The organism is Ramlibacter tataouinensis TTB310, assembly GCF_000215705.1.
GTDB lineage: Bacteria > Pseudomonadota > Gammaproteobacteria > Burkholderiales > Burkholderiaceae_C > Ramlibacter > Ramlibacter tataouinensis.
Genome location: NC_015677.1, coordinates 3245384 through 3299999 on the forward strand (window position 1 = coordinate 3245384; position 54616 = coordinate 3299999).

The 54616-nt window shown below is 70.7% G+C and carries 53 protein-coding genes and 2 pseudogenes (2 of these 55 cut by a window edge); 22 read left to right on the top strand and 33 right to left on the bottom strand.

What is annotated here, in order from left to right; genetic code table 11:
* From RTA_RS21510 to RTA_RS19920, 4 genes and pseudogenes are all read right to left on the bottom strand, one after another.
* Positions 1-1377: the 5' portion of a MupA/Atu3671 family FMN-dependent luciferase-like monooxygenase gene (locus RTA_RS21510; protein WP_438865683.1), read on the bottom strand. The gene continues 987 nt to the left of window position 1, outside the view; 1377 of the gene's 2364 nt are visible here — the first part of the coding sequence; its start codon is at positions 1375-1377; its stop codon lies beyond the left edge, outside the window.
* Positions 1369-2706 (bottom strand): annotated as a pseudogene (locus RTA_RS21515) (AMP-binding protein); the annotation flags it as partial. The pseudogene RTA_RS21515 and the gene RTA_RS21510, both read right to left, overlap by 9 nt.
* A 399-nt stretch (positions 2707-3105) precedes the next feature.
* Positions 3106-3579, bottom strand: a pseudogene (locus RTA_RS21520) (formyltransferase family protein); the annotation flags it as partial.
* Positions 3580-3709: 130 nt separating this feature from the next.
* Complete coding sequence (locus tag RTA_RS19920; protein WP_049871312.1) at positions 3710-4405, bottom strand: 4'-phosphopantetheinyl transferase family protein; 696 nt, start codon at positions 4403-4405, stop codon at positions 3710-3712.
* Positions 4406-4568: 163 nt separating this feature from the next.
* Here RTA_RS19920 and RTA_RS15575 point away from each other — a divergent pair, with 163 nt between their 5' ends.
* Entirely contained in the window at positions 4569-5387 is an 819-nt protein-coding gene (locus RTA_RS15575; protein WP_013902385.1) for a polysaccharide deacetylase family protein, read from the top strand.
* 21 nt (positions 5388-5408) lie between these two features.
* On the opposite strand, the gene RTA_RS15580 is transcribed toward RTA_RS15575, so the two are convergent.
* The 8 genes from RTA_RS15580 to RTA_RS15615 are packed head-to-tail and all read right to left on the bottom strand — an operon-like array spanning position 5409 to position 13431.
* On the bottom strand, positions 5409-6824 hold the full coding sequence (locus RTA_RS15580) for a C13 family peptidase (RefSeq protein WP_013902386.1): 1416 nt from the start codon (positions 6822-6824) through the stop codon (positions 5409-5411).
* Positions 6825-6862: 38 nt separating this feature from the next.
* Positions 6863-7723, bottom strand: a complete 861-nt coding sequence (locus RTA_RS15585; protein WP_049871313.1) for a formate dehydrogenase accessory sulfurtransferase FdhD — start codon at positions 7721-7723, stop codon at positions 6863-6865.
* Between the two features lie 52 nt (positions 7724-7775).
* The gene (locus tag RTA_RS15590) at positions 7776-8168 is read right to left on the bottom strand and encodes a hypothetical protein (protein WP_013902388.1); all 393 of its coding nucleotides are present in this window, start codon (positions 8166-8168) and stop codon (positions 7776-7778) included.
* Between the two features lie 11 nt (positions 8169-8179).
* A complete protein-coding gene (locus tag RTA_RS15595; protein ID WP_013902389.1) occupies positions 8180-9400 on the bottom strand; it encodes a formate dehydrogenase subunit gamma in 1221 nt (406 codons plus the stop codon).
* On the bottom strand, positions 9384-9605 hold the full coding sequence (locus RTA_RS15600) for a hypothetical protein (RefSeq protein WP_013902390.1): 222 nt from the start codon (positions 9603-9605) through the stop codon (positions 9384-9386). Before RTA_RS15600 ends, RTA_RS15595 begins: the two co-directional genes overlap by 17 nt.
* Positions 9602-10219 carry a formate dehydrogenase FDH3 subunit beta gene (gene fdh3B, locus RTA_RS15605; RefSeq protein ID WP_013902391.1) on the bottom strand — a complete coding sequence of 206 codons (618 nt, stop codon included), beginning with the start codon at positions 10217-10219 and terminating at the stop codon, positions 9602-9604. The genes RTA_RS15600 and fdh3B overlap by 4 nt, the downstream gene beginning before the upstream one ends.
* A 10-nt stretch (positions 10220-10229) precedes the next feature.
* Complete coding sequence (locus tag RTA_RS15610) at positions 10230-13202, bottom strand: formate dehydrogenase subunit alpha (RefSeq protein ID WP_013902392.1); 2973 nt, start codon at positions 13200-13202, stop codon at positions 10230-10232.
* Positions 13203-13224: 22 nt separating this feature from the next.
* The gene (locus tag RTA_RS15615) at positions 13225-13431 is read right to left on the bottom strand and encodes a formate dehydrogenase (RefSeq protein WP_013902393.1); all 207 of its coding nucleotides are present in this window, start codon (positions 13429-13431) and stop codon (positions 13225-13227) included.
* A 337-nt stretch (positions 13432-13768) separates the two neighbouring features.
* On the opposite strand from RTA_RS15615, the gene RTA_RS15620 reads away from it, so the two are divergent.
* Positions 13769-15145 carry a sigma-54-dependent transcriptional regulator gene (locus RTA_RS15620; protein ID WP_041675658.1) on the top strand — a complete coding sequence of 459 codons (1377 nt, stop codon included), beginning with the start codon at positions 13769-13771 and terminating at the stop codon, positions 15143-15145.
* Positions 15133-17142 carry a cache domain-containing protein gene (locus RTA_RS15625; protein ID WP_013902395.1) on the top strand — a complete coding sequence of 670 codons (2010 nt, stop codon included), beginning with the start codon at positions 15133-15135 and terminating at the stop codon, positions 17140-17142. The genes RTA_RS15620 and RTA_RS15625 overlap by 13 nt, the downstream gene beginning before the upstream one ends.
* 17 nt (positions 17143-17159) lie before the next feature.
* Here the strand turns inward: RTA_RS15625 and RTA_RS15630 are convergent, their stop codons facing one another.
* The 7 genes from RTA_RS15630 to apbC are packed head-to-tail and all read right to left on the bottom strand — an operon-like array spanning position 17160 to position 26647.
* Entirely contained in the window at positions 17160-17780 is a 621-nt protein-coding gene (locus tag RTA_RS15630) for a TorD/DmsD family molecular chaperone (RefSeq protein WP_013902396.1), read from the bottom strand.
* Positions 17777-19849, bottom strand: coding sequence for a 4Fe-4S binding protein (locus RTA_RS15635; RefSeq protein ID WP_193384802.1), 2073 nt, complete (start codon positions 19847-19849; stop codon positions 17777-17779). The genes RTA_RS15630 and RTA_RS15635 overlap by 4 nt, the downstream gene beginning before the upstream one ends.
* Entirely contained in the window at positions 19776-20405 is a 630-nt protein-coding gene (locus RTA_RS15640) for a DUF3306 domain-containing protein (RefSeq protein WP_013902398.1), read from the bottom strand. Before RTA_RS15640 ends, RTA_RS15635 begins: the two co-directional genes overlap by 74 nt.
* Positions 20398-20970, bottom strand: a complete 573-nt coding sequence (locus RTA_RS15645; RefSeq protein WP_013902399.1) for a DUF3305 domain-containing protein — start codon at positions 20968-20970, stop codon at positions 20398-20400. Before RTA_RS15645 ends, RTA_RS15640 begins: the two co-directional genes overlap by 8 nt.
* A 58-nt stretch (positions 20971-21028) precedes the next feature.
* Positions 21029-23863 (bottom strand): molybdopterin-dependent oxidoreductase, encoded by a 2835-nt coding sequence (locus RTA_RS15650; protein ID WP_013902400.1) that lies wholly within the window; start codon positions 23861-23863, stop codon positions 21029-21031.
* On the bottom strand, positions 23850-25559 hold the full coding sequence (locus RTA_RS15655) for an NADH-ubiquinone oxidoreductase-F iron-sulfur binding region domain-containing protein (protein WP_013902401.1): 1710 nt from the start codon (positions 25557-25559) through the stop codon (positions 23850-23852). The genes RTA_RS15650 and RTA_RS15655 overlap by 14 nt, the downstream gene beginning before the upstream one ends.
* Positions 25559-26647, bottom strand: coding sequence for an iron-sulfur cluster carrier protein ApbC (gene apbC / locus RTA_RS15660; RefSeq protein WP_013902402.1), 1089 nt, complete (start codon positions 26645-26647; stop codon positions 25559-25561). Before apbC ends, RTA_RS15655 begins: the two co-directional genes overlap by 1 nt.
* Before the next feature lie 84 nt (positions 26648-26731).
* Between apbC and metG the strand changes: the two genes are divergently transcribed.
* Positions 26732-28804, top strand: coding sequence for a methionine--tRNA ligase (metG, locus tag RTA_RS15665; protein ID WP_013902403.1), 2073 nt, complete (start codon positions 26732-26734; stop codon positions 28802-28804).
* Between the two features lie 52 nt (positions 28805-28856).
* Positions 28857-29090, top strand: coding sequence for a hypothetical protein (locus RTA_RS15670; RefSeq protein WP_041675659.1), 234 nt, complete (start codon positions 28857-28859; stop codon positions 29088-29090).
* A gap of 27 nt (positions 29091-29117) precedes the next feature.
* Here RTA_RS15670 and bamE read toward each other — a convergent pair whose 3' ends face one another.
* A complete protein-coding gene (bamE, locus tag RTA_RS15675) occupies positions 29118-29648 on the bottom strand; it encodes an outer membrane protein assembly factor BamE domain-containing protein (protein WP_013902405.1) in 531 nt (176 codons plus the stop codon).
* Positions 29649-29679: 31 nt separating this feature from the next.
* On the opposite strand from bamE, the gene RTA_RS15680 reads away from it, so the two are divergent.
* The 3 genes from RTA_RS15680 to nadB are packed head-to-tail and all read left to right on the top strand — an operon-like array spanning position 29680 to position 32369.
* Complete coding sequence (locus tag RTA_RS15680) at positions 29680-29904, top strand: DUF3460 family protein (protein WP_013902406.1); 225 nt, start codon at positions 29680-29682, stop codon at positions 29902-29904.
* Between the two features lie 7 nt (positions 29905-29911).
* Positions 29912-30772 carry a segregation and condensation protein A gene (locus RTA_RS15685; RefSeq protein ID WP_013902407.1) on the top strand — a complete coding sequence of 287 codons (861 nt, stop codon included), beginning with the start codon at positions 29912-29914 and terminating at the stop codon, positions 30770-30772.
* A gap of 7 nt (positions 30773-30779) precedes the next feature.
* Entirely contained in the window at positions 30780-32369 is a 1590-nt protein-coding gene (gene nadB / locus RTA_RS15690) for an L-aspartate oxidase (RefSeq protein WP_013902408.1), read from the top strand.
* Between the two features lie 16 nt (positions 32370-32385).
* Here the strand turns inward: nadB and RTA_RS15695 are convergent, their stop codons facing one another.
* The 3 genes from RTA_RS15695 to nadC all read right to left on the bottom strand — a co-directional run bounded on the left by RTA_RS15695 (position 32386) and on the right by nadC (position 34639).
* Complete coding sequence (locus RTA_RS15695) at positions 32386-32580, bottom strand: hypothetical protein (protein ID WP_013902409.1); 195 nt, start codon at positions 32578-32580, stop codon at positions 32386-32388.
* 68 nt (positions 32581-32648) lie between these two features.
* A complete protein-coding gene (nadA, locus tag RTA_RS15700) occupies positions 32649-33764 on the bottom strand; it encodes a quinolinate synthase NadA (protein WP_013902410.1) in 1116 nt (371 codons plus the stop codon).
* A gap of 11 nt (positions 33765-33775) precedes the next feature.
* Complete coding sequence (nadC, locus tag RTA_RS15705; protein WP_013902411.1) at positions 33776-34639, bottom strand: carboxylating nicotinate-nucleotide diphosphorylase; 864 nt, start codon at positions 34637-34639, stop codon at positions 33776-33778.
* A 75-nt stretch (positions 34640-34714) separates the two neighbouring features.
* Between nadC and RTA_RS15710 the strand changes: the two genes are divergently transcribed.
* Positions 34715-35047, top strand: a complete 333-nt coding sequence (locus tag RTA_RS15710; protein ID WP_013902412.1) for a thioredoxin family protein — start codon at positions 34715-34717, stop codon at positions 35045-35047.
* A 15-nt stretch (positions 35048-35062) separates the two neighbouring features.
* Here the strand turns inward: RTA_RS15710 and RTA_RS15715 are convergent, their stop codons facing one another.
* From RTA_RS15715 to RTA_RS15735, 5 genes are all read right to left on the bottom strand, one after another.
* Entirely contained in the window at positions 35063-35710 is a 648-nt protein-coding gene (locus tag RTA_RS15715; protein WP_013902413.1) for a hypothetical protein, read from the bottom strand.
* Between the two features lie 60 nt (positions 35711-35770).
* Positions 35771-36778: an NAD(P)H-dependent glycerol-3-phosphate dehydrogenase gene (locus tag RTA_RS15720; RefSeq protein ID WP_041675660.1), complete on the bottom strand. Its 1008-nt coding sequence runs from the start codon at positions 36776-36778 to the stop codon at positions 35771-35773.
* Between the two features lie 39 nt (positions 36779-36817).
* The gene (gene secB / locus RTA_RS15725; RefSeq protein ID WP_013902415.1) at positions 36818-37285 is read right to left on the bottom strand and encodes a protein-export chaperone SecB; all 468 of its coding nucleotides are present in this window, start codon (positions 37283-37285) and stop codon (positions 36818-36820) included.
* A gap of 75 nt (positions 37286-37360) precedes the next feature.
* Positions 37361-37618: a glutaredoxin 3 gene (gene grxC / locus RTA_RS15730; RefSeq protein ID WP_013902416.1), complete on the bottom strand. Its 258-nt coding sequence runs from the start codon at positions 37616-37618 to the stop codon at positions 37361-37363.
* 14 nt (positions 37619-37632) lie between these two features.
* Complete coding sequence (locus RTA_RS15735; RefSeq protein WP_013902417.1) at positions 37633-38040, bottom strand: rhodanese-like domain-containing protein; 408 nt, start codon at positions 38038-38040, stop codon at positions 37633-37635.
* Positions 38041-38120: 80 nt separating this feature from the next.
* Between RTA_RS15735 and gpmA the strand changes: the two genes are divergently transcribed.
* The 5 genes from gpmA (at position 38121) to RTA_RS15760 (ending at position 42139) form a co-directional block, all read left to right on the top strand.
* Positions 38121-38864, top strand: coding sequence for a 2,3-diphosphoglycerate-dependent phosphoglycerate mutase (gene gpmA, locus RTA_RS15740; protein ID WP_013902418.1), 744 nt, complete (start codon positions 38121-38123; stop codon positions 38862-38864).
* A gap of 134 nt (positions 38865-38998) precedes the next feature.
* Positions 38999-40438, top strand: coding sequence for a S41 family peptidase (locus tag RTA_RS15745; RefSeq protein WP_013902419.1), 1440 nt, complete (start codon positions 38999-39001; stop codon positions 40436-40438).
* 142 nt (positions 40439-40580) lie between these two features.
* Positions 40581-40922 (top strand): DUF6516 family protein, encoded by a 342-nt coding sequence (locus tag RTA_RS15750; protein WP_013902420.1) that lies wholly within the window; start codon positions 40581-40583, stop codon positions 40920-40922.
* Positions 40919-41320, top strand: coding sequence for an HVO_A0114 family putative DNA-binding protein (locus RTA_RS15755; RefSeq protein ID WP_013902421.1), 402 nt, complete (start codon positions 40919-40921; stop codon positions 41318-41320). Before RTA_RS15750 ends, RTA_RS15755 begins: the two co-directional genes overlap by 4 nt.
* A gap of 63 nt (positions 41321-41383) precedes the next feature.
* On the top strand, positions 41384-42139 hold the full coding sequence (locus RTA_RS15760; protein ID WP_013902422.1) for a HesA/MoeB/ThiF family protein: 756 nt from the start codon (positions 41384-41386) through the stop codon (positions 42137-42139).
* Here the strand turns inward: RTA_RS15760 and RTA_RS15765 are convergent.
* Positions 42136-44184, bottom strand: coding sequence for an AsmA family protein (locus RTA_RS15765; protein ID WP_013902423.1), 2049 nt, complete (start codon positions 44182-44184; stop codon positions 42136-42138). The genes RTA_RS15760 and RTA_RS15765 overlap by 4 nt on opposite strands.
* A 310-nt stretch (positions 44185-44494) precedes the next feature.
* Here RTA_RS15765 and RTA_RS15770 point away from each other — a divergent pair, with 310 nt between their 5' ends.
* A complete protein-coding gene (locus RTA_RS15770) occupies positions 44495-44887 on the top strand; it encodes a response regulator (protein ID WP_013902424.1) in 393 nt (130 codons plus the stop codon).
* 17 nt (positions 44888-44904) lie between these two features.
* Here RTA_RS15770 and RTA_RS15775 read toward each other — a convergent pair whose 3' ends face one another.
* The gene (locus RTA_RS15775; protein ID WP_013902425.1) at positions 44905-45537 is read right to left on the bottom strand and encodes a response regulator; all 633 of its coding nucleotides are present in this window, start codon (positions 45535-45537) and stop codon (positions 44905-44907) included.
* A gap of 135 nt (positions 45538-45672) precedes the next feature.
* On the opposite strand from RTA_RS15775, the gene RTA_RS15780 reads away from it, so the two are divergent.
* The 6 genes from RTA_RS15780 (at position 45673) to RTA_RS15805 (ending at position 49915) form a co-directional block, all read left to right on the top strand.
* Complete coding sequence (locus RTA_RS15780) at positions 45673-47019, top strand: CHASE3 domain-containing protein (protein ID WP_013902426.1); 1347 nt, start codon at positions 45673-45675, stop codon at positions 47017-47019.
* Positions 47020-47195: 176 nt separating this feature from the next.
* On the top strand, positions 47196-47525 hold the full coding sequence (locus RTA_RS15785) for a DUF883 family protein (RefSeq protein WP_013902427.1): 330 nt from the start codon (positions 47196-47198) through the stop codon (positions 47523-47525).
* Positions 47526-47544: 19 nt separating this feature from the next.
* On the top strand, positions 47545-47913 hold the full coding sequence (locus RTA_RS15790; RefSeq protein ID WP_013902428.1) for a phage holin family protein: 369 nt from the start codon (positions 47545-47547) through the stop codon (positions 47911-47913).
* A gap of 25 nt (positions 47914-47938) precedes the next feature.
* Entirely contained in the window at positions 47939-48388 is a 450-nt protein-coding gene (locus RTA_RS15795) for a hypothetical protein (RefSeq protein ID WP_013902429.1), read from the top strand.
* A gap of 23 nt (positions 48389-48411) precedes the next feature.
* Positions 48412-48726 carry a BON domain-containing protein gene (locus RTA_RS15800; protein WP_013902430.1) on the top strand — a complete coding sequence of 105 codons (315 nt, stop codon included), beginning with the start codon at positions 48412-48414 and terminating at the stop codon, positions 48724-48726.
* A gap of 40 nt (positions 48727-48766) precedes the next feature.
* Positions 48767-49915 (top strand): zinc-binding metallopeptidase family protein, encoded by a 1149-nt coding sequence (locus tag RTA_RS15805; RefSeq protein ID WP_013902431.1) that lies wholly within the window; start codon positions 48767-48769, stop codon positions 49913-49915.
* Here RTA_RS15805 and RTA_RS19925 read toward each other — a convergent pair.
* From RTA_RS19925 to RTA_RS15820, 3 genes are all read right to left on the bottom strand, one after another.
* A complete protein-coding gene (locus RTA_RS19925; protein ID WP_049871314.1) occupies positions 49902-50522 on the bottom strand; it encodes a BON domain-containing protein in 621 nt (206 codons plus the stop codon). The two genes, RTA_RS15805 and RTA_RS19925, sit on opposite strands and share 14 nt — an antisense overlap.
* A 129-nt stretch (positions 50523-50651) precedes the next feature.
* Positions 50652-53102 (bottom strand): ligase-associated DNA damage response DEXH box helicase, encoded by a 2451-nt coding sequence (locus RTA_RS15815; RefSeq protein ID WP_013902433.1) that lies wholly within the window; start codon positions 53100-53102, stop codon positions 50652-50654.
* Between the two features lie 3 nt (positions 53103-53105).
* On the bottom strand, positions 53106-53630 hold the full coding sequence (locus tag RTA_RS15820; protein ID WP_041675661.1) for a MarR family winged helix-turn-helix transcriptional regulator: 525 nt from the start codon (positions 53628-53630) through the stop codon (positions 53106-53108).
* Positions 53631-53714: 84 nt separating this feature from the next.
* Between RTA_RS15820 and RTA_RS15825 the strand changes: the two genes are divergently transcribed.
* Positions 53715-54616, top strand: partial view of a Bug family tripartite tricarboxylate transporter substrate binding protein gene (locus RTA_RS15825; protein WP_013902435.1) — the 5' portion only. Its footprint extends 55 nt past the window's final position; only the first 902 of its 957 coding nucleotides appear in the window; the start codon lies at positions 53715-53717; its stop codon lies off the right edge, out of view.

Sequence of the window (54616 nt, forward strand, 5' to 3'; positions counted from 1 at the left end):
CAGGGCCCGCAGCTCGCGCGCCAGCTTGAGCGGCAGCGCCTCGCCGCCCACCAGCAGCGCCGACAGCCGGGACAGCGCCTCGCGGCCCTGGGCATCGGCCGTCAGCATGGTGGCCATGGACGGCGTGCACTGCAGGTGGGTCACCTCGTGGCGCAGCAGGTCGCCGGCCACCGACACCGGGGCGGCCGGCTGGCGGCGCTGGCGCGAGGCGTCCATCAGCCGCTTGAGGTCGTGCAGGTGCTCCAGCACCGTCTCGTTCGGGATGCCGAAGTCGATCAGGCAGGCGATCTCGTCCACGCCGGCCTCGCGCAGCCTGTCCACCATCGCCAGGCAGCGCTCGGGCGCGCCGATCAGGGAGCTGGTCTTCCAGTAGCGCGAGAACGCGTGGTCCAGCAGGGCGTCCATGTCCTGCGCCGACAGCGGCTCGGACTCCATCACCTCCAGCGGGCTCTTGCCGTTGGCCGCGCCGCGCTGCACGAAGGTGGGGAAGGACCAGGCGGCCTGGCGGATCAGGTCCACCGAGCTGCGCAGGTAGGACTTCATGGGCTCGCGCGCGACGGCCAGCACCGCCTCCTCGTCGGGGCCCACGAAGGTGTGCATCATGATCGTGACCTGGCCATTGCCGGGGTGGCCGGCCTTGCGCCAGGCGGCGCGGTACAGCGTGATCTTCTGGGCCACGTCCTCGATGCTCTGGCCCAGCAGGTGGGTCAGCAGGTGGCAGCCCCTGGCGCCGGCCTGCTCGAAGGTCTCCGGGTTGCCGGCCGCCGTCAGCCACACCGGCAGCTCGCGCTGCACCGGCCGCGGCAGGGTGCGGATGGACACGTCCTTGCCCTGCGGTCCCGGGAAGGCCAGGGTCTCGCCGCGCCACAGGCGGCGCACGGTCTCGATGTGGGCCAGCATGCGCTCCTTGCGGTCGGCGAAGGCCTGCGGCGCGAGCACGAAGTCGTTGGGCTGCCAGCCGGCGGCGAACGAGATGCCGACCCGGCCCTGCGACAGGTTGTCCACCAGCGCCCAGTCCTCGGCCACCCGCACGGGGTGGTGCAGCGGCAGCACGCAGCTGCCGGCGCGGATCTGCACGCGCCGGGTCACGGCCGCGATGGCGGCGCTGGCGACGGCCGGGTTGGGATAGAGGCCGCCGAAGGCATGGAAGTGGCGCTCGGGCGTCCAGACCGCGGCGAAGCCCTCGCGGTCGGCGAACTGCGCGCCCTCCATGAGCAGGCGGTAGCGGTCGGCGCCGCCGGCCGACTCCTCGCTGGCGAAGTAGAACAGGCTGAACTCGGGGCCCTGCCCTCCCGCCTCGGCTGGCGCCGCCGGCGCATGGCGGGAGTGCAGCACCACGGTGAAGCCGCGCGACAGCGTCCACAGCAGCTCCAGCACCGAGATGTCGAAGGACAGGCTGGTCACCGCCAGCCAGCGGCCTCCCGGCTCATGAGGGACGCGCTCGTCCATGCCGGCGAAGAAGTTCATCACGTTGCGGTGCGTGACCACCACGCCCTTGGGCCGGCCGGTGGAGCCGGAGGTGTAGATCACGTAGGCCGCGGCATCGGCCTGGGCGCCGGGCAGCGGCTCGCCGGTTCCCTGGTCGGCCGGGGCCTCCTCCAGGATGAATGCCTTGGCGGCATCGATGTCGAGCACGCCGCGCGTGTGCCGGCTGCAGACGATCAGCGGCGCGCCGGAGTCCTCGGCCATGAAGCTCAGGCGGTCGCGCGGGTACTCGGGGTCCAGCGGCAGGTAGGCGGCGCCGGCCTTGTGGATGGCCAGCACGGCCAGCACCAGCTCGGGCGTGCGCGGCAGGCACAGGCCGACCACGTCGCCGGGACGCACGCCGCGCTGCCGCAGCACGCGGGCCAGGGCGTCGGAGCGCGCCTGCAGCTCGTGGTGGCTGAGGCGGCTGTCATGGTGGCGCAGCGCCTCGGCCTCGGGATGGGCGCGCGACCAGGCGCCGATGGCGGCCGGCACGCCGCCCTGCGCATCGAAGGACACCATGGTCGCGTTCAGCCGGGCCAGCTGGGCGGCTTCGGCCTGCGGCACCAGGCTGACCTGGGCCAGGGGGCCGGTGGCCTGCGAGAAGGCACGCAGGTAGGCGGCCAGGTGGCCGGCCATCAGCCGCGCCGTCTCGGGCGCGAACACCGCGGCGTCTGCCCGCAGCCACAGGCCTTGATCATCGGCCTGCAGCACCAGCTCCAACCCGGCCGGCGCCGGCATGCCGTTCAGGCACAGACCGTACTTCGCGCACGGGTGGGCGGCCGGGTCAGCGCCGCCCAGCCGCAGGGGCAGGTCGCGCGTCGCCGGCCCGGCCTCGCGGGCCTTGGCGATCATGGCCTCGGCCTGTGCCACCTGGCCAGGAACCTGCGCGGCGGCCGGCGTCGCCACGTCCAGCGGCCCGCCCGCTGCCAGCCACAGGCCCAGCGGCTCGGCCTGGCGCCGCAGGATCTCGTCGCCATACCAGAGGGACACGCGTTCCTGTCCGGTCAGGGCCGATAACCAGGCGGCGAAACCCGCCAGCGCCACCGCGGCCGGCAGGGCCAGCTGCAGCGGCACCGCGGGCGGGACCGCCGCCGAAGCGGCCGCCAGCCGCGGATAGGGCAACTGCGGCGCGGCGGGCGCGGCCAGGGCCGGGGTCCAGAACGCTTCGGCGCGGGCGATGCGCTCGGCGCAGGCGGAGAGCAGCTTGCGCACGGTAGCGGGCAGCGTCGGCAGGCGCATCCCCACCCGCACGTCGCGCAGGGCGGCGCCGCCGGCCGGGTCCAGGCAGCCGCCCAGCAGCAGCTCGCCGCGGCCGGTGGCCACGCGCAGCCCGTCGCCGTCCACGCCCAGCACGACTCCCGCGGGGGCGGTGGAGACCGGCGCCACCACTTGCGCCGTGCGCACCAGCACCAGCCGGTCGCCCAGGTAGAGCTTGGGTCGCGCCAGCGGGTTGGGCGAATGGCCGAAATCCAGGCCGCGCACCAGCGCCGCCAGCTGCTCGGCCGCACGTTCCAGGTCCAGCGTGGCCAGGGCCTCGGGGCGGCGATGGCGCCCGAACCAGCTGCGCTCCCCGGATTGCGGCGCCAGCGGCACGCCGCCACGGCCGATGTCGGCCACGATGTCCTGGAATGCGGCCAGCCCGGCCTCGTAGCAGCGCGCGTTGAGGCTCAGCGAGGTGTCCTGCGGCGCCACCGTGAACAGCGACTGCCGCGCGATCCGTCCGGCATCCACCGCAGCCGTCATCTCGTGCCAGGTGATCCCATGCTCCTTCTCGCCGGCCATCAGGGCCCAGGCGGTGGCGTTCAGCCCGGCGTAGCGCGGCAGCGGGCCGTCATGGAAGTTCAATGCCAGCTTGCGCGCACGCGCCAGCAGCGACGGGGGCAGCACGCGCAGGTTGGCGACGCTGAACAGGTAGTCGAACTCGCCTTCGGGCAGATCGCCACCGGCTTGCGACGACAGCGTCGGCAGGCCCAGGCCGTCAGCCCACTGCCGTATGCCGGCGTCGTCCGTGAGGACCGCGACGATGCGGTGCCCGGCCGAGCGGAACGCTTCCGCGCACTGGACGAGAAGACTGCCGTCGCCGACGAAAACTGCAGTACTGGACATGGACATGGAGGCCTTGAAAACAACCGATAGCTCATGGTAGGGCGACGGTCAAAACGCGTGAGACGATTTTTACAGCTTGCAAAGGATTTGCTTCAAGAATGGCCCGAATGGACCATGTTCCATTCGCCTGCAGCACCTACGATGAGCCGCATTCATGCAACACAGCCATGGCGCCCACGCAACCGGGGATCTTTCGCAGCAGGTGGATGCGGGCCTGTTCGATCCAGCGGCCCGCCGCATCGCGCAGACGGGCCGACAGCAGATCGCTCCCCTCGCGCACCAGCTGCAGCAGGGGCTGCCCGTCCACCAGCCCCGTGCCCTTGGCTTTCCAGAATGCTTCCATCGAGGTCCAGCAAGTTGCAAAGTCCCCGGGCGGTTCACCAGAGGCAGTCGGGGGCCGTTCCACGAAACTTTTCAACAGCGCAAAATCGAAATTCACGATTTTCTCGGATTCGATATCGATGCCTATCGGTTGGTTGGCCAGGGCGAATGCGACAGCTTCGCGCGTGTGCGACAAGCTGAAGAAGGGTGCGCCGGCCGCGCCGGCCAGGTGGGGCCGGCCATGAGCATCCTGTGCGAACACCAGGGCGGCCGGGTCCGTCTGCAGCGCCTGCCCCAGCACCAGCCGACGCAGCGCGTGGGCCATCACGTAGGCATGGCGGTCGGCCTGCAACCGCAGGCGCGCGGCGCGTTCACGCTCCGCAGCGTCGAGCAGCTTCCAGGCGCGCGACTGCAGCTGCGGCCATGGCATGGCGCCGGCCGCCAGCAGCCAGGCGCTGGCTCCACCGGCTTGCACCGGGACGGCGCCCAGGGCGCTTGCAGTCGTCTCCATGCGGCGATGTTGCAACACACGAGCTGGCTGAGGTGCTCATCCGTGAACCGTCGAGTGGCGCAAAACCAGCTACTTACAAAAAAAATCGATTTTTACCTACAAGCTCTTCCATGGTGCCGCAGGACCATGGCTTCTCAATGAACCCAGAGGCGAAAGAGTTCCCATGATTCGAGAGCGCAATGTTCAAGCGGGCCCGGTCCGCCCCATCCCCATCTTCACCTACCACCAGCTGGGGCTCGTCCCGGGGTCGGACGTACCGTACCGCACGTTCGTGACCTCGCCGGAGAAATTCGCGCGGCAGATGAGCCTGCTGCATGCCCTGTGCTACAAGGGCCTGTCCATGCGCGAGCTCGAGCCCTACCTGCGCGGCGAGAAGACCGGCAAGGTGGCGGGCATCACGATCGACGACGGCTACCGCAACACTTTCGAGCAGGCGCTGCCGGTGCTGCGCTACTACGGCTTCTCGTCCACCTGCTACATGGTCAGCGGGCAGGTCGGCGGCAGCAACGTGTGGGACCTGGAGCACGGCATCGCCGAGCAGCCGCTGATGGACGCGCGCCAGCTCAAGGCCTGGATCGCCAGCGGCCAGGAGGTCGGCTCGCACACCCGCAACCACGTCAACCTCTCGCGCAGCGACGACGCCACCGCGCGCCAGGAGATCACCGGCAGCCGCCAGGACCTGGAGAAGCTGCTCGAGACCGAGATCCGCCATTTCTGCTACCCCTACGGCGGCCATGACGCACAGCACCTGGACATGGTGCGGGAAGCGGGCTACGTCACTGCCACCACCACCGAGGAGCGCCGAGCCAGCCGCCTGGACACCCCGCAGGCCCTGCCCCGCTTCACCATGTTCCACTCGACCAGCCAGCTCGGCCTGTGGGCGCGCCTGAACGTCGGCGTCGGTTTGCTGCGCGGCAGGGGCCGCCGCGTCGCGCCGCCAACGCCCTCCATGATCGCACCGGGCCTGCACGTCCCGAGCTGAACGGCACCAGGCGGCCCGGCCTCAGTCCCGGGGCCGCAGCCGCTGCTCGAGTTCACCCAACAGCGGGCGCAAGCCCTCCCCTACGCTGATCTGCGGGTTGGAGAAACCGTCCGGCTTGCCGGCCTGCACCTCCCGCTCGCGGATCAACGGCACCGCCTGCCCGAACGCCGCTTCGAACGAGTGGGTGCGCCGCAGTTGCTCGTCGAACACCGCGCGCCCGAAGAAGGTCAGCTCCGACAGGCGCCCGCAGCCGTACGAGGTGTGCATGGCGTCGGCCGCGGTCATGACCAGGCTGCGCTCGCCGGCCAGTGGGCCGATCCAGCCGCCCGAATAGCAGGCCGAGACCGCGATCACCCGGTGGCGGATGCCGGCCTGGTCCAGCGCGTCGCGCAGCTCGCCCGGACTCAGGGGCTGGACCGCCAGCGGCCAGTGCGAAGCCGCCAGCCGGTGGTCGCTGGCGCCATGCGAGGTGAGATAGACCACCAGCAGGTCGCGCCCGGTATCCATGCGCGCGGCCAGGGCCTGCACGGCCCGCCGCAGGTTCAGCGGCGTGGCCCAGGGATGGGTGGTCGCCGTGGTCGCGTGGTTCACCAGGTGCAGCACCCGCCCCCGGGCATCGAAACGCTCGGCCAGCAGGCTGGCGACCATGCCGCTCTCGCGCAGGAACACGTCTTCCCCGGCATAGGGCGCGAACACCAGGCCGTACACGTCGACCACGTCCTCGCGCTGCGCGGCCAAGCCGTCGACGGCACGCTGCCAGGCCGCCTGCTGCGCCTCGAAGGTCTCCTGGCTCAGCTCCAGCCGCGGCGCATCGGGCAGCCCGGCCGGCTGCGCCACCCAGGGCCGGTCCGGGAACTGCCATGCAGTCAGCGCGAAGACACCCAGCAGGCCCGCAGCCAATCCGGCCAGGCCGGCGGGTCGCGCGCCCAGTCCCCACGCCAGCCGCAGGCCGGCGACGACGAGCCAGCCCCACAGCCCGAAGTACAGCGCCCACGCCGTCCAGCCGCCGCCCGCCAGCCAGGCCGGCAGCCGTTCTTGCGTCTGCGCAATGCCCAGGCCCAGCGACACCAAGGTGACCGGCAGCAGCGCGGCCGTCCAGAGCGCGAACCAGGCCGCCAGCCCTGCCGACCCGCCGGCCCGGGCCGCGCCAGCCAAGGCCCACCACACCACCAGCAGCAGCGCGGCCGTGCCCCACCAGGGCGCGAGCCAGGCTTGCAGGTCGAAGCGGGCCGGACCGGCGATCTCCAGTCGGCCCAGGCCGAGCTCGACCGCCGTGAGCAGCAGCACCAGCGCCGCCACCTGCCACGGCGTAGGCCGGTGGCCCCCCACACGCGCCGGCAGCAGCAGGCCGGCCCGCAGGCCCTCGGCCAGCCAGCGCCACCAGGGCAGGAAGCGGTCGCCGGGTGCGGCAACGGGATCGGCTTGCAAGGCGTTCATGGCCGGCGATCATGCCAGCCCGGCCGCCCGGGCCAGCCTCAGCGGCCGGCCGCCTGCAGCAGCGGCCCCGCCAGTTCGGGCGCGGCGCGCAGCCGCTCCCGGCCCGTGTAGCAGAGGAAGTGCCGGTTGGTGGCGCGTCCGATGGCGCACAGGCCCAGGCGCGCGGCGATGTCGTGGCCCATCTGGGTGATGCCGCTGCGCGAAACCACGACGGCCACGCCCATCTGCGCCGACTTGATGACCATCTCGCTGGTCAGCCGGCCGGTGGTGTAGAACACGAAGGGCTGGTCCGGGTCGGCCGCGGCGGTGTCGACGCCGTTCATCCACATCCAGCCGGCCAGCGTGTCGATGGCGTTGTGCCGCCCCACGTCCTCCACGAACAGCAGCATGCGCTCGCCGCGGAACAGGGCGCAGCCATGCACCGAGCCGGCGGACTTGTACGTGCTCTCCTGCAGCCGGATGGCGTTGACGACGCCGTACAGCTGGGCCTGCGCGAGCTGCGCCTGCGGCAGCGCGATGGCCTCGATCTCGTCCATCAGGCCGCCGAACACGCTGCCCTGGCCGCAGCCGGTGGTGACGATGCGGCGCGCGGTACGCTCCTCGATGCGCTCGATGCCGCCGCGCGTGCGCACCGCAGCCGCGCCGACCTCCCAGTCGACGGTGACCGATTCCACCTCTTCGACCGAGCGCAGCAGCCGCTGGTTGCGCAGGTAGCCCAGCACCAGCCACTCCGGGTGCGCCCCCAGCGTCATCAGCGTGACCAGCTCGCGCTTGTCGACGTAGACGGTCAAGTCGCGTTCAGCCGGGATCGAGATCGCCAGTTCCCGGCCGTGTTCATCCACGGCCTGGACCTCGCGCGTCAGCGGCGCGCGGGCATCGGTCAGGCGGGGCAAGGCCATGGACGAAGATATTCGCCGCCGCCGGCCGAGGCGGCGGACGGAAGGGTTCAGCTCAGGGCTTCTTGGCCGGGGCCATCTCGGCCGACGACGGCTTCACGCTCGGCGGGCTCGCGGCCGTGCCGGTAGGCGAGTGCGCGCCGGAGGTTTCCAGGGGCTTCTGCGCCGGCGCGTTGTAGGCGAACGGGCCCGGGTCGGGGCAGCCGGCCGCCGCAGCGGGTGCCGTCCCGCCCGTGGAAACCGGCACCATGGCGCCTGCCTTGCGGTAGCGGCTGGCGATGCGGTCCTGCGCCCTGCACAGCTGGAAGGCGTCGACCTTGGCCTGCCAGGCCTGGCGGGCGGCCGTTTCGGCGGCCTTGGCCTTGGTCGCGTCGTCCTGCGGCGGCAGCTTGGCCAGCGTCACGGACGCGAAAGACAGCAGGAGGGCGGAGAGGTAGATCTGCTTCATGCTCGAATCCTTCAGGCGGTGCGCACGGCGTCGGCGCCCAGGCCGGCCGGCTTGCTGCGCTGGGCCGGGATCTTGCCGGCCTGGACGTCCTCGTACCAGTAGGCGTGGTGCTCCTTGGCCCAGGCCTCGTCCACGTAGCCGGTGCGCATGGCCGAGTAGGCGCCGCGCATGCCGATGGTGCCCAGGTAGATGTGGCCCAGGAACATGCACATCATCAGCACCGTGGCCACCGCATGGACCATGTGGGCGATCTGCATGGTGCCGCGCTCGTACACCAGGTTGGGGATCAGCTTGTCCAGCACCAGGCCGGAAGCCACCACGATGATGCCCAGGAAGAACACGCCGCCCCAGAAGACGACCTTCTCGCCGGCGTTGAAGCGGTGCGAGGGCGGCTCGTGGCCGGCCTTGCCGAACAGCCCGCCGCCCTTGAGCAGCCACTTCAGGTCGCCGCGCTGGGGCCAGTTGTCGCGCAGGAAGGTGAAGAACACGATGGCCAGCGACACGGCGAACAACGGGCCGGCGAAGTTGTGGATGTTCTTCAGGGCGTAGGTGAGCCAGCCGAACAGCGTCCCGCCCATGATGGGCAGCAGGAAGAACTTGCCGAAGGCCATCACGATGCCCGAGACCGCCAGGGCCACGAAGGCGATCGCGTTGGCCCAGTGCGCCGAGCGCTCGAACGGGGTGAAGCGCTCGATGCGGCGGCCGGTGTGGCCATGCGTCTCGATCGCGCCCTTGCTGAAGTAGAAGATCGCGATGGCGCCCAGCACGATCAGCAGCAGCGCGCCGCCGTAGGGAAGGATCCAGTTGTTGCGCACCTGGCGCCAGGCCTCGCCCGCCGTCGTCAGGCGCGAGCCGGGGTACTGCACCTGCTCCTGGATCAGGATGCCGGCCTCGGGGGCCTGGCTCCTGGGCAGGCTGGTGTAGCCCTCGGCGCCGGCCTGGACGCCGCGCCACATGGGCGAGTTGTTGCCCGGCTGCACGCGGTTGCGCTGGGCGTTGTTCTGCTCCATGTAGCCGGGCAGCGAGGAGGCGTCGGGCTTGACCTCGGGCTTGACGTCGAAGATGTTCTGGCCCTGGATGCCGCCCTGCCCCGCGCCCTGCGCGGGCGGTGGCGGCGGATCGTCCTGCGCCCGGTTCTGTGCCGAGGCGCCCGCCACCAGGCCCAGTGCCACGAAGGCGGCCACGGCCAGCGTGCGGCTCAGGCGGGCCGCTGCTTCAGTTGACCTTGGCATAGTCGTTCTGCCCCTGCTGCGTCCGGGTCTTGAGCTGCTGTTCCCAGCTGGCCTTGTCGCCCGGCTTCCAGCCGCCGGCCACGTAGGGCATGCCGGTGCCCTGGAAGGACGCGGCGTCGCTCTTGACGCCGCCGGCGGTCTGCGGCTTTTCGGTGCAGGCGGCCAGGCCCAGCACCGCGGCAACGGCGATGGCGGCCCGGATCACGACTTGCCCCCCTGCGGCTGGCCGGCCTGGCGGGAACCGTAGGCCGTGCCCCAGCCCCAGACCTCGGCGCCCTTGCCGCGCTTGAGCACGCGGTTGCGGAAGATGTCGGCCACCACGTCGCCGTCGCCGGCCAGCAGTGCCTTGGTCGAGCACATCTCGGCGCAGGCGGGCAGCTTGCCTTCGGCCAGCCGGTTGCGGCCGTACTTCTCGAACTCCGCCTGCGAGCCGTTGGCCTCGGGGCCGCCGGCGCAGAAGGTGCACTTGTCCATCTTGCCGCGCACGCCGAAGGTGCCGGCCGCCGGGAACTGCGGCGCGCCGAACGGGCAGGCGTAGCTGCAGTAGCCGCAGCCGATGCAGGTGTCCTTGTCGTGCAGCACCACGCCCTCGTCGGTGCGGTAGAAGCAGTTGACCGGGCACACCGCCATGCAGGGCGCGTCCGAGCAGTGCATGCAGGCCACCGAGATCGAGCGCTCGCCCGGCACGCCGTCGTTGAGCGTGACCACCCGGCGGCGGTTCACGCCCCAGGGCACCTCGTGCTCGTTCTTGCAGGCGGTGACGCAGCCGTTGCACTCGATGCAACGCTCCGAGTCACAGATGAATTTCATTCTTGCCATGGTGTTCTCCTCAGGCCGCTGCCTTCTCGATGTTGCAGATCGTCGTCTTGGTCTCCTGCATCATCGTCACGCTGTCATAACCGTAGGTGGTGGCCGTGTTGACCGCCTCGCCGCGAACCACCGGCGCCGCGCCCTTGGGGTAGTAGGCCAGCATGTCGGCGCCCTGCCAGCGGCCCGAGAAGTGGAAGGGCATCCACACCGTGTCCGGGCCGACGCGCTCGGTCACCATGGCCTGCACGTCCAGCTTGGCACCGGTGGGGCTGTGCAGCCACACGCGGTCGCCGTTGCGGATGCCGCGCTCGGCCGCCGCCTTGGGGTTGATCTCCACGAAGGCTTCCTGCTGCAGCTCGGCCAGCCAGGGGTTGGCGCGGGTCTCCTCGCCGCCGCCCTCGTACTCGACCAGGCGGCCCGAGGTGAGGATCAGCGGGAACTTCTCGTGCACCTTGTCGGCCACGTTCTTCTGCTGCACGGTCTTGTACAGCGTGGGCAGCCGCCAGAAGGCCTTCTTGTCGTCGTGGGTCGGGTACTTGGCCACCAGGTCGGGCCGGGTGCTGTAGATCGGCTCGCGGTGCTGCGGGATCGCGTCCGGGAAGTTCCACACCACCGCGCGCGCCTTGGCGTTGCCGAACACGTGGCAGCCATGGTTCTTCATGGCCACGCGGATGATGCCGCCCGACGGGTCGGTCTTCCAGTTCTTGCCCTCGGCCGCGGCACGCTCGGCCTCGGTCAGCTCGCCCCACCAGCCCAGCTTCTTGAGCAGCACGTGGTCGAACTCGGGGTAGCCGGTGGTGATGTCGGCACCCAGCGAGTGGGAGCCGTCCTCGGCGAGCAGGTTCTTGCCCTCGCGCTCCACGCCGAAGTTGGCGCGGAAGTTGCCGCCCCCGTCCATCACGTGCTTGGAGGTGTCGTACAGGTTGGGCGAACCGGGGTGCTTGAGCTCGGGGTTGCCGAAGCAGGGCCAGGGCAGGCCGAAGTAGTCGCCGGTCAGGTCGTAGCCGGTTTCCTTGTCCTTGACGCCGCCCTTGGCCTTGAGCGTCTTGACGTCGAAGGCGTGCATGTTGCGCATGTGCGCCTTCAGCCGCTCCGGGCTCTGGCCGGTGTAGCCGATGGTCCAGACCGACTTGTTGATCTCGCGCAGGATGTCCTCGGGCACCGGCTCGTCCAGGCCCTTGATCTTCTGCATCTTGTAGTTCTTGACCAGTTCCTTGCCGAAGCCGAGCTTGTCGGCCAGCTGGTACATGATCATGTGGTCGCTGCGGCTCTCCCACAGCGGATCGATCACCTTCTCGCGCCACTGGATCGAGCGGTTGGAGGCCGTCACCGAGCCGCTGGTCTCGAACTGCGTGGCGGCGGGCAGCAGGTACACGGCGCGGTTCGGGTTGAGGTCCTCGGGGCGCCCGGGCATGGCCGCCATGGCGGCGGTGGCCGAGGGGTACGGGTCGACGACGACCAGCAGGTCCAGCTTGTCCATGGCCCGCTTCATCTCGAGACCGCGGGTCTGCGAGTTGGGCGCGTGGCCCCAGTACACCACCGCCCTGAGGTTGGGGTCCTGGTCGATGTTGTCGTTGGTCTCCAGCACGCCGTCGATCCAGCGCGAGACCGTGATGCCGGGCTTGGTCATCATGCCGGCGCTGGCGAAGCGGCCCTTGATCCAGTCGTACTCCACGCCCCAGGCGTTGGCGAAGTGGCGCCAGGAGCCCTCGGCCACGCCGTAGTAGCCGGGCAGCGAATCGGGATTGGGGCCGACGTCGGTCGCGCCCTGCACGTTGTCATGGCCGCGGAAGATGTTGGCGCCGCCGCCGGACACGCCGATGTTGCCCAGCGCCAGCTGCAGGATGCAGGAGGCGCGCACCATCGCGTTGCCGATGGTGTGCTGGGTCTGGCCCATGCACCAGACGATGGTGGACGGCCGGTTCTTGGCCATCATCTCGGCCACCTTGTAGACGGTGGCCTCGGGCACGCCGCAGGCCTCCTCGACCTTGTCGGGCGTCCACTTGGCCATGACGTCCTTGCGGACGTCCTCCATGCCGTAGACGCGGTCGTTGATGTACTTCTTGTCCTCCCAGCCGTTCTTGAAGACGTGGTAGAGGACGCCGAACAGGAACGGGATGTCCGAGCCGGAGCGAATGCGCACGTACTCGTCGGCCTTGGCCGCGGTGCGGGTGAAGCGCGGGTCGGCCACGATCATCTTGCAGCCGCTCTCCTTGGAGTGCAGCATGTGCAGCAGGCTGACCGGGTGCGCCTCGGCGGCGTTGGAGCCGATGTACAACGCGCACTTGCTGTTCTGCATGTCGTTGTACGAGTTGGTCATCGCGCCGTAGCCCCAGGTGTTGGCGACGCCGGCGACGGTGGTGGAGTGGCAGATGCGGGCCTGGTGGTCGCAGTTGTTGCTGCCGAAGAAGCTGACGAACTTGCGCATCAGGTACGCCTGCTCGTTGTTGTGCTTGGACGAGCCGATCCAGTACACCGAGTCCGGGCCGCTGGCCTTGCGCAGCTCCTGCAGCCGGGCGGCGATCTCGTTGAGGGCGGTATCCCAGCTGATGCGCTCGTACTTGCCGTTCACCAGCTTCATCGGGTAGCGCAGGCGGTACTCGCCGTGGCCGTGCTCGCGGATGGCCGCGCCCTTGGCGCAGTGCGCGCCCAGGTTGATGGGCGAGTCGAACACCGGCTCCTGGCGCACCCACACGCCGTTCTCGACCACCGCGTCGATGGCGCAGCCCACCGAGCAGTGGCTGCAGACGGTGCGCTTGACCTCGATCTTGCCCTGGCCGACGGCCGGACCGTCGCCGCCGGCCGCCCGGGCCTTCTTGACGAGCGTCAGGCTGCCGGCGGCGATGCCCACCCCGACCCCGAGGCCGGAGCGGCGCAGGAACGCGCGGCGGTCCATGGTGGGCAGCGCGTGCGACAGGCCGCGCTGCAGGCTGTGGACGAAGGGCGAACGTGCGCCCGCCTGGGCGGAACCCGGTTTCTTGGTCAGCAACATGGAGGCCTCCGGAAGGACGGAGTTAGATGAGGGTGGTCTTGTAGTACTGCTTGACGTGTTCGGTCAGCTGGTAGCCGCCGCCTTTGGCGGGGGCTTTCTTCGCGACGGGCTCGGCCGGTTCGGCCTCGCGCACGGCGGGCAGCACGGTGGCGGCTGCGGCGATGGCGCCGACGGTTCCGGCGCCGGCGAAAAGCGTCCGGCGGGATAGCTTGCTGGTGGGCTGGCTCATGCTGTCTCCTGGTCCTGCACTATGAAGGCATGTGCATAGGGCAACGGAATGTAGCCTCCGCACCGGGGCGGCGCAAGCGAGTGATTACCTAGAGAGCCGCGGATCCGATAGCCCCGCCAAGGTCAGCAGAAAGCGTGCCATGTTGCCGCACAGCCTGGCGGCCCCAGTGTCCGCAGGGAGCGGCGCCGCGCCGTGGCCGGCCGGCGCGCCAAGCTGTCGCAGCCTGCGCGACAACTTGTCGCAGCGGCCGGGGACGGAACCGGCAAGGGGCCATGCCCTTTTCCGAGTAATTCCCTCAACCGCCTCCTAGAATCCGCCCGGCCTTGCCGCCCGACCCATGACCGCACCCTCCCCGCCCCCTGCCGACAAGGCCGCCGAAGGCTGGCCGTTCTGGTCCATCCTGGTGGTGGACGACGAGCAGGGCATGCGCAACTTCCTGGTCAAGACCCTGGTGCCGCGCTGCCATTTCGTGATGGACGCGGGCAGCGCGGAGGAAGCCGCGGAGCTGCTGCGCGGGCACCACGTCGACCTGGTGATCCTGGACATCTCGCTGCCGGGCAAGAGCGGCGTGGCCTGGCTGAAGGAACTGCGCGAGCACGGCTTCTCGGGCGAGGTCATCCTGATCACCGCCTTCGCCGACCTGGACACCGCCATCGAGGCGCTGCGCGCCGGCGCGTCCGACTTCATCCTCAAGCCGTTCCGCGTCCCGCAGATCCTCAACTCGGTCAAGCACTGCTACGAGCGTTCCCGCCTCAAGCGCGAGAACTACATCCTGCGGCGCGGCCAGCCGGCCGACGTGATGCAGCGCGGCGGCCTGGTCGGCGCGTCGCCCGTGATGGAACGGCTGTCGCAGTCCATCCGCCGCATCGCCAGCGTGCACAGCACGGTGCTGCTGCAGGGCGAGTCGGGCACCGGCAAGGAGCTGGTGGCGCGCGCCCTGCATGGCCTGAGCAGCCGGGCGCAGGGGCCGTTCGTGCCGGTCAACTGCGCATCCATGTCGCCCGAGCTGATCGAGAGCGAGCTGTTCGGCCATGCCAAGGGCGCCTTCACCGGCGCGGCCAAGGCGCGCGACGGCCTGTTCTACTACGCCCAGGGCGGCACCCTGTTCCTGGACGAGGTGGCCGAGCTGCCGCTGCCGCTGCAGGCCACGCTGCTGCGCGCGCTGGAGGACCTGAAGATCCGGCCGGTGGGCAGCCAGCAGCTGCTGCCGGTGAACGTGCGCATCATCGCCGCCACCAACCGCTCGCTGGCGCAGGAGGTGGCAGCCGGCCGCTTCCGCAAGGACCTGTACTACCGGCTGCAGGTGGTGGAGCTGACGCTGCCGCCGCTGCGCGAGCACAAGCAGGACATCCCGCAGCTGGTGGCGCACTTCATGTCGCAGCTGGCGCCGGCCCTGGGCGCCGAGCCGCTGGCCATCAGCGAGGCCGAGATGGCCTTCCTGATGCAGTACGACTGGCCGGGCAACGTGCGCGAGCTGCGCAACCTCGTCGAGCGCTCGCTGATCCTGGGCACGCTCAACGTGTCGGCCCTGTACGCCCAGCCGGCCGCCGCGCAGCTGGCGCCGTCCGGGCAGCCGACCCCGCTGCACCTGCTGGAGAAGCAGCACATCCTGGCCGTGCTGGAATCCGTGCACGGCGACAAGACCCGCGCCGCCCAGCTGCTGGGCATCTCCCGGCGCACCCTCGAGCGCCGGGTGGCCGAATGGAGCGCGTGATCCGCTGGCCGTGGCTGGCGCGCTCGGTGCGCAACAAGCTGCTGGCCATGGCGCTGCTGCCGCTGCTGGTGGTGCTGCCGCTGCTGGTGGGCGCGCTGGCGCTGTGGGGCGACCAGGCCTACGACCGGCTGCTGATCACCAAGGTGCGCAGCGACCTGGCGGTGGCGCACGGCTACTTCGACCAGGTAGTGGCCGAGGTCGGCGGCGGCACCGAGTCGGTGGCGGCTTCGCATGCCCTGCGCCGCGCGCTGGACGCGCGCGAGCCGGCGCGGCTGGCCGCCCTGCTGGACCAGCAGCGCCAGCGCCTGGGCCTGGACTTCCTGGTGATCGCCCCGCCCGACGAGCCGCCGCTGGTCGGCCACGGCGCCGGCGGCTCGCGCTCGGCGCGGCTGGTGGTGCTGGAAGGCGCCCGGTTCGCGCAGCTGGCGCCGCACCTGGCGGGGCGGGTCGCCGTGCCGCTGATCGCCACCCGCAACGCGGCGCCCAGCGAGCGCAGGGTGGAGGACCGGGCCATGGTGGTGCTGGCCAGCGCCGAGGTGCTGGACGACGCCGGGCGCGCCACGGCCCTGCTGCGCGGCGGCGTGCTGCTGAACCAGAACCTGCCCTTCATCGACCACATCAACCGCATCGTCTACCCCGAGGGCTCCCTGCCCTTCGGCAGCCAGGGCACGGCCACCCTGTTCCTGGGCGACGTGCGCATCACCACCAACGTGCGCCTGTTCCGGGACGAGCGCGCCATCGGCACGCGCGTGTCGCGGGCCGTGAGCGACGCGGTGCTGGGCCGCGGCGGCACTTGGCTGGACCGCGCCTTCGTTGTCAACGACTGGTACGTCTCGGCCTACGAGCCGCTGCTGGACGGCCAGGGCCGGCACGTGGGCATGCTGTACGTGGGCTACACCGAGCGGCCGTTCCGGCTGGTCAAGTACACCGCGCTGGCCGGCATCGCCGTGCTGTTCCTGGCCGTCATGGCGCTGGCCGCGGTGTTCTCGCTGCGCTGGGCACGCAGCATCTTCCGGCCGGTGGAGCAGATGAACCGCGCCATGCGGCTGGTCGAGGAAGGCGACGCCGCGGCCCGGGTCGGCCCGGTCGATGCGCGCGACGAGATCGGCGCCCTGGCCCAGCACCTGGACCACCTGCTGGACGTGATCGACGAGAAGACCCGCAGCCTGCAGCGCTGGGCCGACGAGCTGGACCGCAAGGTGGCCGAGCGCACGCGCGAGCTGGCCGCCAGCAACGAGTCGCTGCGCCGGGCGCAGCAGCAGCTGGTCAAGTCGGAAAAGCTGGCGGCCATCGGCCAGCTGACGGCCAGCATCGCGCACGAGATCAACAACCCGATCGCCGTGATCCAGGGCAACCTGGACCTGATGCGCGACACCCTGGGCGTCCAGGCCGAGCCGGTGCGGCCGGAGCTGAAGCTGCTGGACGAGCAGGTCGAGCGCATGCGGCTGATCGTCACCCAGCTGCTGCAGTACGCCCGGCCCACCGAGTACGCGGGCTATGTGGAGACGATGGACGTGAACCGGGTGCTGGACGAGTGCCTGGTGCTGGTGGCCCACCTGCTGGCCCAGACCCGCATCACGGTGGCCAAGGAGCATGGCGCCACCCTGCGCGTGGGCATCAACCGGCAGGAGCTGCAGCAGGTGCTGCTCAACCTGATCATCAACGCCATCCAGGTCATGCCCGAGGGCGGCACACTCACCTTGCGCAGCCGCGACTGGGAGCGCGGCGTGCTGCTGGAGGTGCAGGACAGCGGGCCCGGCCTGTCGGCCGCGGTGCGCGAGCGCCTGTTCCGCCCGTTCTTCACCACCCGCACCGACGGCAACGGGCTGGGCCTGTGGATCAGCCAGGGCCTGGTGGAGCGCTACGGCGGCTCGGTGAGCGCCGCCAACGCGCCGGGCGGCGGCGCGGTGTTCAGCGTGCGGCTGCTGGCCGAGCCGGAGGCGCCGGCCGAGTCCTCCGCCCCGACCAACAATGGCCGGCCGCTGCTGGAAACCTAGCGCCCGGCCGCGGCGCCTCAGTCCAGCATGTCGAAGCCCTGCTGCTCTACGCTCAGGAAGGCGCGGGTGAAACCCGCCAGCGCGGCGTAGAAGCGGGCCCGCGGATGGGCCGCGATGGCGTCGCACAGCTGCAGGCCCCAGGGCTGCAGGTGGCGCGAGAAGAACTCCTGCTGGCGCGCGAGGTTGGCCACGGCCACGTCGTCGCCCGCGATCAGGTAGCGCATCACTTCGCACAGGTAGGCGATGTGGTCCTCGGTCTCGGGCATGGCCTCGTCGCGCGCCAGGCCCAGGCCGGCCAGGTCGTCGCGCAGCTGCGCCAGCGGCCGCTCGTTGAGGAAGCCGCTCAGGTAGTGCGAACCGAACAGGTAGACCTCGGGCTTGCCGACGCCGCCGAACAGCGCGTCGTACTCGCCCTTCACCTGCGCATCGTCCATGGCGCGGGCCACGCCCACCAGGGCGCGCCAGGGCTCCTCCAGGAAACCGCCGGCGGCCGGCGCCTCGGTGGCCGCGACGCGCAGCGCGCCCATCAGCTCAGGCGGGGGCGGCGCGTAGTACAGCTGGGCCAGCAGGCCGTAGATCTCGGCGCGGGCGGTCTCCTCGTCCAGCGCGGAGGACGGCGTGAAGGTCTCGCTGCTCATAGATGGGTGATCTTGGATTCGTTCTCGGCCGAGTAGATGTCGATGACGCGGCAGTCGCCGCACATCTTCAGGCGCTCCAGCGCCGCGCCCTGGAACATGGAATGGCCGGCCAGCTTGCCCAGCATGGCTTCGATGGCCTTGAGCGTGCCGAAGGGCTTGCTGCAGCGCACGCAGGCATAAGGCTTGGTTTCGTTGAGCACCCGGGCCTCGCGGCGCTGCGGCGTGAGCAGCAGGCGCGGCTGCAGCGTGATCGCGTCCTCGGGGCAGGTGCCGGCGCACAGGCCGCACTGCACGCAGTTCTTCTCGATGAAGCGCAGCTGCGGCAGCTGGGGGTTGTCCTGCAGGGCGCTGGCCGGGCAGGCGCTGACGCAGCTCATGCACAGCGTGCAGCGGTCCTTGTCCACCGCGATGCTGCCGAAGGGCGAGCCGGCCGGCGGCAGCGCGATGGACTCGGGGCGCTGCGGCGCCTGCTCGATCAGATGGTCCAGCGCCATCTCGAGCGTGCCGCGCTTCTCTGGCGCGACCGCGAAGCGCGCCGGCTGGCGCGGCAGCAGCTGGCGCGTCTGCGCCAGGCTTCGCAGCCCGGCGTCCAGCGCGGCGGGGGCATCGGCGTGCAGCAGCTCCAGGTGCGTGCCGGTGTAGCCCAGGCCGTGCAGGATGGCCTGTGCCACCGCCATCTGGGCCTTCAGTCCCTCCAGGTACTGCGGCGCCTCCTCGCCGGTGACCAGCACCACCACCTGGCTGGCGCCATAGGCGATGGCCGACAGCCACAGGTCCACCCCCGTGCTGGCGGTGTGGAACAGCGCCACCGGGATCACGTTCGCCGGCACGCCGTGCGCCTGGCCCAGGCGCGCCGAGCGGCCCAGGGCCTCGACCAGCGCCTGGCCTTTCTCCTGGCTATGCAGCAGCAGGGTGCCGTCACGCCCCCCCGCCTGCAGGTAGGTGGCCAGCAGGGTGCGCAGCTTCAGGCCCTGCTCCGCCGCGCGCGGGTAGGCATAGGTCAGCGCGCCGGTAGGGCACACCGTGGTGCACGCGCCGCAGCCCACGCACAGGTTGGGGTTGACCTTGATCTGCTGGCGGCTCTTCTCGCTGGCGATGGCCTGGGCCGAGCAGATCTCCACGCAGGCGTTGCAGCCCACCTGCTCGTTGCGGCTGTGGGCGCAGAGCTTCTGCTTGTAGACGAAGAAGCGGGGCTTGTCGAACTCGCCCACCAGCTCGCGCAGCTTGAGCAGGGTGCGCAGGTCGCGGCCGTCCCAGTGGAAGTAGCCCTGGGGCGGCGCATGCTGGGCGAAGGCCGGCTGGCCGCGCAGGTCCAGCACCAGGTCGAAGCTCTCGGTCTGGGGCTCGCTCTCGCGGTTGAAGTCGATGGCGCCCACCGCCTCGCAGGCCTTCACGCAGGCCCGATGGCCGGTGCAGCGGGCCAGGTCGATCTGGTAGTCCAGCCCGATCGCGCTCTCGGGGCAGGCAGCCACGCAGGCATTGCAGCGGGTGCACAGGTCCAGGTCGATGGGGTTGGCCGGCGTCCAGGCCAGCTGGAAGGCGCCCAGCCAGCCGGTCAGGCCGTCGAGGCGGCCGCCCAGCACCGGGTAGCGGCGCTCCTGCGCGCCCGCCCCGCCCTGGGTGAAGAGCGTCACGTCCAGCACGTCCTCCACCAGGGCCGCGGCGCGCTCGGCGTCGTCCAGCCGGCCGATGATCAGCAGCCGCCCGCTGCTCTTGTAGGTGACGGTGGGCACCGGCTCCGGCTCGGGCAGGCGGGCGGCGGCCAGCAGAGCCGCCAGCTTGGGCGTGGCCTCGCGCGCATCGCGGCTCCAGCCGCCGGTCTCGCGGATGTTGACGAAGCGCACGGGCGAGACCGCGCCCTCGGTCTGCGTGCCCAGCTCGGCGAACAGCTTCTTTTCCTGGGTGCAGGCCACAACGACCTCGGCGCCGCCGCGGATCGCCTGCTGGAAGGCCGGTGCCTCGCGCCGGCACAGGCTGCTGTGGAGCGGCAGCTCCTCACCCAGTGCCGCGCCCAGGCGCTGGGCCTGGAGCGGCATGGTCTTGTTGCAATCGCAGATCAGGGTCGGCATGGTCGGCTGGCGGTGAGGCTGGCGAGGGCGCGGGCACGGGCGCGTCGGCGGTCTGGGACTGTGCCACGGATTGCGGCAGAGCACGATCCGCATCATCCCTTGTCCCCTCGGCAATCTCATCCTTGCGCTCTTCTTCACGGAACATGCCCAGGAAGCGGGCGCTGGCCAGCTGGCGCAGCATGCTCTCGGGCAGGGGGTCGGGCTTGGAATAGTCGTCGATGTAGACGTCCAGGCCGTCCATCACGTTGAAGCGCGGGTCGGCGAACAGCTTCTTCATGGCCGCGTTCCTGACCTCGGGCGTGACCTGGGCGCCGGTGAAGCGGCTGAAGTCGGATTGCGGCGTGAGGGCCTGGACGTCTTCCAGGGTGGGGGGCGGTTCGGCGGGGGCGGGGGCGCTCCCGCCCTTGCCCTCCCCCGCAGGGGGAGGGAGCGAAGGGGATGGCTGGGGTGGGGGCGCGGGCGGTTCGACTGCCCGAAGCGGCTCCGACTCGGCCGGCCGCCCTTCCTTGGCGTCCAGCTTGCGGCGCGACCAGCGGCCCAGGAAGCCGTCAGCCATGGCCGCCTCCGCCGCCCTCTCCACCGCCACCGCCGTACTTCTTCTGCGTGGACACCGAGGCCGGGTTGCCGAAGCGGTCCTGCAGCGGCTTGAAGCTGTCCGGCCGCTTGCGCCGCTTGGGCTCGGGCACGTAGTGCGCATCGGCAAAGGCGCGCATCCAGTCGACCACGTCGGCCGGCGCGGGCACCTGCTCGACGGTCTCCTGCGCGTCCAGCCAGCGGCCGGCGTCGTGGTAGCTCAGCGTCACGATCTGCGGCCGGGCGATCGGCTCGTCGGCGATGCCGGCCTGCTCCTCCATCCGCCACAGCACGAACCAGCACGGCGCCGGCGTACTGACGTTGAGGTAGTAGCCCTCGGCGTCATCGCGGAACAGCTCCACGGTGAAGCCCGGGTGCAGCCAGCGCTGCTCGCGTTCGTCGCCGAAGATCATGCGCGGCTCGCTGCCGAAGGCCGGCTCGTGCGGCACCACGTCGGCCAGCACCCAGCGCCAGGGCTGCCACTTGCTGGCGAGACGCTCGCGCCGCATCACCACGGCGACCTGGAGGCTGGGGCGTGGGCTGCTCATTGGGTAACCTCCGCCCTGCGGGCTGCGGTGCTATGAGACTTCGGAGCGGCCGGGCGTCTCATGCGGAGATCCTCACGGCGCAGTACTTGAACTCGGGGATCTTGCCGAACGGGTCCAGCGCGGCGTTGGTCAGCAGGTTGGCCGCCGCTTCCGAGTAGGCGAAGGGCATGAACACAGCACCGTCGGGCGTGCCGTCGTCGCGCCGCAGATGACAGGTGAGCTCGCCACGGCGCGACTGCAGCCGCACCGGCTGGCCGGCCGCCAGGCCCAGGCGCTCCAGTTCGCGGCCGTTGACCGAGGCGGTGGCGACGGGCTCGATCGCATCCAGCACCGCCGAGCGGCGCGTCATGCTGCCGGTGTGCCAGTGCTCCAGCTGGCGGCCGGTGATCAGCACCAGCGGGAACTCGCCATCCGGCCGCTCGTCGGCCGCAACCAGCTGCGCCGGCACCAGCCGCACCCGGCCGTCCGGCGTGGGGAAGCGCTCGGTGAAGACGATGGGCTGGCCCGGGTCGTCCTCGGACAGGCAGGGGTAGGTCACGCTGCCCTCGCGCTCCAGCCGCTGCCAGCTGATGCCGGCGATGGCGCCGTGCATGGCCTGGCGCATCTCCTCGTAGACGGCGGCCACGCCGGCGTGCCCGCCTTCGTAGTGCCAATTCAATCCCATTCTTCCGGCGATCTGCTGGATCAGCCACAGGTCGGGCTTCGCATCGCCGGGCGCATCGATCGCCTGCCGGCCCAGCTGCACCATGCGGTCGGTGTTGGTGACCGTGCCGGTCTTCTCCGGCCAGGCGGTGGCGGGCAGCACCACGTCGGCCAGCCAGGCGGTCTCGGTCATGAAGATGTCCTGCACCACCAGGTGCTCCAGCGCCGCCAGCGCCTCGCGCGCGTGGTTCAGGTCGGGGTCGCTCATGGCCGGGTTCTCGCCCATCACATACATGCCGCGCACCTTGTGCGGGTCGGTGTCGGGCGCCAGCGCCTGGTGCAGGATCTCCACCACCGTGTAGCCGGGCTGCGGGTCCAGGCGGGCGCCCCAGAAGTCCTGGAACCAGGCATGCGCCTCGGGGCTGCCCACGCGCTGGTAGTTCGGGAACATCATGGGGATCAGGCCGGCGTCGCTGGCGCCCTGCACGTTGTTCTGGCCGCGCAGCGGATGCAGGCCGCTGCCGGGCTTGCCGATCTGGCCGGCCACGGTGCACAGCGCGATCAGGCAGCGCGCGTTGTCGGTGCCGTGCACGTGCTGGCTCACGCCCATGCCCCACAGGATCATGGCGGATTTCGCGCTGGCGAAGGCACGCGCCACCTCGCGGATGCGCCCGGCGGGCACGCCGCACACCGCTTCCATGGCCTCCGGGGCGAAGCCGGCCACCGATTCCTTCAGGGCTTCGAAATTGCTGGCGCGCTGCGCGATGAATTCGCGGTCGGCCAGACCCTCCTCGATGAGGGTGTGGATCATCGCGTTGAGCAGGGCCACGTCGGTGTCGGGCTTGAATTGCAGCGTGCGCCAGGCATGCCGGCCGAGCTCGGTGATGCGCGGGTCGGCCAGCACGATCCTCGTGCCCTGCCTGGCCGCGTTCTTCATCCAGGTGGCGGCCACCGGGTGGTTGGCCGTGGGGTTGGAGCCGATCACGATGACCAGCTCGGCCTGGGCCACGTCGGCCACCGGGTTGCTGACCGCCCCCGAGCCCACGCCCTCCAGCAGCGCCGCCACGCTGGAGGCATGGCACAAGCGGGTGCAGTGGTCCACGTTGTTGCTGCCGAAACCGGTGCGCACCAGCTTCTGGAACAGGTAGGCCTCCTCGTTGGTGCCCTTGGCCGAGCCGAAGCCGGCCAGCGACTTGGGCCCATGGGTGCCGCGCAAGGCTTTCAGCCGGCCGGCCGCGAAGTCCAGCGCTTCCTCCCAGGTGGCTTCGCGGAAGACGTCGCCGATGGCGGGTGCTCCCTCCTGGCCCGCGCCTGCCCCCACCCTCGCCCTCCCCGGGAGGAGGAGGGAGTTGGGATCCTTGGATACGCCGGGCCTGCGGATCAGCGGCTTCGTGAGCCGCTGCGGATGGTGGGCGTAGTCGAAGCCGAAGCGGCCCTTGACGCACAGCCGCCCGTGGTTGGCCGGGCCGTCGCGGCCGTCGACGCCGACGATGCGGTTGTCGCGCACCTTGTAGGTGATCTGGCAGCCGACGCCGCAGAACGGGCAGACCGAGGGCACCTCCTGGTCCACCTGCTGCGAGCCGACCAGGGTTTTGGGCATCAGCGCGCCGGTCGGGCACGCCTGCACGCATTCGCCGCAGGCCACGCAGGTGCTCTCGCCCATGGCGTCGCCCAGGTCGAACACGATGCGGCTGGCGGCGCCGCGGCCGGCATAGCCGATCACGTCGTTGACCTGCTCCTCGCGGCAGGCGCGCACGCAGCGGGTGCACTGGATGCAGGCATCGAGGTTGACGGCCATGGCAGGGTGCGAGAGGTCCGGCGCGGGCTGGGAGCGCCGCAAGGCCTTCAGGGCCGGGCGCGGCGCCACCCGCAGGCGAGCCGCCCATTCGCTCAGCTCGCCATGCGGCTGCGCGCCGGCCTCGTCGTTCCACTTGTGCCCCCGCTCCGGCAGATCCGCCAGCAGCAGCTCCAGCACCATCTTCTGGCTCTTGAGCGCGCGTTCGCTGCGGGCCTGCACCTCCAGGCCCGGCGCCACCGCGCGGCAGCAGCTGGGCGCGAGCACGCGTTCGCCCGCGACCTCGACCACGCAGGCGCGGCAGTTGCCGTCGGGCCGCAGGCCATCGGCCCAGCACAGGTGCGGGATCTCCACGCCGACGCGGCGCGCCGCCTGCAGGATGGTCTCGCCCTGCAGCGCCTGGACCTCGGCGCCGTCGAGCTTGAAGCTCACCAAGGGGAGATCAGGCGATTTCATGCGGGAAGTACTTCTGCACGCAGCGGATCGGGTTGGGCGCGGCCTGGCCCAGGCCGCAGATGGAGGCGTCGGCCATCACCTGGCCCAGATCCTGGAGGGTGGCCTGGTCCCACACCGGCGCCTCCATCAGCCGCGCCGCCTTGGCGGTGCCGACGCGGCAGGGCGTGCACTGGCCGCAGCTCTCGTGCTCGAAGAAGCGCATCACGTTCAGCGCCGCGTCGCGCGCCCGGTCCTGCTGGCCGAGCACGATGACGGCGGCCGAGCCGATGAAGCAGCCGTGCGGCTGCAGGGTGTCGAAGTCCAGCGGCAGGTCGGCCAGCGAAGCCGGCAGGATGCCGCCCGAGGCGCCGCCGGGCAGGTAGGCATGCAGCTCATGCCCTTCGGCCATGCCGCCGCAGTACTCGGCGACCAGCTCGCGCAGCGTGATGCCGGCCGGCGCCAGCTTGACCCCGGGCTCGCGCACGCGGCCGCTGACGCTGAAGGACCGCAGCCCCTGGCGGCCGTGCCGGCCCTGCCGCGCGAACCAGTCGGGCCCGCGCTCGACGATGTCGCGCACCCAGAACAGGGTCTCGAAGTTGTGCTCCAGGGTCGGCCGGCCGAACAGGCCGACCTGGGCGATGTAAGGCGGCCGCAGGCGCGGCTCGCCGCGCCTGCCCTCGATGCTCTCGATCATGGCCGACTCCTCGCCGCAGATGTAGGCGCCCGCGCCGCGGCGCAGGTGGAAGGCGGGCAAGGGAAACGGCGGGTCGGCCCGCAGCCGGGCCAGCTCGGCCTGCAGCAGGCGGCGCGCGTCGTGGTACTCGTCGCGCAGGTAGATGTAGACCGCCTGGATGCCCACCACCTGGGCGGCGATCAGCGTCCCTTCCAGGAAGCGGTGCGGGTCGCGCTCCAGCCAGAAGCGGTCCTTGAAGGTGCCGGGCTCGCCTTCGTCGATGTTGACCGCCATCAGGCGCGGCGCGGCTTGCTCGCGCACGATGCGCCACTTGCGCCCGGCCGGGAACCCCGCCCCGCCCAGGCCGCGCAGGCCGGAGTGCTCCAGCGCCGCCAGCACGGCCGCCGGGTCGCGCTGGCCGCGCGCCAGCGAGGCGGCCAGCGCATAGCCGCCCTGCCCGCGGTAGGCCTCGTACCCCACGAAATCAGGACCTGCAGGCACGACCCCGCGTCCCGCCGGCTTCTCCTGCCCGGACACCGCCGCGTCGGCGATCCTGCCCGGCGTGGCCTGTCCCACGGCCAGCTGCCCCACCAGCGCCGCCGGCGCCTGCTCGCAGCGGCCGATGCAGGGCGCGGCCAGCACGCGCACGCCGGGCCCCAGCAGCGCCGGCAGCCGCTCGATCAGCCCGCGCGCGCCGGCCATCTCGCAAGGCAGGCCCTCGCACACGCGCACCGTGAGCGCCGCGCCGGCCTGACCGTCCTTCAGGATGTCGAAGTGGTGGTAGAAGCTCGCCACCTCGAACACCTCGGCCATGGGGATGTTCATCTCGCGCGCCAGCGCTACCAGGTGGCGCTCGTGCAGGCCGTGCCAGTGGTCGTTGAGGCGGTGCAGGTGCTCGATCAGCAGGTCGCGCGCATGGCCGCCCCCGGGCGGCGGCCCGATCAGGGCCCGCACCTCGGCCAGCGCCGCATCCTCCAGCGGCCGGCCCTTGAGCCTGCCCGCCCGGTCGGCGCCGCGGAACACGCGCACGGGTTGCGCCTGCATCAGGTGTCCTTGGAAACCGTGATGGTGGGGAACTTGGACGAGAAGTCCCTGGCCTTGGCGGCGATCTTCACCGCCACCCGGCGGGCCACCTGCTTGTAAATGCCGGCCACCTCGCCGTCGGGGTCGGCCACCACGGTGGGCTTGCCGTTGTCGGCCTGCAGGCGGATCGACATGTCCAGCGGCAGCGCGCCCAGGTAGTCGATGCCGCGCTCGGCGGCATAGCGCCTGCCGCCGCCCTCGCCGAAGATGTGCTCCACATGGCCGCAGTTGCTGCAGACGTGCATGGCCATGTTCTCCACCAGGCCCAGGATGGGCACGCCCACCTTCTCGAACATGGCCACCGCCTTGCGCGCGTCCAGCAACGCGATGTCCTGCGGCGTGGTGACGATCACGGCGCCGGTCATGGGCACGCGCTGGCTCAGCGTGAGCTGGATGTCGCCGGTGCCCGGCGGCAGGTCCACCACCAGGTAGTCCAGCTCCTTCCAGTTGGTCTGGCGCAGCAGCTGCTCCAGCGCCTGCGTGGCCATGGGCCCGCGCCAGATCATGGCCTCGTCCTGGTTCACCAGGAAGCCGATGGACATGACCTGCACGCCGTAGTTCTCCAGCGGCTCCATGGTCTTGCCGTCCTCGCTCCCGGGCCGGCCGTCGATTCCCATCATCATGGGCTGGCTGGGACCGTAGATGTCGGCGTCCAGCAGGCCGACGGCGGCGCCCTCGGCGGCCAGCGCCAGCGCCAGGTTGACCGCGGTGGTGCTCTTGCCCACGCCGCCCTTGCCCGAGGCCACCGCCACGATGTTCTTGACGCCCGGCATCAGCTGCACGCCGCGCTGCACGGCATGGGCCAGGACCTTGGTGGCGATGTTCACGGACACGTTGCCTACGCCGGGCACGCCGCGCGCCGCGGCGACCAGGGCCTGGCGCAGCGCCGGCACCTGGCTCCTGGCCGGGTAGCCCAGCTCCACGTCGAAGGCCACGTCGGCGCCGTTGATCTGCAGGTTCTTCAGTGCCTTGGTGGACACGAAGTCCTTGCCCGTGTTCGGGTCGGTGACGGCCGCGAGCGCGGCGAGCAGCTGGTCGGAGGTGGCCATGGTCGCTATTGTGAGGGCGGGCGGCAGTGTAACGAGCGCAACTAGAATCGCCGGCTCCCCCCGCGCAAACCCTCACGCACCGCCATGCCCCAGCGCAAGCTCTTCGTCACCACCGCCCTGCCCTACGCCAACGGCACCTTCCACATCGGCCACATCATGGAGTACATCCAGGCCGACATCTGGGTGCGGACGCAGCGCATGCAGGGCAGCCAGGTGCACTTCGTCTGCGCCGACGACGCGCACGGCGCGCCCATCATGATCGCGGCGGAGAAGGCGGGCAAGACGCCGCAGCAGTTCGTCGCCGAGATCGCGGCCGGCCGCAAGCCCTACCTCGAGGGCTTCCACATCGCCTTCGACAACTGGCACAGCACCGACGCGCCGGAGAACCACCAGCTGGCACAGCAGATCTACCGCGACCTCCAGGCCAATGGGCTGATCGCCAGCCGCACCATCGAGCAGTTCTTCGATCCGCAGAAGAACATGTTCCTGCCCGACCGCTTCATCAAGGGCGAGTGCCCCAACTGCCATGCCAAGGACCAGTACGGCGACAACTGCGAGGTCTGCAGCAAGGTCTACAGTCCCACCGACCTGATCAACCCGTACTCGGCGCTGTCCGGCGCCACGCCGGTTCTCAAGAGCTCCGAGCATTTCTTCTTCAAGCTGTCCGACCCGCGCTGCCTGGCCTTCCTGCGCGAATGGACCGCGAGCGGGGCGGTGCAGCCCGAGGTGCTGAACAAGATCAGCGAGTGGCTGCAGCCGGATGCGCAAGGAAAGACCGCGCTGGGCGACTGGGACATCAGCCGCGACGCGCCCTACTTCGGCATCGAGATCCCCGACGCGCCGGGCAAGTACTTCTACGTCTGGCTGGACGCGCCGGTGGGCTACCTGGCGTCCCTGAAGAACCTGCTGGACCGCACCGGCGGGAACTACGAGCGGTTCATCAGCGACCCGGCCGTGGAGCAGGTGCACTTCATCGGCAAGGACATCATCACCTTCCACACCCTGTTCTGGCCGGCGATGCTGCACTTCTCCGGCCGCAAGGTGCCCAGCAAGGTGTTCGTGCACGGCTTCCTCACCGTCAACAACGGCGAGAAGATGAGCAAGAGCCGGGGCACCGGCCTGGACCCGCTGAAGTACCTGCGCCTGGGCATGAACCCGGAGTGGCTGCGCTACTACCTGGCGGCCAAGCTCAACGGCCGCAACGAGGACATCGACTTCAACCCCGAGGACTTCATGGCCCGGGTCAATGCCGACCTGATCGGCAAGTACGTGAACATCGCCAGCCGTGCGGTGAAGTTCGTGCCGGGCGGCACGCTAGTGGCAGCGCCGCACGCCGAGTTCATATTGGCTCCCGTCAACGACTTGGTCGCGAGCGTGCGCGATTGTTATGAGAACAGGGACTACGCAAGAGCGCTCCGTGAAATCATGCGGTTCGCTGACCAGGTAAACAGCGCCTTTGACACTGCCGAACCTTGGAAGCTTGTTAAACAGGATGGCGGAGCCAGAGAGGCCGCGGCGTATTGCTCTGCATGTTTGGAAGCGTTCAAGGTGCTGACCGCCTGCCTGAAGCCGGTGCTGCCGTCGCTGGCGGCGCAGGCCGAGGCCTTCCTGCGCTGCCAGCCGCTGGACTGGTCCAACGCCGCCGCGCCGCTGGGCGCCGGCCATGCGGTGGGCGAGTACCGGCACCTGATGCAGCGGGTGGATGCGAAGCAGCTGGATGCGTTGTTCGAGGTGGCGGGGGCGGCGGAAGCGCCCCCACCCCAGCCCTCCTCCGGAGGGGGAGGGAGCGCCAAGCCTGGAGGCGAGGAGCTGGCTCCGACCATCACGATCGACGACTTCGCCAGGATCGACCTGCGCATCGCCATGATCGTGAACTGCGAACCGGTGGAAGGCTCGACCAAGCTGCTGCGCCTGACGCTGGATGTGGGCGAAGGCCGCACCCGCAACGTGTTCTCCGGCATCGCCTCGGCCTACCAGCCGCAGCAGCTGGTGGGCAAGCTCACCGTGGTGGTGGCCAACCTGGCGCCGCGCAAGATGAAGTTCGGTGTCAGCGAGGGCATGGTGTTGGCTGCCAGCCACGCCGACGAGAAGCAGCAGCCGGGCATTTACGTGCTGGAACCGGGACCGGGCGCGCAGCCGGGCCTGCGGGTGCGCTGAGCGGTTCTCCGGGCGCCTAGAATCGGGCAGCTCTGCAGCAACGGGACCCGACATGACCTCCCTTCCTCGCCGCGCCCTTCGGGCCGCATTCGCCGCCGGCCTGATCGCCACCGCCACTTGCGGGCTGGGCGGCTGCGCCGTGATCGCGGTCGTGGACACGGCCGCCGGGCTGGCGGTCAGCGGCGTGGGCCTGGCGGCCGATGCCGCCATCGGCACCGTGAGGCTCACCGGCAAGGCTGTGGGCGCGGCGGCCGACCTGGCCATCCCGGACGGCGACGGCAAGTAAGCCGCCGGCACGGCAACCTGCGGCCGGCTAGCGGCCGCCCCCGCCGCCGCGGTTCTCGGGCGCCTCCGGGTCGGGGGCGGTGGCGGTGCGCACCACCCGCCAGTCCTCGTTGAACCAGACCGTGAACACCATGGAGGTATTGGGCGGCTGCAGGTAGCGCCAGTCCCAGGCCGACTCGCGCTTGAGCGGGTACGGCGTCTGCCTGGCCGGCTTGCCGAGCAGGCGCCGCACCTGCTCCATCATCATGCCGGGCTGGATGCGGGCGAAGTTCTCCGGCGTGAGCACCTGGCGCAGCGCGGTCATGCGGCCGTCCGGGCCGATGGTGATCATGTAGTTGACGTGGCCGGCGGGGTTGCGGTTGTACTCCAGCACATGGCCGCCGCCGGGCGCCTCCCAGATCGCCTCGGGCTGGCCGAAGCGGGCCCGCACCTCGGCCTCGGTGGACACGCCTTCCTTGAGCTCGCTGATGTTGCGCACGTCGCACCCGGCCGACAGCACGGCCGACACCGCCGCCCCCACGGCCACCAGCCACCGCGTCGGACCTTGCTTGAGCTGCACCGCTAAAATCTCCCGCTTAAAGGCCCAGTCTATGTCCAAGTTGCTCCGCATCTTTCGCCGCCCCGACTACCAGTCCGAGGTGACCCAGTTCATCGAGCAGCTCAAGGCCGCCAAGCCCGACCTGGAAGCCCAGCAGCGCGCCGGGCGCGCGCTGTGGTGGGACAAGCACGTGGACCGCGAGCTGCAGGGCGAGTGGCGCGAGGCCCGCGTGCCGCAAAAGCCCTACGTCTACGGCTCCGATTCCGGCGGCCAGTAAGGCCGCCATGAGCGACAGCGACGACAGCACCGACACCCTGCCCGAGCCCGCCGTGGCCGAGGTGCCGGGCATGCCGGACGTGGTGGACCAGGTGGCGCTGGCGCGGCTGTATGGCGAGCCGCTGTTCGCCATGCCGACCGACCTGTACATCCCGCCGGATGCGCTGGAAGTCTTCCTCGAGGCCTTCGAGGGGCCGCTGGACCTGCTGCTCTACCTGATCCGCAAGCAGAACTTCAACATCCTGGACATCCCCATGGCCGGGGTAACGCGGCAGTACCTGGCCTACGTCGACGAGATCCGCAGCCGCAACCTGGAGCTGGCGGCCGAGTACCTGCTGATGGCGGCCATGCTGATCGAGATCAAGTCGCGCATGCTGCTGCCGCCCAAGAAGACGGCCGAGGGCCAGGAGCCCGAGGACCCGCGGGCCGAGCTGGTGCGCCGGCTGCTCGAGTACGAGCAGATGAAGCTGGCCGCCGCGCGCCTGAACGAGGTGCCGCAGGTCGGCCGCGACGTGCTGCGCGCCCAGGTCTATATCGAGCAGGCGCTGCAGCCGCGCTTTCCCGACGTGTCCCTGGCCGACGTGCAGGAGGCCTGGCGCGACATCCTGCGCCGGGCCAAGCTGGTGCAGCACCACAAGATCACGCGCGAAGAGCTGTCCGTGCGCGAGCACATGAGCATCGTGCTGCGCAAGCTGCAGGGCCGCCGCTTCATCGAGTTCGAGAACCTGTTCGAGATCCGCCGCGGCGTGCCGGTGCTGATCGTCACCTTCATCGCCATGCTGGAGCTGGCCAAGGAGTCGCTGATCGAGGTGACCCAGGCCGAGGCCTTCGCGCCCATCTACGTGCGCCTGGCGTACCAACCCGCCTGAACCGTTCATGACCACCGCCACTTCCCTCGACTTCGACGTGGTGATCGTCGGCAGCGGCCTGGCCGGCCTGTCGGCGGCGCTGCACCTGGCGCCCACGCACCGCGTGGCGGTGATCACCAAGCGCGCCATGGGCGACGGCTCCAGCGGCTGGGCCCAGGGCGGCATCGCCGCCGTGATGGGCGAAGGCGACAGCTTCGACTCGCACGTGGACGACACGATGGTGGCCGGCGCCGGCCTGTCGGATCCGGCGGCCACCCGCTTCGTGGTGGAGCACGCGCCCGAGAGCATCGCCTGGCTGCGTTCGCTGGGCGTGCCGTTCTCGCAGGAGAACGGCCAGCTGCACCTCACGCGCGAGGGCGGGCACAGCGCGCGGCGCATCGTGCACGTGACGGACGCCACCGGCGCGGCCGTGCAGCAGACCCTGATCGAGCAGGTGCGCCGCACCCCGGGCATCCGGGTGTTCGAGCGGCACATGCTGGTCGACCTGATCCGCGCCGACAAGCTGGGCCTGACGCCGCAGCGCTGCCTGGGCCTGTACGCGCTGGACGAAGCCACCGACCAGGTGGTGGCGTTCCGGGCGCCGCAGACCATCCTGGCCACCGGCGGCGCGGGCAAGGTCTACCTCTACACCACCAACCCGGACACGGCCACCGGCGACGGCATCGCGGCGGCCTGGCGCGCCGGCTGCCGGGTGACGAACATGGAGTTCATCCAGTTCCACCCGACCTGCCTGTACCACCCGCACGTCAAGAACTTCCTGATCACCGAGGCGGTGCGCGGCGAGGGCGGCCGGCTGCTGCTGCCGCAATCGGCGGGAGGCACGCGCTTCATGCCCAACCACGATCCGCGGCAGGAACTCGCGCCGCGCGACGTGGTGGCCCGCGCCATCGACTTCGAGATGAAGAAGCACGGCCTGGACTGCGTGTACCTGGACATCTCGCACCAGGGCCCGGCCTTCATCCGCGAGCACTTCCCCAACATCCATGCCCGCTGCCTGCAGCTGGGCATCGACATCACGCGCGAGCCCATCCCGGTGGTGCCGGCGGCGCACTACACCTGCGGCGGCGTGCACACCGACCTGGCCGGCCGCACCGACCTGCCCGGCCTGCACGCCATCGGCGAGACCGCCTACACCGGCCTGCACGGCGCCAACCGGCTGGCCAGCAACTCGCTGGTCGAGTGCATGGTGTTCGCCCGCTCCGCCGCCAGCGACATCCTGGCCCGCCCGATGCCCGCGCCGCCGGCCGTGCCGCCCTGGGACGACAGCCGGGTGACCGACGCCGACGAGGCGGTGGTCATCTCCCACAACTGGGACGAGCTGCGCCGCTTCATGTGGGACTACGTGGGCATAGTCCGCACCAACAAGCGGCTGGACCGCGCGGCGCATCGCATCGCGCTGCTGCAGCAGGAGATCCAGGAGTTCTACTCGGCCTTCCACGTCACGCGCGACCTGCTGGAGCTGCGCAACCTGGTGCAGGTGGCCGACCTGATCGTGCGCTCGGCCATGCTGCGCCACGAGAGCCGCGGCCTGCATTTCAGCCGCGACTATCCACGGATGGCGGCGGTGGCAATGCCCACCACGCTGCAGCCGGGCTGACAGGCCCGGCTGCGCTTCAGCTTCGGCCCAGGTTCACGTCCTGCGCAGCGCGGCTGTCCTCATCGGCACCGCGCGGCTGCTCGTCGCGCCCCTGCGGCTTGTGCTCGCGCACCGGCAGGCCGTCGGGGCCGAGGTCGCGCGGAAAGGTCTGGCTGGGGCTGTAGGCGCTGCCGTCCTGCGGCGAACCGCCGGGCTTGTTCTCTTCGGGCATGGGCACTCCTTGGGTAGTGGGGGATGCCGTCCACTCTAGGCAGGCCGGGCGGCCGTGCCTGTAGGAAGTCAGGCCGCGCCGATGTTCGGCACCAGCGCGCCGGCCGGCTGGCCGTTCTTGAGCGCGGCGGTGAAGGCCAGCATGCGGTCGATCGGCAGGCGGGCGCGCTGCCCCAGGGCCGGGTCGACCTGGATCTCGTTGGCGCCGGTCTCCAGCACCTGGGCCAGTCCGGCCAGGCCGTTCATCGCCATCCAGGGGCAGTGCGCGCAGCTCTTGCAGGTGGCGCTGTTGCCGGCCGTGGGCGCCTCGTAGAACACCTTGTCCGGGTTGAGCGTGCGCAGCTTGTGCATCATGCCGTTGTCGGTGGCGACGATGAACTCCTTAGCCTGGAGATCGCGCGCGGCCTTCAAAATGGCCGAGGTCGAGCCCACCGCGTCGGCCAGGGCCACCACGTCGGCCGGCGACTCGGGATGCACCAGCACCTTGGCCCGGGGGTGCTGGCGCTTGAGGTCCTCCAGTTCGAAGGCCTTGAACTCGTCGTGCACGATGCACGAGCCGCTCCAGAACACCATGTCGGCGCCGGTCTGGCGCTGGATGTAGCCGCCCAGGTGGCGGTCCGGCGCCCACAGGATCTTGTGGCCCTTGTCCTTGAGGGCGGCCACGATGTCCAGCGCGCAGCTGGAGGTCACCAGCCAGTCCGAGCGCGCCTTCACCGCCGCGCTGGTGTTGGCGTAGACCACCACCGTGCGGTCCGGGTGGGCATCGCAGAAGGCGCTGAACTCGTCGATGGGGCAGCCCAGGTCCAGCGAGCAGGTGGCGTCCAGGTCGGGCATCAGCACGCGCTTCTCGGGCGACAGGATCTTGGCCGTCTCGCCCATGAACTTCACGCCGGAGACGACCAGCGTCCGCGCCGGGTGGTCGCGGCCGAAGCGCGCCATCTCCAGCGAGTCGCTGACGATGCCGCCGGTCTCCTCGGCCAGGTCCTGCAGGTCCGGGTGCACGTAGTAGTGCGACACCATCACCGCGTCGCGCTCGCGCAGCAGCCGCTTGATGCGCGCCTTGAGCTCGGCGCGCTCGGCCGGCGAAGGCTCCACCGGCACGCGGGCCCAGGCGTGGCGGGTGCTGCACGTCTCGCCTTCCGGCTGCTCGTACTCGACTTCCTTGATCGGGATGACGGCGCTCATTGGATAGATCCTCACAGCTCCTGGAAACGCATGGAATAGTCCGTGGCCTTCACGTCCTTGGTCAGCGCTCCGATGGAGATGCGGTCGACGCCGGTTTGCGCAAGCTCGCGCACCCGCTCCAGGGTAACGCCGCCCGAGATCTCCAGCACGGCCCGGCCGGCGTTCAGCCGCACCGCCTCGCGCAGCGTGGCGATGTCCATGTTGTCCAGCAGCACCATGCGGGCGCCGGCGGCCAGCGCCTCCTCCAGCTGGGCCAGGGTCTCGACCTCGACCTCGACGAACGCGGCGCGCGGCGCGACCTCGGCCGCCGCCCGGAGCACCGCCGTCACGCCGCCGGCGGCGGCGATGTGGTTCTCCTTGATCAGCACGGCGTCCCACAGGCCGATGCGGTGGTTGGTGCCGCCGCCGACCTTGACGGCGTACTTCTGCGCCAGGCGCAGCCCTGGCAGGGTCTTGCGCGTGTCCACGATCTGCGCGCGGGTGCCCTGCACCGCCTCCACGTAGGTGGCAGTCTTGGTGGCCACGCCGCTGAGCAGCTGCAGGAAATTGAGCGCGGTGCGCTCGGCCGTGAGCAGAGCGCGCGCCGCGCCGCGAATCTCGACCACCGGCTGGCCCAAGGTGCAGCGCCGCCCCTCGGGCACGGCCCAGGTGATGGTGGCCCGCGGGTCCATCCGGCGCACCGCCGCCACCAGCCAGGGGCCGCCGCAGACCACCGCGGCCTCGCGCGCGACCACCAGGGCGCGGGCCTGGCGTGAGGCGTCGACCAGGGCCGCCGTCAGGTCGCCCTCGCCCACGTCCTCGGCCAGCGCGCGCGCCGCGTCGGCATCGGCCAGCCGGGTGAGCGCCTCGCCCGTGAGAAGGGATGTGCTCGTCATGCGTCGAGCATAGCCGTTTCATGAAAAGAGGCGGTGGCCGACAGGCGGGCCGCCGGCAGGCGCCACAATGGCCGCATGACGACCGCGCCCTACCAGAACCCGGGACCGACCCGCCAGGAGGTCGACGCCCTGCCGGGCGCCACCCTGCTGGAGTTCGGCACCGGCTGGTGCGGCTGGTGCCAGGGTGCGCAGCCGCACATCGCGGCGGCCCTGCAAGGCCACCCGGGCCTGCGGCACCTGAAGGTGGAGGACGGCCCCGGCCGGCCGCTGGGCCGCTCCTACAAGGTCAAGCTCTGGCCCACGCTGGTGGTGCTGAAGGACGGGCAGGAGGTTGCGCGCGTGGTCCGGCCCGCCGGCGCCGAGCCCATCAGCCAGGCGCTGGCGATGGCCGTCTCGCCGACCCTCTGACGCGCCGGACCGCTTTCAGTTCGCCGCGAAGCAGTACAGCAGCCCGCCGCCGCCGGTGGTGCGCAGCGCGTCCAGGCCGCAGCCGCGGCTGCCGTGCGACGAGTTCCAGGACTTGGCCGGCGGCTCCTCGCTCAGTCCCATGCGGTCATGGTGGCCGACCAGGGCCGATCCGGCGCCGCCGGAAGTCCAGTTGCTGCAGGTGGTGTCGCCTGCCGCGCTGGAAGCCCGGCCTTCCGGCGTCGAGCCGGTCAGGATGTCGTGCAGGTTCACCGCATCGCCGCGGCCGCTGATCATCTCGCCTTTCTCGGTCAGCGCGGTCTGCTTGTTCAGCCTGTTGTTGGGGCCGTGCAGGTCGTCCACGCCGGTGGCGACCACCACGCCCTTGGCGTTGGTCCATGGGCCGCGGCCGATGCGGTCGCGCGCGTTGACGCTGCCCGCCCCGCTGGTGCTGAGGTAGGCCCGCCAGTTCTTGCTCCCCGCGCCCGCAGCGCTGGCCAGCTTCTGGCAATGCGCATCCGCGCCTGCCAGCCCGCCGAAATTCGCGCCCTGGCCGGGATTGGCGCTGGTGACGAAGAACCCCATGGGATTGCGCGAGGAAGCGGTGCCGGCGCAGGCCGCCAGCACGCTGACGGACACGGCGAGAAGGAGCAGAGAAGCGCGCATGGGGTTTCCTGGAGTGTGGGTGGTGCAAGTTACCGCCCACACCGCCCGCCCACCTCGGGGCTAACCCTGCTCGGCCGCCGGCTCCCGCCCCATCAGGGTGGTCACGGCCTGGCCCGGCTGCAGCTGCCCGTCGAGCAGGGCTACCACCGCACGCGCGATCGGCATGTCCACGCCCAGCCGCCCGGCCCGCTCCACCACGGTGCGGGCGCAGTACACGCCCTCGGCCACATGGCCCAGCGAATCCACCGCCTGCTGCAGCGTGCGGCCCTGGGCCATCAGCAGCCCCACCTTGCGGTTGCGGCTCAAGTCGCCAGTGGCGGTGAGCACCAGGTCGCCCAGGCCCGACAGGCCCATGAAGGTGTCGGGCCGCGCGCCCAGCGCCACGCCCAGCCGCGTCATCTCGGCCAGGCCGCGGGTGACCAGGGCGGCGCGCGCATTCAGGCCCAGCTGCAGCCCGTCGCACAGCCCGGTGGCAATGGCCAGCACGTTCTTGACCGCGCCGCCGACCTCCACGCCCGCCAGGTCGTCGTTGGCATAGACACGCAGGGCCGGGCCGTGGAAAGCGGCCACCAGGGCATCCCGTACGGCGGCATGGGCGCTGGCGGCCACCAGGGCCGTGGGCTGGCCGCGCGCCACCTCCTGGGCGAAGCTGGGCCCGCTGAGCGCGCCGGCGGCCAGCCCGGGCGCGACGGCGGCCTGGATCTCATGACCCAGCAGCCCCTGCGGCTGGCCGGAGTCGGCGGCTTCGAAGCCCTTGCACAGCCAGGTCACCGGCGCCGGGCAGCGGCGCAGCGCCTGCAGCATGCCGCGCAACCCGGCCATGGGGGTGGCTACCACCACCAGGTCATGCGCCTGCGCCAGGGCGAGCAGCCGGTCCGGGGCCTCGTCGCGCACCTGCAGGCCGGGCGGCAGCGCCACGCCCGGCAGGTAGCGCCGGTTCTCGCCGTCGCGGCGCAGTGCCTGGGCCTGGGCGGCGTCGCGCAGCCACAGGGTCAGCGCATGGCGCGGGGCCGCGCTCACGGCCAGCGCCGTGCCCCAGGCGCCGGCGCCCAGCACCAGGATCCTCATCGCGGGTCGTCGGGCACGAAGCGCTGCGGGGCCGCGCCTTCAGGCGCGGGTGATGATGCGCGAGGGCTCGGCCTGCTGCTGCAGCTGGGCCTGCTGCTGCTCGTACATGGCCTGGAAGTTGATCTCGGCGAGGTGCACCGGCGGAAAGCCGGCGCGGGTGACGATGTCGGCCACGTTGCCGCGCAGGTAGGGGTAGACGATCTGCGGGCAGGCGATGCCCATGATGGGGTTCATCTGCTCGGCGTCGAGGTTGCGGATCTCGAAGATGCCGGCCTGCTTGACCTCGACCAGGAACACGGTCTTGTCCTTGATCTTGGTGGTGACCGTGGCGGTGACGCAGACCTCGTACACGCCGTCGGCCGCCTGGGACGCCTCCACCCCCAGCTGGATGTCCACCGCGGGCTGCTCCTGCTCCAGCAGGATGGCCGGCGAGTTGGGCTGCTCCAGCGAGGCCTCCTTGAGGTAGACGCGCTGGATCTGGAAGACAGGGGCTTGGGGCTCGGCCATGGCGGAAAACTTTCTGTTCAGCAGAAGCCCGCCCGGCGGGCCGGACGGGCTGGGTTCGGTAACGGCAGGCGGGGATTATCCCTGCAACAGCGGCACCAGGCCGCCGCGGCCGTCCAGTGCGATCAGGTCGTCGCAGCCGCCGACGTGGGTGTCGCCTATGAAGATCTGCGGAACGGTGCGCCGGCCGGTGATCTCCATCATCTTCATCCGCTCCTCGGGCCGGGTGTCGATGCGGATCTCCTCGATGGCCTCGACGCCCTTGGACTTGAGGATCTGCTTGGCGCGGATGCAGTAGGGGCAGACGGCCGTGGTGTACATCTTGACGGTTTGCATGGCGGCGGATTTCCTTAGGCTTTCTCGACCGGCAGGTTAGCGTCTTTCCAGGCCTTCAGGCCCCCGGCCAGCACTTGGGCCTTGTCATAACCCAGTTTCTTGGCCACCGCCAGCGCGCGCTGCGCGCGCGAGCCGTTGGCGCACACCAGCAGCAGGGGCACGGCCTTGTTCCTGGCCACCTCGGGCAGGCGCGCCTCCAGCTGCCCCACCGGCACGTTGCGCGCGCCGACGATGTGGCCGGCGGCGAATTCATCCGCCTCGCCCACGTCCACCACCATCGCGCGCTCGCGGTTGATGAGCTGAACCGCCGCGTTGGCGTTCAACCCGGACAGGGTGCTGCCGCGCACCGCAGGCCACAGCAGCATGGCGCCGGACATCACGGCCACGGAGATGAGCATCCAGTTGTCGATGAAGAAATTCACTTTTGTCCTCGGCGTGCCAAAACGGCAACCCGCGATTCTAAAATCCCGCCTCTTTGCCCTACCTCGACAGGCATTTGCCCATGTACAAACTCGTGCTGATCCGCCACGGCGAATCGACCTGGAACCTGGAGAACCGCTTCACCGGCTGGACCGACGTGGACCTCACGCCCACCGGGATCGAGCAGGCCAAGAACGCCGGCCGGCTGCTGCGCAGCGAAGGCTGGGACTTCGACCTGGCCTACACCAGCGTGCTCAAGCGCGCCACCCGCACCTTGTGGCACTGCCTGGACGAGCTGGACCGCACCTGGCTGCCGGTGGTGCATTCCTGGCGGCTGAACGAGCGCCACTACGGCGCGCTGCAGGGCCTGAACAAGGCGGAAACGGCCAAGAAGTTCGGCGACGAGCAGGTGCTGCTCTGGCGCCGCAGCTACGACGTGCCGCCGCCGGCTCTGGACCCCAACGACCCGCGCTGCGAGCGCGGCGACGTGCGCTACGCCAAGCTGGCCCCGGGCCAGGTGCCGCTGACCGAATGCCTGAAGGACACGGTGGCCCGGGTGCTGCCGTTCTGGAACGAGTCCATGGCCCCGGCGATCAAGGCCGGCAAGCGCCTGGTGGTGGCGGCGCACGGCAACTCGATCCGCGCCCTGGTCAAGTACCTCGATGGCATCTCCGACGGCGACATCGTGGGCCTGAACATCCCCAACGGCATCCCGCTGGTCTACGAGCTGGATGCCGGCCTGAGGCCGATCCGCCACTACTACCTGGGCGACGAGGCGGCCGCCCGGGCCGCGGCGGCCGCCGTGGCCAGCCAGGGCAAGGGCTGAACGCCGCCGGCCCGCGTCCGTGGGCTTTTTACACGTGCCATGCCCATCGGTGGGGAACCGCGATGGGGGGATTGCGTCTTAGCTCAATCCCGGGTGTATATTGAAAAGTCAAGAGGACTGAACGCTTTTCCCCTATGAGCCACAAACTGAAGATCGCCGGCTGGATTTCCGTGGGCGCCCTGGCCGGAGCGCTCACCACGGTCTCGCTGCAGACCGTCGCGCGTGGCTCGCTGGCCCCGCTGCCATTGGAGGAGCTGCAGCAGCTCGCCGCCGTGTTCGGCATGGTCAAGAGCGACTACGTCGAACCGGTGGACGAGAAGAAGCTGATCACCGACGCCATCTCCGGCATGGTGGCCAGCCTGGACCCCCATTCGCAGTATTTCGACAAGAAGTCGTTCAAGGAATTCCGCGAGGGCACCTCCGGCCGCTTCGTCGGGGTGGGCATCGAGATCTCGCAGGAGGACGGCCTGGTCAAGGTGGTCTCGCCCATCGAAGGCTCGCCCGCCTACCGCGCCGGCCTGAAGTCCGGCGACCTGATCACCAAGATCGACGACACCGCCGTCAAGGGCCTGACCCTGTCGGAGGCCGTCAAGCGCATGCGCGGCGAGCCCACCACCAAGGTGATGCTGACCATCTACCGCAAGGACGAGAACCGCACCTTCCCGGTGACCATCACCCGCGAGGAGATCAAGACTCAGTCGGTCAAGGGCAAGGTGGTCGAGCCGGGCTACGCCTGGATCCGCCTGTCGCAGTTCCAGGAGCGCACGGTCGAGGACTTCGTGCGCAAGGTCGACGAGATCTACAAGCAGGAGCCCAACCTCAAGGGCCTGGTGCTGGACCTGCGCAACGACCCGGGCGGCCTGCTCGACGCGGCGGTGGCCGTGTCCGCCGCCTTCCTGCCCGAGAACGTCACCGTGGTATCCACCAACGGCCAGCTGGCCGAGAGCAAGTTCACCTACAAGGCCTCGCCCGAGTTCTACATGCGCCGCTCGGGCGGCGACCCGCTGCGCCGCCTGCCGGCCGCGCTCAAGAACGTGCCCCTGGTGGTGCTGGTCAACGAGGGCTCGGCCTCGGCCAGCGAGATCGTGGCCGGCGCGCTGCAGGACCACAAGCGCGCCACCGTCCTGGGCAGCCAGACCTTTGGCAAGGGCTCGGTGCAGACGGTGCGCCCGCTCGGCCCCGATACCGGCCTGAAGCTGACCACGGCGCGCTACTTCACGCCCAGCGGCAAGTCGATCCAGGCGCGTGGCATCGTGCCCGACGTGCTGGTGGACGAGAGCGCCGAGGGCAACGTGTTCTCCATCCTGCGCACCCGCGAGGCCGACCTGGACAAGCACCTGGGCAGCGGCCAGGCCCCGGAAGCGAAGAACCCGGTGCTCGAGAAGGCACGCGAGGAGGCCCGCAAGCGCGCCGAGGAAGAGGCGCGCAAGCCGGTGGCCGAGCGCAAGGTGCCCGAATTCGGCAGCGCCACCGACTTCCAGCTGGCGCAGGCCCTCAACCAGCTCAAGGGCCGGCCCGTCCTGATCAGCAAGACCCAGGTGGTCGAGAACAAGGAAGAAAAGAAGGAGAACTGAGCGGCCGGCGCCCTCTCTCCACCGCAGAAAGCCAGCCCCGTGCTGGCTTTCTTATTTTTGGCTGGCCAGGTCGCAGTTGAGCTATGTGTGATGTCCACCCAGAATGGTCATCACTTTGACATCAGGGTGGATTTGAGAGATCATGGCTGGCAAGAAGGCGGTCCCCAAGAAGCAGGAGACGTATGCACCCAAGGACGTGAAGATCCCGGCTCGACTGGGTGGCGGCGTCCTGAAGGAACGCGTGGTTCGGGAGTTACCTTCGAAGAAGGTGACGCACTACGCAGTGGCTTACATCAACCCGCTCATTTTCAATGGAGACAACGGCCGAGTGCTCGGGTATGACAACAGCCACGGCTTCTCGCACAAGCACTACATGGGACAGATGACTGCCGATCCTTTCACCAGCTACAAGGAGCTGTACGACAGGTTCGAGCGGGAGTGGAAGGCCATCGCGATGAAGTTCGTCAATGGGGAGAAAGAATGACGAATCGAAAGATCACGCTGGAAGACTTCGCCAAGGACAAAGGTCTTGGCGAACACATCCGCAGGAGCAAGGAGGTTGCACAGGCGCTGGACGCAAAAACCGATACCTTGCCTTACTCCAGGGTCTTCACCAGCTATGAATTCGAGGCGTTCCTCAGCGAGCTGACGCCAAAGCGGTTCGAACTCTTGCGCCTGGCAAGCAAAGGTCCCCGGTCGATCGGCGATCTGGCCGTGGCGACTCATCGTGATCAGAGTGCGGTTTCGAAGGATGTTGCCAGGTTGAAGAAGCTCGGGCTGGTGAGGGTCGAATCGGTGGCGAATGCCGGCCATGGGCAGAAAAAAATCGTGACCCCGGTAGCCAGCACGATCTCGATCAATGCCAGCATCACTGCAGCTTAGGGCTGCACCTCACTCGCGCATGGGTCCCAAGCGCAGCACCCGTTCTCTGGCGACAATCCACCCATGACGGACGAGGACCTGCTGCGCTATTCGCGCCACATCCTGCTGGAGGAGATCGGCGTGGAAGGCCAGGAACGGCTGCTGGCCTCGCGCGCCGTGGTGATAGGCGCCGGCGGCCTGGGCTCGCCGGTGGCGCTGTACCTGGCCGGCGCCGGCGTGGGGCACCTCACCCTGGTCGACGCGGACACGGTGGACCTCACCAACCTGCAGCGGCAGATCGCCCATGCGATGGACCGCATCGGCCAGGCCAAGGTGCATTCGGCGCGCCAGGCCATGGCCGGCATCAACCCCGGCGTGCAGGTGCGCGCGCTGGCGGTGCGGGCCGATGCCGCCCTGCTGGACGACCTGGTCCCCGGCGCCGGCGTGGTGCTGGACTGCACCGACAACTTCGCCACCCGGCATGCCGTCAATGCCGCCTGCGTGCGGCATGGCGTGCCCCTGGTCAGCGGCGCCGCCATCCGCCTGGACGGTCAGGTAACGGCGTTCGATGCGGCCGATCCGGCTTCGCCCTGCTATGCCTGCCTGTTCCCGCCGGGCCAGGCGCTGGAGGAGACGCGCTGCGCCACCCTGGGCGTGCTGGCGCCGCTGGTGGGCATCATCGGCTCGATGCAGGCCGCCGAGGCGATCAAGATCCTGGCGGGGGCCGGCGCGTCGCTGGCGGGCCGCCTGCTGATGCTGGAGGCCCGGGCCATGGCCTGGACCGAGCTGCGGGTGCCGCGCGACGCGGCCTGCCCGGTCTGCGCGCCGCTGCGGCGCTAGCGGGAGGTGGAGGCTGCTGCACCTGCGGCCGCCGGGCCGCCCATCGTGGCCGCCGCCGCGCGCCCCGACGCGGCATTGGACGATGAGGCCTCGCGCAGCACGGCGCTGCAGTCGGCGTTCTCCCCCGGCCCGGTCTCGATGGTGGCGGCCAGCGCCAGCAGCGGGTTGATGGCGCCCAGGGCCAGCGCCAGCCCGGCCCGGCCGGCCAGCGAGCCCATGTCCAGGCTGCCCTGCGGATTGCCCAGCGTTCCGGTCAGGTGCAGCGGCGAGCGCAAGGTCAGGATGCTCGGGTCCTTGGGCCGGGGCTTGAACGTGAGGTCCAGCGCCTCGGTGGCCAGGTTGATGGTGCCGCTGCCCCAGATCACCGTGTCGGCGGTGTCCAGCACCAGGGCTCGGGCGGTCATCAGGCCCTGCTTGACGTCGAAGGCGGTGGCCGCGCAGCGCAGCGGCACCGACTGGTCCTTCCCCAGCAGGAACTTGGCGACCTCGGCGCCGTCCAGCCCCGCGAACTCCAGCAGCAGGTTGCTGATGCGGCCCTGGCCCATCAGCAGGGCGACGTTGCCCGAGGAGCTGCCCAGCATCTCGGCCACCGTCCGGCCCCGACCCTGCAGCTCGATGTCGCCATGGATCCTGCCCACGCTGGCCCGGTTCATGTTGCGCAGGCCGGGCACCAGCCGCCCCAGTTCCAGGCCCCGCGCGTCCAGGTCCATGGCCACGTCGGCCGGCCGGTTGCGGCCGTCGATGCGCAGCTGTCCCGCCAGCCGGCCGCCGGCCACGCCCAGGTCCAGGTCGTCCAGCCGCAGCAGGCCGCCCTCCAGCCGCACCCGGCCGCTCATGCGGTCCAGGGGCAGCTGGCGCACGTTGACCATGCGCGCCGCGCTGAACCGCACGTCGGCGTTCATGGCCTTGAGCCTCTCCACGTCCAGGGGCGTGTCGGGCAGCACCCGGCCGCCCTGCTCGCCGCGCCGGGCCGCCTGCACCGGCCGGCCCTTGCGCTGCTCGGGCAGGCCCACCAGCGGCGCCAGGTCGTCCAGGTCCAGCGCCTGCGACTGCAGCTGCCCGGTCAGCAGCGGCACGGCGCCGGAGCGGTCATAGCTCAGATGGCCTGCGATGTCGGACTGGCCCAGCCGCCCCTGCACCCGCGACACGCTCCACACCTGGGCCTGCTTTTGCAGCCGGCCCCGCACCGCGTAGCGCGGGGTCTCGGGCAGCACCACGCCGACCAGCGGGTAGAGCTCGGCCAGGTTACGCCCCTGCAGATTGAAATCAACGTCGGCGCCCTCCAGCCGCGGCAGGCCGGCCACCGTGCCTTCGGCGCGCAGCGAGGTGCCGCCGGCGGTCAGCACGATCTGCGCAGGGAACGGCTGCTGCGCCTGGCCTCCGCCGAGCGAGAGCACGTTGCCGGTCTGGCCCTGGGCGGCGAACGGCGCCTTCTGCCAGGTGCCTTGCGCCTTGAAGGTCAGGGGCAGCACCGCCGACCCGCCGGCGCGCGGCGCGGCGCGCGTGTCGATGGCGAAATCGGCGCGGATGTCGGCGCCGCGGCCGCTGGCCAGGAAGTGCAGCGAGCCTTCGTCCACCACCAGCACGCCCACGTGCGGCGGCTCGCGCCGCGGCTCGTTCTTGTCCTGCCGGTCCAGCGCCCAGGTGCGCCGGCCGTCCGGCTCCATCTGCAGACCCAGCTCGGGCCGCCGCAGCTCGATGCGAGGCAGCTCGATGCGCCCGCGCAGCAGCGGCCACAGCCGCACGTGGACCTCGGCCCCCTCGGCCTTGACCAGGTAGGGATCACGCGCCCACTCCGGGTTGGCGAACACGATGCCGTCGGCGATCACGCGCGTGGTGCGGCCCAGGTCCACGTCGAGCCGGCGCGTGATCTCGAAATGGCGGCCGGTGCGCTCGCTGACGTAGCGGTTCAGCGGCCCGCGCAGCCAGTCCCAGGGGAACAGGGCCAGCAGCAGCGCCAGGGCTGCGACCAGCAGCAGCCCTGCGGCCAGCAGCTTGAACCAGGGCGACCGCCGTGCGAGATAGGTCGTCGCCCTGCTGGCCATGGCTCACCTTCCGCCGGACGCGCGGGCCAGCGGCGTGCCGAGCAAGACCATCAACGGACCGGACAGCAGCTTCATCACTTGGTGGACACCCCACCCGCAACGCGGGCCTGGCAGCAGTGTGGGGGCGCCGCATGGCTCGCATGGTCAGCAGCGGACGGCAGCCCCTGTCGGCTGCTGCCTACACCTCATCAGTAGGAAACCTCCTACGGTCGCACCCCCGAAGAGCGCTGCACAATCCGCAGCGGGAGGCGCGAGGAGAAGGCTTCACAACCACACGCGCCCAGCGCGGTAACAAGCCCCATCGATCGCCGTGGAACTGCGAACCTACATCGTCGAAGACAACGCGACCATCCGCGAGAACCTGATCGGAGCGCTGGAGGAACTGGCCTGCGTGAAAGCCCTGGGCTGGGCCGAGACCGAAGACGACGCCGCGGCCTGGCTCGCCGCGCAGTCCGCGCAGTGGGACCTGGCCATCGTGGACCTGTTCCTCAAGCAAGGCAGCGGGCTGGGCGTGCTGGAAGCCTGCCGCGGCCGCATGCCGCGCCAGCGCGTGGTGGTTCTCAGCAACTACGCCACCGACGACATGCGCCGGCGCTGCGCGCAGCTGGGCGCCGATGCCGTGTTCGACAAATCCAACGAGATCGACGCGCTGGTGGACTGGTGCATCCAGCAGTCCGGCGACGGCCTCAGCCGCGCGGCCTGAAGGGCTTCAAGGCGCCTTCAGTCGATCAGCTTGTTCTTCAGCGCGTAGTAGGTCAGGTCGCTGTTGGAAGCCAGGCTCATCTTCTCCATCAGCCGCGTGCGGTAGGTGCTCACGGTCTTGACCGACAGCGACAGCGCCTTGGCGATGTCGCCCGCGGTCTCGCCCTTGGCCAGCTTGAGGAACACCTGGAACTCGCGCTCGGACAGCTGCTCGTGCGGCGCGCCGCCTTCCTTGCGATTGAGCTGCTGCGCCAGCAGCTCCGCCACCGCGGGCGAGATGTAGCGGCGGCCCAGCGCGATGGTGCGGATCGCGTTGACGATCTCCATCGGCTCGCATTCCTTGTTCAGGTAGCCGCTCGCGCCCTGGCGGATCAGGTTCATCGCGTAGTGCTCCTCCGGGTAGCCGGAGAGGATCAGGATGCCCACGTCCGGGGCCTTGGCGCGGATCATGCCCAGCGCGTCGATGCCGCTCTGACCGGGCATCGACAGGTCCATCACCAGGACATCGAGCTCCGTCGTGCGGACCAGGTCGATCGCTTCGCGTCCGCTCGCGGCCTCGCCGACCACGCGCAGGTCCACCTGTTCGGAGAAGAACTGCTTGAGTCCCGACCGAACGATGGCGTGGTCATCCACAATGCCGACTTTGATCATGTCCGTTCTCTTTCGATGCCTGTTGCAGGCCCATTGTGGCCCAACTTCATGCCCAACTTCGACTGAAATGGCCTACGCTCGGGCCATGGCGGACTGGAATTCTATGCAGAACGGCCGCGGTTCGGGGCCGCGCTGATGCCGAGGCTCGCACTGTCCAGGACCGCGCTCAGCCTTGCGCTGGCTCTGCTCGCGGCACTGGTACTCATCGGTATCAACGAAACCGGCTATCACCGCTCACGCGCCGCGCTGGCCGACATCGCCGAGGCATCGCGCAACCGTGGCACGCTCAACCGGATGCTGCAGCAGGTGCTGGACGCGGAGACCGGTTCGCGCGGCTACCTGCTCACCGGCGACCCGCGCTACCTCGAGCCGTACAGCGCGGCCGCCGCCGACATCGGCCAGAACCTGGACGCGCTGCGCGCGGCCTACCCGCCCGGCTCGCAGGAGTCAGCCAGCGTCGCCCGGCTGTCGCGCGACGTGCAGCGCAAGCTGGCCGAGATGGACCTGTCGGTGCGCATGCGCAAGCAGGGCAACGAGGACGCCTGGAAGTTCGTGCTGCTCACCGACGTGGGCAAGGAGCACATGGACGCGATCCGCACGCAGGCGGCGGGCCTGATCCACACCGCCACCGAGCGCATGGAAGTCAGCCAGACCCAGGTGCACCGCTCGCTGCTGCTGGCGCGCATCGGCATCGCCGGCGTGGCGCTGGCGGGGCTGCTGGCGTTCTACCTGTACCTGCGCCAGAGCCAGGCGCTCAGGCGCGCGGACGAGCGCCAGCAGCGGGTGCTGCAGCAGGAGCGTGACCTGCTCGAGCGCCAGGTGCGCGACCGCACCGCGTCGCTGGCCGAGCTGGCCACCCACCTGCAGCAGGTGCGCGAGCAGGAGCGCGGCCACCTGGCGCGCGAGCTGCATGACGAGCTGGGAGCGCTGCTCACGGCCGCCAAGCTCGACGTGGCGCGGCTGAAGTCGCGCCTGGGGTCGCCGCCGCCGGAAGTCAGCCAGCGGTTGCAGCACCTGACCGAAACCCTCAACAGCGGCATCGCGCTCAAGCGCCGCATCATCGAGGACCTGCGGCCCTCCTCGCTGGCCAACCTGGGCCTGTCGGCCTCGCTGGAGATCCTGGCGCGCGAATTCTCGGAGCAGTCCGGCGTCGAGGTCGCCACCAGCCTGGAGCCGGTGCAGCTGGACGAGGCGCGCCAGCTCACCGTCTACCGCCTGGTGCAGGAGTCGCTCACCAACATCGCCAAGTACGCCGAGGCCCGGCAGGTCGAGATCAGCGTGCACGGCTACGGCCAGACCGTGGAGGTGGCCGTGAAGGACGACGGCAAGGGTTTCGACCTCGAGCGGATGCGGCCGTCCACCCACGGCCTGGCCGGCATGCGCCACCGCGTGGAGGCGGCGGGCGGCCGCTTCACGGTGGCCTCGGCGCCGGGCCAGGGCACCCGCGTGTCGGCCGCGCTGCCGCAGGAGCCGGGTGCCTGAGGCCCTGGGAACGCGAACGGTCCCGCAGGCGGCGTTGTCCTACAGGAGCCCCGCCACCCAACCGACATCCAGTCACGCCGCACGCTGATCAAAGACGGCTGACCTTGAGCCGTACGCTTGTCCACGTCGCCGCTTCCTGCGGCTCCCGCTGTCACCCACGCAAAAGAGAGGACAACATGATCCATCGCAGCCCTACCCTCCGTGCCCGAGCCTCTGCCACCCGCTCCCTCGCCGACGACGCTTCCAGCGCCGGCGGCGGCGCCCTGGACAGCACGCGCGAGTTCGCCGCCCAGACCCTGGAGCGCGCGGCCGAGAAGATGCGCGACCTGCGCTACGGCGTTGCCGACACCGCGTCCGCAGCGCAGCGCCAGATGGGCCACTACGCCAGCGCCACCACGCGCTACGTCACCGAGCAGCCGGTCAAGGCGGCGCTGATCGCCGCCGCCGTCGGCGCGCTGGTGGCCGGCGCCTTCCTGCTGTCCCGCCGCCGCGGCGGCCGCTACTGAGCCCCGGACGAGGGCAGCGATGGTGCACCCGATCTTCTCCGTCCTGGTCAGCAAGCCCGAACTGGTCATGGACCACGTGGCCGGCTATGCCGCCCTGGCGCGCGAGGAGGCCTCCACGGTCGGGGGCCAGGTCGCGCGCTGCGCCATCGCCTGGGCGATCGCGGGGGTATGCGGCCTGGTGTTCCTGATCCTGGCCGGCGTCGCGCTGATGCTGGGTGCGGTGCACGAGTTCAGCTGGATGCTGGTCATCGTGCCCGCCGCGCTGCTGGCGGCGGCGGTGGCGGCCGCCATGGCGGCCCGCAAGCGCATGCCCACCGGGGCGTTCACCGAACTGCGCTCCCAGCTCGACGCCGACGCGCAGGCGCTGCGCACCCTGGGGGCGCGCTGATGGCGCGCCGCACGGGAGCCGCGTCATGACCCGAAGCAGCGACAAGCTGGCACAGACCCGCCTGGCCATCGTCGAGCACCTCCAGCGCAAGCAGGAGAACCGGCGCGAGAGCCAGGAGCAGCTCCAGACCAAGGCCCGCAAGGCCGTGTCGCCCCGCCGCAGCCCCGGCCGCTTCTCCGGCTTCGGCGACGTGGGACGCAACTGGTGGCAGCACCATCCGGCGCACACGGTGCTGGAACTCGCCACGCCGGTGCTGTCCCGGTACGCAGCGCGCAAGCCCGCGCAGTTCCTGGGCATCGCGGCGGTGGCCGGCGCGGCCTTCGTGTTCGCGCGCCCGTGGAAGCTGATCTCGCTGACCGGGGTGCTGGTGGCGCTGCTGCGGTCCTCGGTGGTGACCAACGCCATCTCGCACGCCATGTCGGCCGCCCACCTCCCGCAGGACACCGAGGAAGCGGAGTTCACGGAGCACGAATGATCCACCCTTCAAAGGAGAAAACCATGAAACACGCCAACGCACTCTTGCTCGCCGTCATGCTGGGCGTCGCCGCCGTCAGCACCGGCTGCGCCGTCGCCCGCGACCAGTCCACGGTCGGCGGCTACGTCGACGACAAGGTGATCACCACCAAGGTCAAGGCCAAGCTGCTGGAGGACAAGAGCACCGGCGGCATGTCGATCAACGTCGACACGCTCAACGGCACGGTGGCCCTGTCCGGCTTCGCCAAGTCCGAGGCCGAGAAGGCCGCGGCCGGCCGCATCGCCCGCACCACCGACGGCGTCAAGGACGTCCGGAACAACCTGATCGTCCGCCCCTGACACGCCACCTGATGAGGGCGCGCCGCGGCGCGCCTGAGCGATGAAGATCTTCCGCTGCGACCATTGCGGGCAGGCGCTGTTCTTCGAGAACGTGCGCTGCCTGCACTGCGGCAGTGACCTCGCCTTCCTGCCGGACCGGCTGGCGCTGTGCGCCGTGGAGCCGGTGCCGGACGGCGTGCCCGGCATCTGGCAGCGCAAGACCGGGCGGGCCAGCCTGGCGCGCGCGCGCTACCGCCTGTGCCACAACCACGGCACCTGGCAGGCCTGCAACTTCGCCGTGCCGGAGCACGACCCCAACCCGCTGTGCGTGTCATGCCGGCAGACGCGCGTGCTGCCCGACCTGTCCGTGCCCGACAACCAGCAGCGCTGGTACCGCATCGAGCTGGCCAAGCGCCGCCTGTTCTTCACCCTGGCGCGCCTGGGCCTGGTCAGGACCGACCCGCCGCCGGGCGAGCGGGACGGGCCGGTGTACGAGTTCCTGGCCGACCTGCCGGGACAGAAGGTGCTGACCGGCCACTGCAACGGCCTGATCACGCTCAACGTGGCCGAGGCCGACGACGCCGAGCGGGTCAAGCGCCGCGTGGAGCTGCACGAGCCCTACCGCACCCTGCTGGGCCACCTGCGCCACGAGTCCGGCCACTACTACTGGGACCGCCTGATCCAGGAGGGCGGACGGGTGGCGGCCTTCCGCGAGGTGTTCGGCGACGAGTCAGTCGACTACGCGCAGGCGCTGGCCGCCCACTACGCCCGCGGCGGCACGCTGCCCAACTGGCAGGAGCAGCACGTCAGCGCGTATGCGACGGCCCACCCCTGGGAGGACTGGGCCGAGACCTGGGCCCACTACCTGCACATGGTGGACCTGCTGGAGACCGCCGCCTCCTACGGCACGCGGGTGGTGGTCCCGGGCAACGGGGAGGACATCGTCGACGAGGTGGACAGCCCGTTCGAGCCGCAGACCGATTTCGACCACCTGGTCGAGCAGTGGGTGCCGGTCACGCTGCTGGTCAACAGCCTCAACCGCAGCCTGGGGCAGGAGGACGCCTACCCCTTCGCCCTGAGCGCGGGCGCGCTGCGCAAGCTGCGCTTCGTGCACGACGTGATCCACGAGCCCGCAGCAGCGGCGCGGCCGCAGGCCGGGCAGCCGGTATCGGCGCCGGCCTGCGTCACCGAGGGGGTCAGCCCGCCCTGACGGTCAGCTGGTTGTTGACCGACTTCACGTCCTTGACGTTGCGCGCGATCTCGTTGGCGCGCGACTTGGCAGCCGCGCTGGGCGCCGTGCCCTTGAGCGTGACCACGCCGTCCCGGGTGTCCACGTCGATCTGCGTGGCGCTGAGGTTCTTGTCGGCCGCCAGGCCGCTCTTGACGCTGGTCGTGATCTGGGCGTCGTCGACCTTGGCGCCGACGCGCTCGCCGGCCGCCTGCGTCTTCTCCTTGGCGGCGCCGGCCGCGCCCATCACCGAGGTACGCGCCTCGGCGGTCGCTTCCTTGGTCTTGCTGGCGGCCTCCTGGGTCGCCGACTTGGCATCGGCGGACAGCTCCTCGGTCTTGTTCTCGATCTTCTGACCGGCGGTCTTCGCGTCCGCGGCGGCTTCCTGGGCACCCTGCTTGACGTCGCCCGCAGCCTGCTGGGCGCCCTGCTTCACGTCCTTGGCGGTTTCCGCGGTGTTGGCGATGGCCTCGTCGATCTTCTGGCCCACGGTCTGGCCGTCGTTGCGCTCGCCGCAGGCGCCCAGCGCCAGCAGCACGGCCAGCGAGGAGGCGGCCACCAGGCCTCTGGAGCGGAAGGGGTGGTTCATGGCATTCCTTTCTCTTCAAATGCAAGCGGGGCCGGCGGCCCCTCATGCAGCCCACTCTAGAGCGGCCCCGGGGGCCGGCCAGTGGGAGAGCTCCGAAGCGGGCGTAGGACAAACCGGCGCGCGCGCCGCTCAGCCGCCCGCGCGCTCCGCGTCGCGCAGGATGCGGTCCAGCCGGGTGGACAGCTGCTCGGTGGTGAGCTTTTCGCGGAAGCGCTCCACCATCAGCGGCAGGCTCATCGGGCTTGGATGGCGCAGCTCCACGAACTCGAGCGTGCGGCCGCGCACCCGCTCCAGCGTGGCCGCCAGGCGCGAGATCTCCAGCTCCTGGCTCAGCACTTCGGTTTCGGCCTGGGTCAGCAGCAGGTTGCCGCGGTCGTACTTGCGGAACACCTCGAAGAACAGGCCGCTGGAAGCCTGCAGCTGCTTCATGCTCTTGGGCTGGCCGGGGTAGCCGGAGAACACCAGCCCGGCGATGCGCGCGATCTCGCGGAAGCGCCGCTGGGCAAGCTCGGACGAGTTGAGCGAGGCCAGCACGTCGTGCAGCAGGTCGCCGGTGGCGAACACCGCCCGGCTGGTCACCGGTTCCAGGTCGAACGGCTCGGCACTCACCAGCTCGAAGCCGTAGTCGTTGACCGACAGGCTGAAGGTGCCCGGCCGCTCGCGCGCCAGCCGCCAGGCCAGCAGGCTGGCCAGCCCCAGGTGCACGTGCCGGCCGGCGAACGGGTGCACGTACAGGTGCTGGCCTTCGCGCGACCGCAAGCTCTCCACCAGCAGCGTGGCGGGCGTGGGCAGCCGCGACAGCCGCGCCTGCATCTCCAGCATGGGGCGCGCCGCCTGCAGCTCCGGCCCTTCGAACTCGCCGCGCGCGGCCGCCTGCATCATCTCCAGCACCGCGTCGCCCAGCTCGGTGGACAGCGCCATCTTGCTGCCCTGCCAGGTGGGCACCGTGCCCTTCTTGCCGGCGGCCTTCTTCACGTAGGCCGCCATGTCCTGCACCCGCACGAACTCCAGCAGCCGGCCGGCGAAGAAGAAGCAGTCGCCCTTGCGCAGCCGCGCGATGAAGCCTTCCTCGATGGTGCCTATGCTGCCGCCCGAAAGGTATTTCACCTGCATGGACGCGTCGCTGACGATGGTGCCTATGCCCAGGCGGTGCCGCTTGGCGATGCCGCGGTCGGGCACGCGCCACACGCCCGCCTCGTCGCGCGCGATGCGGTGGTAGTCCGGGTAGGCGTTCAGGCTCTGGCCGCCGCGCTCGCAGAACGCCAGGGCCCAGTCGAACTCCTCGCGCGTCAGGTCGCGGAAGGCCCAGGCCGTGCGCACCTCCTCGAACAGCGCCTCGTCGCGGAAGCCCCCGCCCAGCGCGACGGTGACGATGTGCTGCACCAGCACGTCCAGCGGCTTGCGCGGGGACTCGCGGCTTTCGATGCGGCCCTCCTGCGCCGCGCGCCGCGCCGCGGCGGCCTCCACCAGTTCAAGGGTGTGGGTGGGCACCAGGGTGATGCGGCTGACGCGGCCCGGCGCGTGGCCGCTGCGGCCGGCGCGCTGCATCATGCGGGCCACGCCCTTGGCCGAGCCGATCTGCAGCACCCGCTCCACGGGCAGGAAGTCCACCCCCAGGTCCAGCGAGGAGGTGGCGACCACGGCCCTCAGCCGGCCTGCCTTGAGGCCCTCCTCCACCCATTCGCGCGCGGCCTTGTCCATGGAGCCGTGGTGCAGCGCGACCTCGCCGGCCCAGTCGGGCCTGGCCTGCAGCAGCAGCTGGTACCAGATCTCGGCCTGCGAGCGCACGTTGGTGAACACCAGCGTGGTGCCGGACTTCTCGATCTCCTGCACCACCGGCAGCTGCATGCGCGCGCCCAGGTGGCCGGCCCAGGAGTACTTGCCGGGGTCGGGCGGGACCAGGGTGTCGATCACCAGGGTCTTGTCCACCCTGCCGCGCACCAGTGCCGCAGGCGCCCCGGCCTGCGGCCCGCACAGGACCTGGGCCGCCTGCTCCAGGTTGCCCAGCGTCGCGCTCAGGCCCCAGGTCACCAGCCCCGGCTGGAGGCGGCGCAGCCGCGCCAGCGCCAGCTGCACCTGCACGCCGCGCTTGCTGCCGATCAGCTCGTGCCATTCGTCGACCACGACATGGGCCACCGTGGCCAGTTCCTCGCTCGCCTTCTCGCGCGTGAGCATCAGGGTCAGCGATTCCGGCGTGGTCACCAGCACCGTCGGGAAGCGCCGGTCCTGGCGGGTGCGCTCGGCGCTGGCGGTGTCGCCGGTGCGCAGGCCCAGCGTCCACATCGGGGCCAGGTCACGCAGCGGCTCGGCCAGCGCCTTGGCCGTGTCGGACGCCAGCGCCCGCATGGGCGTGAGCCACACCACGCGCAGCGGCTGGGCTTCGCGGCCGGGCGGATGCGCGCGCAGCAGCGCGTCGAGCATGCCCAGCCACACGGCGTAGGTCTTGCCGGCGCCGGTGGTGGCATGCAGCAGGCCGCTCTGGCCGCCCGCGATCGCGTCCCACACGGCCCGTTGGAAATCGAAAGGCGTCCAGCCGCGCCCGGCGAGCCACGTCGTGGCGGGGGAGAGCGGTGCGCCCACGCCTCACCCCATGGCCAGCCGCTGGCGGCCGCCGCGGCGCCGGTCCGCCTTGGGCAGCTCGGCCGCCTGCAGCATGCGGTCGGCCTGCGCCTGCAGCGCGGCGAAGCTGGCGTCGAGCTGCGCGACCTGGCGCGGCGACAGCGCGGACAGGAGTTGCTGGTTGATGCCGCGCACCAGCGGGAACAGCTGCTGATGCAGGGCGCGGCCCGGGGCCGTGAGCGACAGGCGGGCCTGGCGCCGGTCGGCCGGCCCGCAGACGCGGGCCACCAGCTTCTTGGCCACCAGCGAGGTCACGGCCCGCGAGGTGCGGGCACGGTCGAGCTGCGCGCGGACCGCCAGCTCCGACGACAGGAGTCCTTCCTGCTCGGCCAGCAGCGCGAGCACGCGCCACTCGCGCCGGGTGATGCCGAAGCGGCCTTCGCACAGGCGGATGACCATGCCGCCGGCGGTCGCCAGCAGCCGGTTGAGCCGGTACAGCAGCAGGTCGTCGAGCACGGACGGATCGTCCAGCCGATGCGTCGCAGGCATAGGGTTTGTCGCAGGGACGGTTGATTTGATCAATCGATTGTCCGGCAACTAGAGTGGTCCCATCCCGGCCCCCAAGGAGACGACATGCGCCTGGCCCGCCGCCCTTTCCTCGCGCTCACGCTGGCCTGCGCGTGCGGCGCGTCCGCCGCGCAGGACAAGCCGCCCTTGCGCATCCTCGTCGGCTTCCCGCCGGGAGGCTCGGCCGACGTGCTGGCGCGCCTCATGGCCGATGCGATGCGGGACGCGTTCTCCTCGGTCGTGGTCGAGAACAGGCCCGGCGCCGGCGGCCGGCTGGCGCTGGCCGCGGTGAAGGCCGCCAGGCCCGACGGCCAGACCGTGATCATCCTGCCCAGCGGGCCGATGGTCCTGTTCCCGCACGTGTACAAGAAGCTGGAATACGACGCGGTCAAGGACTTCACCCCCGTCTCGCTGCTCGCGCATTTCCAGTTCGGCGTGGTGTCCGGGCCGGCCAGCGACGTGAAGACCCTGCCCGGGATGCTGGCCAAGGCAAGGGCGGACGCCAAGAGCGCCACCTACGGATCGCCCGGGCTGGGAACGCTGCCGCACTTCATGGGCGTGATGCTGGAACAGAGCACCGGCGTGCCGCTCACCCATGTGCCGTTCCAAGGCGGCGGGCCCGCCAACACCGCCCTGCTGGGCGGCCACATCGGCTACAAGTTCGACGTGGTGTCCGAGACCGCCGAGCTCCACAGGGCCGGCAAGGTGCGCATCATCGCCGTCACCGGCGGCGCGCGCGACCCGCAGGTGCCCGAGGTGCCGACCCTCAGGGAATCCGGCGTGGACATGGAAGCCACGGCCTGGTTCGCGATGTATGCGCCCGCCGGCCTGGCACCCGCCACGCTGTCCCGGCTCGAAGAAGCGGTGCGCACCGCGGTCGGGAAGCCCGCCCTGCAGGAGCGCCTGCGTGGCCTCGGCTACCAGCCGGTCGGCTCCACGTCGCGGGAACTCGCCGCGGCGCAGCGGGC

What these genes read in the sequence shown, in the direction of transcription:
- RTA_RS15640 (WP_013902398.1), bottom strand. Translation starts at nt 20,405, where the DNA reads ATGGCTGACGGCTTCCTGGGCCGCTGGTCGCGCCGCAAGCTGGACGCC.
- RTA_RS15785 (WP_013902427.1), top strand. Translation starts at nt 47,196, where the DNA reads ATGATCCATCGCAGCCCTACCCTCCGTGCCCGAGCCTCTGCCACCCGC.
- RTA_RS15790 (WP_013902428.1), top strand. Translation starts at nt 47,545, where the DNA reads ATGGTGCACCCGATCTTCTCCGTCCTGGTCAGCAAGCCCGAACTGGTC.
- RTA_RS15630 (WP_013902396.1), bottom strand. Translation starts at nt 17,780, where the DNA reads ATGAGCAGCGAGACCTTCACGCCGTCCTCCGCGCTGGACGAGGAGACC.
- RTA_RS15715 (WP_013902413.1), bottom strand. Translation starts at nt 35,710, where the DNA reads ATGCGCGCTTCTCTGCTCCTTCTCGCCGTGTCCGTCAGCGTGCTGGCG.
- RTA_RS15620 (WP_041675658.1), top strand. Translation starts at nt 13,769, where the DNA reads ATGACCGCACCCTCCCCGCCCCCTGCCGACAAGGCCGCCGAAGGCTGG.
- RTA_RS15695 (WP_013902409.1), bottom strand. Translation starts at nt 32,580, where the DNA reads ATGCCCGAAGAGAACAAGCCCGGCGGTTCGCCGCAGGACGGCAGCGCC.
- nadA (WP_013902410.1), bottom strand. Translation starts at nt 33,764, where the DNA reads ATGAGCGCCGTCATCCCGATCAAGGAAGTCGAGTACGAGCAGCCGGAA.
- RTA_RS15800 (WP_013902430.1), top strand. Translation starts at nt 48,412, where the DNA reads ATGAAACACGCCAACGCACTCTTGCTCGCCGTCATGCTGGGCGTCGCC.
- RTA_RS15765 (WP_013902423.1), bottom strand. Translation starts at nt 44,184, where the DNA reads ATGGCCAGCAGGGCGACGACCTATCTCGCACGGCGGTCGCCCTGGTTC.
- RTA_RS15795 (WP_013902429.1), top strand. Translation starts at nt 47,939, where the DNA reads ATGACCCGAAGCAGCGACAAGCTGGCACAGACCCGCCTGGCCATCGTC.
- RTA_RS15750 (WP_013902420.1), top strand. Translation starts at nt 40,581, where the DNA reads ATGGCTGGCAAGAAGGCGGTCCCCAAGAAGCAGGAGACGTATGCACCC.
- RTA_RS15595 (WP_013902389.1), bottom strand. Translation starts at nt 9,400, where the DNA reads ATGCCAAGGTCAACTGAAGCAGCGGCCCGCCTGAGCCGCACGCTGGCC.
- RTA_RS15720 (WP_041675660.1), bottom strand. Translation starts at nt 36,778, where the DNA reads ATGAGGATCCTGGTGCTGGGCGCCGGCGCCTGGGGCACGGCGCTGGCC.
- nadB (WP_013902408.1), top strand. Translation starts at nt 30,780, where the DNA reads ATGACCACCGCCACTTCCCTCGACTTCGACGTGGTGATCGTCGGCAGC.
- RTA_RS15760 (WP_013902422.1), top strand. Translation starts at nt 41,384, where the DNA reads ATGACGGACGAGGACCTGCTGCGCTATTCGCGCCACATCCTGCTGGAG.
- grxC (WP_013902416.1), bottom strand. Translation starts at nt 37,618, where the DNA reads ATGCAAACCGTCAAGATGTACACCACGGCCGTCTGCCCCTACTGCATC.
- RTA_RS15775 (WP_013902425.1), bottom strand. Translation starts at nt 45,537, where the DNA reads ATGATCAAAGTCGGCATTGTGGATGACCACGCCATCGTTCGGTCGGGA.
- RTA_RS15780 (WP_013902426.1), top strand. Translation starts at nt 45,673, where the DNA reads ATGCCGAGGCTCGCACTGTCCAGGACCGCGCTCAGCCTTGCGCTGGCT.
- RTA_RS15575 (WP_013902385.1), top strand. Translation starts at nt 4,569, where the DNA reads ATGATTCGAGAGCGCAATGTTCAAGCGGGCCCGGTCCGCCCCATCCCC.
- RTA_RS15655 (WP_013902401.1), bottom strand. Translation starts at nt 25,559, where the DNA reads ATGCAGGCGCAACCCGTGCGCGTGTTCCGCGGCGCCGACCGGGCGGGC.
- RTA_RS15615 (WP_013902393.1), bottom strand. Translation starts at nt 13,431, where the DNA reads ATGAGCCAGCCCACCAGCAAGCTATCCCGCCGGACGCTTTTCGCCGGC.
- RTA_RS15745 (WP_013902419.1), top strand. Translation starts at nt 38,999, where the DNA reads ATGAGCCACAAACTGAAGATCGCCGGCTGGATTTCCGTGGGCGCCCTG.
- RTA_RS15710 (WP_013902412.1), top strand. Translation starts at nt 34,715, where the DNA reads ATGACGACCGCGCCCTACCAGAACCCGGGACCGACCCGCCAGGAGGTC.
- RTA_RS15610 (WP_013902392.1), bottom strand. Translation starts at nt 13,202, where the DNA reads ATGTTGCTGACCAAGAAACCGGGTTCCGCCCAGGCGGGCGCACGTTCG.
- RTA_RS15650 (WP_013902400.1), bottom strand. Translation starts at nt 23,863, where the DNA reads ATGAAATCGCCTGATCTCCCCTTGGTGAGCTTCAAGCTCGACGGCGCC.
- RTA_RS15755 (WP_013902421.1), top strand. Translation starts at nt 40,919, where the DNA reads ATGACGAATCGAAAGATCACGCTGGAAGACTTCGCCAAGGACAAAGGT.
- RTA_RS15590 (WP_013902388.1), bottom strand. Translation starts at nt 8,168, where the DNA reads ATGAAGCAGATCTACCTCTCCGCCCTCCTGCTGTCTTTCGCGTCCGTG.
- RTA_RS19920 (WP_049871312.1), bottom strand. Translation starts at nt 4,405, where the DNA reads ATGGAGACGACTGCAAGCGCCCTGGGCGCCGTCCCGGTGCAAGCCGGT.
- nadC (WP_013902411.1), bottom strand. Translation starts at nt 34,639, where the DNA reads ATGACGAGCACATCCCTTCTCACGGGCGAGGCGCTCACCCGGCTGGCC.
- RTA_RS15820 (WP_041675661.1), bottom strand. Translation starts at nt 53,630, where the DNA reads ATGCCTGCGACGCATCGGCTGGACGATCCGTCCGTGCTCGACGACCTG.
- RTA_RS15580 (WP_013902386.1), bottom strand. Translation starts at nt 6,824, where the DNA reads ATGAACGCCTTGCAAGCCGATCCCGTTGCCGCACCCGGCGACCGCTTC.
- RTA_RS15585 (WP_049871313.1), bottom strand. Translation starts at nt 7,723, where the DNA reads ATGGCCTTGCCCCGCCTGACCGATGCCCGCGCGCCGCTGACGCGCGAG.
- RTA_RS15635 (WP_193384802.1), bottom strand. Translation starts at nt 19,849, where the DNA reads ATGCCGACCCTGATCTGCGATTGCAACAAGACCATGCCGCTCCAGGCC.
- RTA_RS15685 (WP_013902407.1), top strand. Translation starts at nt 29,912, where the DNA reads ATGAGCGACAGCGACGACAGCACCGACACCCTGCCCGAGCCCGCCGTG.
- RTA_RS15805 (WP_013902431.1), top strand. Translation starts at nt 48,767, where the DNA reads ATGAAGATCTTCCGCTGCGACCATTGCGGGCAGGCGCTGTTCTTCGAG.
- apbC (WP_013902402.1), bottom strand. Translation starts at nt 26,647, where the DNA reads ATGGCCACCTCCGACCAGCTGCTCGCCGCGCTCGCGGCCGTCACCGAC.
- RTA_RS19925 (WP_049871314.1), bottom strand. Translation starts at nt 50,522, where the DNA reads ATGAACCACCCCTTCCGCTCCAGAGGCCTGGTGGCCGCCTCCTCGCTG.
- gpmA (WP_013902418.1), top strand. Translation starts at nt 38,121, where the DNA reads ATGTACAAACTCGTGCTGATCCGCCACGGCGAATCGACCTGGAACCTG.
- secB (WP_013902415.1), bottom strand. Translation starts at nt 37,285, where the DNA reads ATGGCCGAGCCCCAAGCCCCTGTCTTCCAGATCCAGCGCGTCTACCTC.
- RTA_RS15645 (WP_013902399.1), bottom strand. Translation starts at nt 20,970, where the DNA reads ATGAGCAGCCCACGCCCCAGCCTCCAGGTCGCCGTGGTGATGCGGCGC.
- fdh3B (WP_013902391.1), bottom strand. Translation starts at nt 10,219, where the DNA reads ATGGCAAGAATGAAATTCATCTGTGACTCGGAGCGTTGCATCGAGTGC.
- RTA_RS15625 (WP_013902395.1), top strand. Translation starts at nt 15,133, where the DNA reads ATGGAGCGCGTGATCCGCTGGCCGTGGCTGGCGCGCTCGGTGCGCAAC.
- RTA_RS15680 (WP_013902406.1), top strand. Translation starts at nt 29,680, where the DNA reads ATGTCCAAGTTGCTCCGCATCTTTCGCCGCCCCGACTACCAGTCCGAG.
- metG (WP_013902403.1), top strand. Translation starts at nt 26,732, where the DNA reads ATGCCCCAGCGCAAGCTCTTCGTCACCACCGCCCTGCCCTACGCCAAC.
- RTA_RS15670 (WP_041675659.1), top strand. Translation starts at nt 28,857, where the DNA reads ATGACCTCCCTTCCTCGCCGCGCCCTTCGGGCCGCATTCGCCGCCGGC.